Here is a 57671-nt window from a genome sequence, read left to right on the forward strand (position 1 = left end):
ACGCCAGCGCGGCCTGCGAGGCAGCGGTATCGAGATTGATGACGCGCAGATCGCGTTCGCTGAGGCCGTTTTGCTTCAGCACGTTATCGGCGACGAGTTGCAGATTCGTCCCGCGAAAGATGCCGACGCGCTTGCCCTTCAGATCCTTGACGCTCTTGATGTCCGAATCAGGAGGCACCGCGAGGTACACACCCGTCCGGACGTTCGACGCCAGCAGCAGATGCGTCTTCAATCCGTTCGCGCGGCCGAGCACGGAAGGCAAATCGCCCTGATACGCGAAGTCGAGCTGTTTGTTCGCGAGCGCCTCGTTGACGGCGGGCCCCGCGCCCTTGAAGAAGATCCACTCGACCTTGATGTGCTCGGGCTGCAACGCATCTTCGACGCGATGCTGCAAAAGCGCGGTCGCCGCGGGCGAGCCGCCGAAAACGGGCGGATCGCCGGTTCCCTGCTGCGCGACGCCGATGCGCACCACGGCCGGATCGGCGGCCTGCGCGGGACCGATGAACGCAGCGAACAGCGTCGCCGCGCCGACGAAGAGCTTGAATCGTAGTGTCATCGTGCAATGAGAAAGAGTGGATCGCCGGCGATGCGATCGCCGGTGCATGGGGTATCGCGCCACGCGTCAGGCGGTGCGCGTTTCCTGCTTGACGATGCGGCTCTTGCGCCCGTCGATGCCTACGGGCACATCGCCGTGCACGGTCGCGCGACGCACGACGCGATGCGCATCGGCGTAATCGGCCACCGCGTAATGCTGCGTCGCGCGGTTGTCCCAGATCGCGACATCGCCTTGCGTCCAGCGCCAGCGCACGGTGTTTTCGAGGCGCGTGACGTGATCGTGGAAGATTTCGGCGAGACGGTCCGAATCGCGCTGCGAAAGACCGATGAAGCGCTGCACGAAGTGACCCAGCACGAGCGTGCGTTCGCCCGTTTCCGGATGCACGCGCACGACCGGATGCTCCGTTTCATAGAGCGTCGAGGTGAATTGCTTGCGGTACTCGCGCTCGGATTCCGTATCGGGCACGTTGCGCGTGGCGGCATAGTCGTAGGCGTTCGAATGCAGCGCCCAGAGTTTGTCGGCGAGATCGCGCAGCGCTTCCGGCAGGTTCGCATATGCGGCGGCCGTGTTGGCCCATACCGTGTCGCCGCCGGCGGGCGGGATCACGACGCCGCGCAGAATCGAAATCTTCGGATAAGCATCGACGAACGTGACGTCCGTATGCCATGAATTCGCGCGCGTGCCATGCTTCGAATCGAGTTCGAGCAGACGGCTTCCACTCGAAAGCGACGGCACGGTCGGATGCGCGACGGTCTCGCCGAAACGCGCGGCGAAGGCTTCCTGCGCGGCGTCGTCGAGATGCGACTGGCCGCGGAAGAACAGCACCTTGTGTTCGAGCAGCGCATTGTTGATCGCGGCGATGGCGTTATCGTCGAGATCGGCGGAAAGCGTCACGCCGCGCACTTCGGCGCCGATGCGCCCGCCGATCGGGCGCACCTGGAACGGTTCATTCGACGTGACGGGAGACAGCGTGGATTCGGCGGCGAGCGTGGAAAGTTCGGACATCGAAAATCTCCGTTGTGGTTTGCGTTTGTCGGATGCAGGCCGCATTCGATGCGACGGAAACATTGAAGCATCGACAAGACGCGTCGCCAACGAAGCGTTTCGACTATGCATATCGCTGCAATCCCGCGATGCTTTCCCGCAGCTCGCCCATTGCGCGCCGTAGCCGAATTCGTTCGTTGCTTTCGCGGCCGCGTGCGATGCCTTCCTCTGCGATACCGAGTTACCTTTTCGTATTTGCAGCGCGTACCAGGCTTGCTCGGAAGTACCTCAGAAGAACAGCAGGCTGCGCAACTCGATGCTGCGGCGTGGCCGTGCATCGGGCGGCGATGCGGGATCGTCGAAGGCCGTGTGCGCGGTGAAACGCGCGACGCCGTCGCCGGCCGAGTCGTAGATCTTGATGAGCAGCGCCTCGTCGGGCGACATCAGCGGGAAGTAGTACCAGCGATGCAGCGGGTTATGCACGAACGCGTAGGTTTCGCCCGTCACCGTCGGATAGATGAAGTCCTGCGCGACCGCATCGCGTTCGTCGATGCTGCGCGAATCGCACAATGCGAGCGGTGACGATTCCACGACCTCGCCCACCGGCCGCCACAGATTGACGATCGCAAAGCGCCCTTGCAGCAGGCGGGCGGCTTCATCGGCGGGAAGATGATCGCGCATCCGGCGCGGCCCGGAAACGAAGGTCTGATCGTTGTGGATCAGATGCACCGGCTCCTTCACGCCGTTCGCGCGTGCGGCCGCGCCATCCCGCAGTGTGTGATCGAAGATGACGACGCGCTTCGCCCCCGTCCATTGCTTCAGCAGGCGCTCGGATTGCGGGTAGTAGACCGAACGAATCGCGGCATCGTCGGAGAAATTGCTGAGCGCGCTCGCTTCGCGATGCAACTCGAAACCATTCCGGTCCAGCGACAGGCCGCCCGGCGGCGGTCGCAGCCGCGCATTCGAAATCCTCACCGCGTGCGTGCGATATTCGCCGGTGCGGCGCGGCACGCCGGGCGGCGGATCGTAGGCGTAGGAGGCGGGCTTCACGCCCGTAGGCACGAGATAGTTCAACCCGGCCTCGACTTCGACCGGCTGCTCGATCACGACATCGCTCATGATTGCACGCCCCGCTGGCTAGGTTCGACAGATCGAATCTAGGCTCGCCGGAACGGTTCAACAACGAAGCTTTTCTGCAATGCATTGCACGCGAGGAACGCGCGGCATCGTCAGACGGTCGATCAGCCCGAGCGCAAGCGCGACCAGCGGTGGCTCGAGGTCATAGCTGCTCGCCTGGCCCACGCGCCTGCCGCGAAGATGGCCGTCGACACCAGATAACGGCGAATAGCGGCGATTGCGCTTAGCTTCTGATGATTCATCGTTTAGCGTTGGCGCACGGGTTGCAGATAATCGACGCTTTCACGAATCACATCGGAGCGCCATGCCTTTCGATCGCAATGCTCCCCTGCCTTCCGGCGTCGAAGTCGGCGCAGCGTGGGGTCCCGGTCCCACTGAACGGTACGCCGCGCTCGCCGCGCGCTTTCGGCCCGTGTTCGCTCGCATCCGCGCACAGAGCGTCGCGCGCGAGCTCGAACGCCGTCTTCCCACCGACGAAATCGCCTGGCTGCGCGACGCCGGCTTCACGTCCTTGCGCGTGCCGGCCGACTATGGCGGCCAGGGCATCCGCCTCGTCGAATTGTTCGAATTGCTGATCGAGTTGTCGGAAGCCGATTCGAACATCACGCAGGCGCTGCGCGCGCACTTCGGCTTCATCGAGCACGCGCTCGACAGTCCCGTCGAACGACGCGAGCGATGGCTCGCGCGGCTCGCGAAGGGCGTCATCGTCGGGGCGGCGTGGTCCGAGACGGGCGAAGCGCCGCGCAGCCAGTTCGCGACGCGCCTCACCCGCGACGCGAACGGCTGGCATCTGAACGGCACGAAGTTCTATACGACCGGCTCGCTCTTCGCCGACTGGATCCACGTCGGCGCAACCGATGCGGACGACGAGGCCGTGTCCGTCACGGTCGATCGTCGTGCGGACGGCGTCGAAGTGATCGACGACTGGGACGGCATGGGCCAGCGCCTCACCGCGAGCGGCACGAGCCGCTTCGACAACGTGAAGGTCGACGAACGCGAAATCGTCGCGGGCCGCGCGCCGTTCCCGTACTCCGAAGCGTTCTATCAGCTCGTGCATCTGGCGACGCTCGCGGGCATCGGCCGGGCCGTCGCGAGCGATGCGGCCGCCGCCATCGCCGCGCGCACGCGCAGTTACAGCCACGCGGTCAGCACGCGCGCCGCGGACGATCCGCAATTGCTGCAAGTAGTCGGCCGCGCCCGCGCGCACGCCTGGACGGCCGGCGCGATCGTCGCGCAGGCGGCGCGCGCGCTCGAACGCGCGGCGGCGTCGTTCGACAGGCCGGATGCGCTCGCCGTCATCGCGGAAGCGGAGATCGAGATCTGGCAGGCGCAGACGGTCGCGTCGCAACTCGTTCTCGACGCGAGCGCGAGCGTGTTCGACGCGCTCGGCGCATCCGCGACGCTGCGCACCGCCGGGCTCGACCGCTACTGGCGCAACGCGCGCACCATCGCGTCGCACAATCCGCGCATCTACAAGGACCGGATCGTCGGCGATTTCGCCGTGAACGGCACGCTGCCGCCGGGCCAATGGCGCATCGGCGTGGCCTGACTTTTTCTTCGATCGCCCCGCCCTTTCATGAGCAAGAAGCACATCATTCTGAACGCGTTCAACATGAACTGCGTCGGCCATATCAATCATGGCCTCTGGACCCATCCGCGCGATCGTTCGACGGACTATCGCAAACTCTCCTATTGGACCGACCTCGCGAAGCTGCTTGAGCGTGGCCTCTTCGACGGGCTGTTCATCGCGGATATCGTCGGCGTGTACGACGTTTATCAGCAATCGGTCGATGTCACGCTGAAGGAGTCGGTGCAGTTACCCGTCAACGATCCGATGATGCTCGTCTCCGCGATGGCCGCCGCGACGCAGAACTTGGGCTTCGGCATCACCGTCAATCTCACCTATGAAGCGCCGTATCTGCTCGCGCGGCGCTTCTCGACGCTCGATCATCTGACCGAGGGACGTATCGGCTGGAACATCGTGACCGGCTATCTCGACAGCGCCGCCCGCGCGATGGGCGCAACCGAGATGATCGCGCACGACGAGCGCTACGATCGCGCCGACGAGTATCTGGACGTGCTCTACAAGCTGTGGGAAGGAAGCTGGCAGGACGATGCCGTGCTGCGCGATCGCGAGGCGCGCGTGTTCGCCGATCCCGCGAAGGTGCGCAAGGTGCGGCATCGCGGCCGTTATTACGACGTCGACGGTTATCACCTGTGCGAGCCGTCGCCGCAACGCACGCCGGTGCTGTTCCAGGCCGGATCGTCGGGGCGCGGCCAGGCGTTCGCCGTGCGTCATGCCGAATGCGTGTTCGTGTCGAGCCAGAGCAAGGAAGGCACGCGCAAGCTCGTGAACGCGCTGCGCGCGCAAGCCGTCGAAGCCGGACGCGATGCGGGCGATCTGAAGATCATCATGGGTATCACCGTGGTAGTCGGCCGCACGCAGCGCGAAGCCGAAGAGAAGTTCGCCGAGTACGCGCGGTATGCGAGTCCTGAAGCGGGTCTCGCGCACTTCGCGGCGGGCAGCGGCATCGACTATTCGACCTACGCGCCCGATGACGAACTCGCGCCGCCCGGCGGCCACAAGGGACGCGGCATCGAATCGTCGGTGCAGCGCGTGACGGACGGCAAGCGCGGCGTCACCGTGCGGCATCTGCTCGACCAGATGCAACTGGGCGGCCGCTACACGACGATCGTCGGCGACCCGGTTCAGGTGGCCGACGCGCTGCAATCCTGGGTCGACGAGGCCGGCATCGACGGCTTCAATCTCACGCGGACCGTGACGCCGGAAAGCTACGAGGACTTCATCGATCTCGTCATTCCGGAATTGCAGTCGCGCGGCATCTACAAGACGGCGTATGCAGAAGGCACGCTGCGCGAGAAGCTCTTCGGCGGCGGCGCGCGGCTCGGCGCGCGTCACACGGCCGCCGGCTTCCGCGATCCGTCCGGGCCGGCCGACAGGCAGGCGACATGAGCGCCGCGACGGCCCTGCTCGAGATCGACCAGTTGAGCGTGTCCTTCGGCGGCCATGCGGCGGTTCGCCCGTTCGATCTGACGATCGCGCGTGGCGAGATCGTCGCGCTCGTCGGCGAATCGGGCAGCGGGAAATCGACCGTCGCGCTCGCGACGATGGGACTGCTGCCGGAACGTGCGCGCGTGCAAGGCGCGATCCGCTTCGAAGGGAAACCGCTCTTCGCGCAAAGCGAGCGTGAATGGAGCGCGCTGCGGGGCGATCGCATCAGCATGATCTTTCAGGAGCCGATGACCTCGCTGAATCCGCTTCAGCCCGTCGGCAAGCAGGTCGCCGAAGCGCTCACGCTGCATCGCCCGATGTCCGCGCAGGCCGCGCGCAAGGAAGCGCTCGAGCTGCTCGAACTCGTGCATCTGCCGGAGCCGCGCCGGCGCTTCGCGCACTATCCGCATCAACTGTCGGGCGGACAGCGGCAACGCGTGATGATCGCCATCGCGGTCGCGTGCCGCCCCGGCCTCCTGATCGCCGACGAGCCGACCACCGCGCTCGACGTCACCATTCAGGCGCAGATTCTGGCGCTGATCGACCGCCTGCGGCGCGAACTGTCGATGGCCGTGCTGCTCATCACGCACGATCTCGGCGTGGTCGGGCGCTGGGCGGATCGCGTGGTCGTGATGAAGGACGGCGCGAAGGTCGAGGAAGCATCGAGCCGGCAACTGTTCACGCAGCCCGCGCAACCGTACACGCGCGCGCTGCTCGGCGCGTCGCTGCATTTCGGCGCGGGACTGCATTATCGCGACGCGCGGCTCACCGACGCGCCGCGCGCCAAGCCGCGATCCACCGCCGAAACGCCCGCGCGCGTGTTGCTGGACGCCCGCGACGTGCGCGTCGACTACGACGGCGTGCGCGCCGTGGACGGCGTCAGCTTCGAGATTCGCGCGGGCGAGACAGTGGGCCTCGTCGGCGAATCGGGATGCGGGAAGTCATCGCTGTCGCGCGCGCTGACGCGGCTCGTGGAGCCCACGGGCGGGCGCATCGTCTTCGACGGCGACGATGTCACGCATCGTGGACGGCGTGCGTTGAGGCCCTATCGCCGCCGCGTGCAGATGATCTTTCAGGATCCGTACGGCTCGCTCAATCCGCGTCATACCGTCGAACGCACGCTCGGTCATGCGCTCGCCATTCACGGCGTCTCGAACCGGCGCGAACGGCACGACAGGATTCGCCGCATCGTCGATGCCGTCGGTCTGCCGGAATCGGCGCTGCGGCGCTATCCGCACGAGTTCTCCGGCGGGCAGCGGCAGCGCATCGGCATCGCGCGGGCGCTCGTGCTGCGGCCGGAACTCGTCGTCTGCGACGAGCCCGTGTCCGCGCTCGACGTCTCCATTCAGGCGCAGATTCTCGACCTGCTCGCCGACCTCAAGCACGAGCTGGGCCTCGCGCTGCTCTTCATTTCGCATGACCTGTCGGTAGTCCGCTATATCGCCGACCGCGTGCTCGTGATGCAGGCGGGACGCATCGTCGAGAGCGGCGATCACGCTTCGATCTGGACTTCGCCGCAACACACCTACACGCGCGCGCTGATCGACGCGGTGCCGTCATCGCATGCGCCATTCTTATTCGATACAAGGAAAATTGATCGTGACTTTCAAGCGCAAGCCGCAGCCGACCTCGACCTCGACCTCGACGCTTCTGTTCCGCGATGATCCGCTGGGCGCCGCCGTGGCCGATCTGAAGCGGCGCAGGCTGCTCAAGGGCGCGGGCGCGCTCGTCGCGGGCGCGGCGACGCCGTTCGTGTTCAGGGGCAACGCCTGGGCCACGACCGAAACGACGCCGATCACGCTGAACGGCGCGAAGCGCGGCGGCACGCTCACGGCGGTCATCCATCCGGAACCGCCGACGCTCGCCTTCTTCGTCAATTCCGCGACGATGATCGGCGCGGTCGCAAGCAAGATCTTCGACGGCCTCGTCGAATACGGCCCGGACCTCAAGCCGCGCCCGCAGCTCGCGGAGAGCTGGACCGTCTCGCCCGACGGCCTCGCATGGACCTTCAGGCTGCGCCGCCATGCGCTGTGGCACGACGGCCAGCCCTTCACGTCCGCCGACGTCAAATTCTCAGCCGAGGAAGTGTGGTTGAAGATCAGCCCGGCGTCGCGGCGCGTGCTGCAATACCTGACGAAGATCGATACGCCGGATGCGCATACGGTCGTGCTGCATCTGTCGAAATCGACGCCCGCGACCTTCGGCATTCTCGATTCGCTCGGCACGCCGATCCTGCCGAAGCATCTCTATGAGAATACGGACATCCGCAACAATCCGTACAACAACAAGCCGGTCGGCACGGGTCCGTTCAAGTTCACGGAATGGGCGCGCGGCGACCGCATCGTGCTCGACCGCTTCGACAAGTATTGGGCGCCGGGTCAGCCGTATCTCGACCGCATCACATGGAAAATCACGCCCGACGTTTCCGGCCGCGCGACCGCGCTGGAAACCGGCGCGGCGCAATATGGCGAACGCAATCCGGTGACTTTCGCCGATGCCGACCGGCTCGCGAAGCTGCCCCATCTCGTCGTTTCGCGTGAAGGCTATAACGGCTACGCGGCGTGGCTCTGGCTGGAACCGAATCTGCGCGATCCGATTCTCGGCAAGCTCGAAGTGCGTCAGGCGATCGCGCACGCGATCAACCGCGACGTGCTCGTCAAGACCGTGTGGGGCGGCTACGCGGTGCCCGCGACGGGGCCGGAGTCGTCGCTGGTGAAGTCTTTCTATACGGCGGATACGCAGCAGTATCCGTACGATCCGAAGCGCGCCGAGGCCTTGCTCGACAAGGCCGGATTCCCGAAGAAGGCGGACGGCTGGCGCTTCAAGCTCGATCACGATTTCATTCCCTACGGCGACGACTATCGGCGCACCGGCGAGTTCGTGCGTCAGGCGCTGCGGCGCGTGGGCATCGACGTGAATCTGCGCGGACAAGACTTGCCGACGTGGATCAAGAACGTCTTCACCGATTACAACTTCCAGCTCATCAGCAGTTGGGGCACGGACGGCCTCGATCCGCAGATCGGCATCGAGCAGCATTACTGGTCGAAGGCGGCCTCCAACGGCACGCCGTGGTTCAACGCGTCCGGCTATGCGAGCACCGAGATGGACCGCGTGATCGAAGCGGCGCAGACGGAAACCGATCCGGCCAAACGGCGCGACCTGTACGTCGAGTTGCAGAAGATCGCGCAGCGCGACCTGTCGCTCATCAATCTGTTCGAGTTCCGCTGGTTCGGCGTGTGGGCGAAGGACTTGCGCAACGTCACCGACACCGCCAGCCATTCGCGCGCCAATTTCGCGCGCGTCTGGTTCGACAAGGCGTGACCGTCATGCGGCTTACATCGGCGCTCGCGGGACGCAGGATCGGGCACAGGCTGATTCAGCTCGTGCTCGTGCTGCTCGGCACCACCGTGCTCGACTTCGTGCTGCTCAAGCTGATGCCCGGCGATCTCGTCGATGTCATCGCGAGCGAGAGCGGCAACGTGTCGCCGCAATACGTCGCGCAGTTACGCGAAGCATATGGCTTGAATCACGGCGTCGGGTGGCAACTGCTGCATTACATCGAACATGCGCTGCGGCTCGATCTCGGCTTTTCGTTTCGCTTCGGCGAACCGGTCGCGTCGCTGATCTTCGCGCGCCTGCCCGCCACGCTCGCGCTGATCGGCACGGCGCTCGTCGTCTCCGTGAGTCTCGGGCTCATGCTCGGCGTGCTCGCCGCGCGCCGCCCGCACGGCGTCGTCGATACGCTCGTCTCCACGCTCGCGACCATCGGCTATTCCGCGCCGATGTTCTGGACCGCGCTGCTCCTGATCGTCGTCTTCGGCGTGCATCTCGACTGGCTGCCGATCGGCGGTGTCGCCGATACCAACGTTGCGCATCGCGGCGTTTCGCGCCTGCTCGATCATCTGCGCCATCTCGTGCTGCCCGCCGCGACGCTCGTGCTGTATTACGTGGCCATCTTCGCGCGGCTCGCGCGGGCTTCGATGATCGAGACGCTGCAGGAAGATTTCATCCGCACCGCGCGCGCGAAGGGCGGCCGGCCGTGGTACGTGACGACGCGTCATGCGCTGCGCCATGCGGTGCTGCCCGTGCTCACGATGCTCGGCCTGCAGGGCAGCGCGCTGATCGGCGGCTCGGTGATCGTCGAGACGGTGTTCGGCTGGCCGGGGCTCGGGCAACTGTCGTTCGAGGCCATCAAAAGCCGCGACGTCAACCTGCTGGTCGGCGTGCTGCTGCTCTCGGCGTGTCTCGTCGTCCTGCTCAATCTGATGGTCGATCTGCTCTACGGACTCGTCGATCCACGCACGAGGTCGAACCGATGAAGCCGCTCACTTTCCTGCGCCAGCCTTCCGCGTTCGTCGGCGCGCTCCTGCTCGCGCTGGCGCTTGTCGCGGCGCTCTCCGCCAACTGGCTCTTTCCCGGCGATCCGCTCGACATGGTCGCCGCGCCCTATCAATGGCCCGGCGCCGATCGCGCGTTTCCGCTCGGCACCGACCTGATGGGCCGCGACCTGCTCGCCGGTCTCTTTCACGGCGCGCGCGTCTCGCTGTCCGTCGGCGGGACGGTCGCCGTTATCGCGCTCGTGCTGGGCGTGCTGATCGGCGGCGTCGCGGGTTACTTCGGCGGCGCGATCGACCGCGTGCTCATGGCGATCACCGAGTTCTTCCAGACCGTGCCGCCGTTTCTGCTCGCGATCATCCTCGTGGCGATTCTCACGCCGTCGCTTTCGACGATCGTGTTCGCGCTCGGCGTGACCGCGTGGCCGGGCATCGCGCGGCTCACGCGTGGCGAGTTCATCGTGCTGCGCGAGCGCGAGTTCGTCCGCGCGAGCATCGCGCTCGGCGCAAGCGATGCGCATCTGATCTTCATCGAGATCCTGCCCAACGCGCTCACGCCGATTCTCGTTTCGACCGCGCTGCTCGTCGCGAACGCGATTTTGTCGGAGGCGGCGCTGTCGTTTCTCGGGCTCGGCGATCCGAACGTGGTGAGCTGGGGCTCGATGGTCGGCACCGGGCGCGAAGCGCTGCGCACCGCGTGGTACATGATCGCGGTGCCCGGCTCGGCGATCGCCCTGACGGTGCTCGCGCTCAATCTGCTGAGCGATGCGCTGCACGCCGCGTTCAATCCGCGTCTGTCGAGAAGCCGCCGCGACGATGCGGCGTCGCGGCTCGAAGCCGTCGAAGGGCTGCGGCCTTGAGCGTTGCGCCGCAGCGTTCCCGCTTACTGCGCCGGCTTGGAGAATCCCGCGAAGCGCTGCTCGATCACGCGCGCGAAATCCGCCGACCGGTACGCGTTCGCGATGTCCGTCACATACGGCTTGTTCAGATCGGCCGTGCGTACCGCAACGAGATTCGGGTAGTACGGCGGAATCTTTTCGAGCAGGAGCGCGTCATTGAGCTTGAGGCCGGCCGCGAGCGCGAAGTTGCCGTTCACGAACGCATAGTCGACGTCATCGAGCGAGCGCGGCAGTTGCGCGGCTTCGAGCGGCACGAGCTTGATCCTGTGCGGATTCGACGCGATATCCCGCTCCGACGATTTCACCGGATCGACGCCGGACTTGAGCGTCACCCAGCCGAGTTGCTGCAACAGAATGATCGCGCGCGCCTGGTTGGTGACGTCGTTCGGCAGCGACACGGTCGCGCCGTTCTTCAGCTCGTCGAGGCGCTTGTGTTTGTGGCTGTAGAGTCCGATCGGCGCGGTGGGCACCTTCACGAGCTCCGAGAGCGCGAGCTTGTGGTCCGCCGAGAACTTCTTGAGATACACCTCGTGCTGGAATGCGTTGGCGTCGAGCGCGCCGTCGGCGAGCGCGAGGTTCGGCTGCACGTAGTCGCTGAACTCGACGATCGTCACCTTGTAACCTTCCTTCTCCAACTGTGGCTTGATACCGTAGCGAATCTGGTCCGAGTACGGACCGGCCGTCGCGCCGAAGCGAATCTCGGGCTTGTTCGGATCGGCGGCCTGCGCGAGCGATGCGATCATTGCGCTCGATGCGATGGCCAGCACGCCGGCCCGCAACGGATGGAACTTCTTCATTGGGTTCTCCTCTTGCTTCGCGCGCGCGAGGCAGCGAAGCGGTTATCGTCGATGGTGCGCGACAAGCTTACAAATCGGCCCATCCAAGCCAAACCAATGTATTTATCTATGGTTTTCCGGTTTGACGCCAAAGCCGGGCATCGAACACGGCGCACCCTTCATCGACAGGAGACACTGCAATGAGCCGCACTCAAGACGCCCCGTGGGCCGAGCCTTTGGAAGCGGTGCTGCGCGAATGGGCGAAAACCGCCGCGGCACGCGACAAGGCCGGCGGCACCGCCTTTCATGAGCGCCGCCTGTTGCGCGAGAGCGGCCTGCTGCGACTGTCGTTGCCGGTGGAGTACGGCGGCGACGGCGCTCCGTGGTCGACGACGCTCGATGTCGTCAGACGGATGGCACGAGTCGACAGCTCGCTCGCGCATCTGTTCGCGTTCCATCATCTGCAACTCGCGACGATCCGCCTCTTCGGCAGCGATGCGCAGATTCGCCATTGGTCGCGTGAGACTGTCGCGCAGGGCTGGTTCTGGGGCAACGCGCTCAATCCGCTCGACAAGAGCACGCGCGCGCTGCCAGGCGACGCCGGCGGCTATGTCTTCGATGGCCGCAAGAGCTTTTGTTCCGGCGCCCGCGATTCGGACCAGCTGCTCGCGTCCGCGTTCGATGGCGACGGGCGGCTGCTGATCGGCATCACACCGACGAATCGCGCGGGCATCACCGTGCTCGACGACTGGGACAACATGGGGCAGCGCCAGACCGACAGCGGCACGGTGATCTTCGAGCGCGTGCCCATCGCGGCGGACGAATTGCTGCTCAATCCCGGACCGCTTTCCAGCCCGTTCGCGACGCTGCGGCCGCTGCTCGCGCAGTCGATCCTGTGCCATATCTATCTCGGCATCGGCGAAGGCGCATTGCAGGCGGCGCGCGACGCGACGCTCGCGCAGACGCGGCCGTGGATTGCCTCGCAGGCCGAGCGTCCCGCCGAGGATCCGTACGTGATCGCGCACTACGGCGACTTCTTTGTCGCGCTCGAAGGGGCGTGTCTGCTAGTCGAACGTTCGATGCAGGCCTTCGATCGCGCGTGGGCGCGCGGCCTTTCCCTCACCGAAAGCGAGCGCGGCGAAGTGGCCGTCGCAGTCGCCACGGCGAAGGTTGCGGCGGCGCGCGCGGGGCTCGACGTCGCGCATCGCATGTTCGAAGTGACGGGCGCGCGCTCGACGACGGCGGCGTTGCGGCTCGACCGCTTCTGGCGCAATGTGCGCGTGCATACGCTGCACGATCCGCTCGATTACAAGGTGCGCGAACTGGGCGACTGGGCGCTCAACGGACGAATTCCGAAGCCGTCGTTCTATTCGTGAGACGACGCGCCGCGCCATGCGCTTTCGCCATGGCGCGCGGCCATTCCAGCAAACTGCGCGCGATCTTCAGGCCGCGCACTATTCGAATCCGGAAGTGGACCGACTGCTCGGAGCGGCCTCGGTGGAAACCGACGAAAACAGGCGCCGTCAGCTGTTCCGGCAGTTCCAGCAGATCGTGCATGACGATATTCCGTCGATCGAGTTCGGCGCCAATCCGAACATCACGATCGCATCGACCAAAGTGAAGAACCATGCATCCACAGGCGAAGGTCTGAGAGGCAATTTCGCGGACCTTTACATCCTGCCGTGACGCGCGCCGAAACCGAAGGCAGGCCGGCATAAGGTTATGCCAACGGATTGGTTATCGGAACGGGATCGGATCCATAGAATGACCGGGTTCGCCATCCTCACGACAAGGACACAGCTCTCGTGCAACGACTCTCCCTTTCCCTCCTGCGCGCGCTGCTATGCGCATTTTTTGCCGTGGTCGTGAGCGCGACCGCGCAGGCGGAAACGCCCTTGCTCAAGATCGGCGTGACGAGCGGACCTCATGAGGAAATCTTCGAGGCGGTGAAAAAGGTCGCGGAGCGCGACTACGGTCTGCGCATCAAGATCGTGTCGTTCAACGACTATATTCAGCCCGACGCGGCCCTCGACGCAGGCGATCTCGATGCCAACAGCTACCAGCACCGGCCTTTCCTCTCCTCGCAGATTCGCGCGCGCGGCTACAAGCTGGTCGGCATCGGCCGCACGTGGATCGGGCCGATCGGACTCTATTCGAAGCGTTACCGGAAGTACTCGGACCTGCCGGACGGCGCGACCATCGGCATTCCGAACGATCCCGCCAACGAGAGCCGGATTCTCCTGCTGTTGCAGAAGGCGGGCAGCATTCGGCTGCGACAGGGCATCGATCCTGTCACGGGCGTCAACGCGACGCCCCTCGACATTATCGACAATCCCAGGCACTTCCGATTCAAGGAAGTGGATGCGGCGCAGCTTCCGCGCACGCTCGACGATTTCGACGCCACGACGGTCAATGCGGACTATGCGATCAAGGCCGGACTCAACCCGGCGAAGGACACGATCCTGCGCGAGGACGGCTCCGGGGTCTACGCGTGTCTGATCGCCGTACGCGAGCAGGATGCGAACAAGCCGTGGGTGCAGCAGATCGTCGCCGCCTATCAGTCTCCCGAAGTCAGGCAGTTCATCCTGTCGCGCTATCGAGGCGCGATCATTCCGGCATTCTGAGGGGCCGACAGACGCGCCTTCGCCGACCGATGCAAACCGCGGATAAGACACGATATCGCGCCGGACGGACTTCGCGCTCAGCGCGACAGAGACTGCGGAGCGTGCCCTCGCGGATGTGTATCGAGCGCGGGGGAGGCGTCGTCTTCCGGCTCGGCGGACAGGTCCCGCTTGAAGGTGCCCGAGCGCCGGTCCTGGCGCATTGGCGCTCGAACCGACGATGGTGCTGGCCGAAATGGCACGGGGTCGCCATCGACATGTCCACGGCCCTGCAATGCCGTGAGTGATGGCGCGCCGGACTCAACGAGGCGCCGCCCTCGCAGCGGCATGAATGCTCGATCTCGAAGCGACGATAGACAGGACGGCCGAAACGGTCAGACTGCCGCCGACGCACATCATGGCGATGACCAGTGCCCTGGCCAAGGTCACCGAATCCGGCGAAGTCCCCGCGACACTGAAGAAAACACCGCCGATGACCGCGACACCCAGTGCTGCGCTGATTTGCAACGCCGAATTCGTGATGCCCGCGATCATCCCGGAACCGGTCGCCGGTGCGCGATTGATAACCGAGCGCACCAGCGTCGGCAGCGCCCAGCCCTGACCGAATCCCAAGAGCGCTACTGCTCCTATCAGCGGAAACTGAGCCGGCATCTGTCCGGGCGCGCCGGCCACGAGGGCGGCGAGGAGTATGCAGCCGGCGGCCTCCAGCATCATGCCGATGGCGGGGACGCGGTCGCCGAAGAGGCGAATGGCCAGCGGGGTCGTCAGCGGCCCGATGAAGGCGCCGACCCCGAACGGCAGGAAGACCAGCCCTGTCTCGAATGGGCTCATCCCAAGCGCCGCCTGGAGGTAGACGGAGAACGTCAGGAAGAATGCAGAGACGACGTAGAAGAAGAGGACGCCCGTAAGCCCGCTCATCAGGCCGGGCCTGCGGATCAACTCCACGCTGATTAGAGGCACACCGCCTCGGCGGGCGTAGGCCATCTCATATCGGCAGAAGCCCACCCCGGCGACGGGGGATGCGATCAGCATTGCGCAGGCCCACCACGGCCAATCCAGTTCCCGCCCTTCGACCAGAGGCACGATGAGCAAGCCCAGCGTGAGTGCGCAGAGCAGCACGCCGATTCGGTCTACAGGTGCCGGGCTGTCACCGCGGACGTCGGGTAGCAACGGCAGCCCGAAGATCAGAACAGCGGCGACGACGGGCAAGTTGATGAGAAAGACGACGCGCCACTCAAGGTGAAAGACGTCCGCAGAGATCAACGCGCCCCCGAGCGCCTGCGCGGCTACGGCGGCCAGACCCACCGCCGCGCCGTATAGGCCCAAGGCGCGCGCACGCTCTTTCTCTGGAAACAGGGCGTGAATGGAGGCCAGTCCTTGCGGCGCCATGGCGGCGGCGCTCAGACCCTGCAGCACTCGCCCGAGGATCAGTATGGCGGGCGACGATGCGAGCCCGCAGATCACCGATGTCAGTCCGAAGCCCGTGACGCCGATCAGATAGATACTTCGTCGTCCGAATAGATCGCCTAGCCGTCCGCCTGTGATAAGGAAAACCGCGTAGGCCGCGGCATATCCGGAAATGACGAGTTGCAGCTCCGCAGCGCTCGTGTGGAGCGTGCTTTGGATGGACGGCAGGGCGACGTTCACGATGAAGAAATCCAGCGGCGGCAGAAATGCGCCCACCAGCAACACCGCGAACGCCGACCATCGACGTGTGGAAGAGGTTGTCATATGCATAAGTCCCGGCGGCCGCGGGCCGCATCAAGCCGGACGGCCGAAGCGCTCCGTTCCCGCGATGGGGTGCCAGTTCTGGAGCGGCGTCGCGTAGTGCATGGTGAAGGTGCGCTCCACGAATGCCCAGCGGCCTTCGCGTCGCTGATAGATGTCGCGGTATTGGCCGCTCACCTGTAGCGTGCCCTGATCGACGTCGTAGAAAAGACAGTCCGCCGCTACAAGGCCGTGGCCGTTGTCTCCGTCCACCGTGATTAGCGCGTTCGCCATCCAATGATGCATGTGGGGCATGCGCTTCATGTTGATGCGCGCTTGCGCCAGGATCGCCTCCAGGCCATCGGAGTTGCCGTTCGCGCCCAGGTGCAGTCGCGAATCGGGATGCCAGAGCGTGGCCAGCAGCTCGATATTCATGGTGTCGAACGCCTCGGCGTAGTTGGCGATCAGCGCCTCGATGGCGAAGCGGCTTTCGATGGCGTCAAGACGTGCTTCGAGTTCTTTGGACATTGGCTTATTCCATACCGAATGGTACACAAATAGCTAAAAAAACGCGGGATTCGTGTGATGACCCCGCGCGGCTCCGGCTTTACATACCGAATGGTACATATTTAAAAGAATACGGAAGGCTGTGTCAACCGCTTTCTTGAACGGCCCGCTGACATGCACCAGAGGTGCCAGCTCGCGACTTGCAACGAAATTATGTATCGACTAGTATGTATATTTCGACTGAAGGAGATGTTCATGGTTCAGCGGGGTCGGCCACGCACGTTCGACCGCGATGCGGCAATCATTTCGGCGATGCATCTGTTCTGGGAACATGGCTATGAATCGACGTCTTTGTCGCAGTTGAAGGCCGCGATCGGCGGGGGCATCTCCGCGCCCAGCTTCTATGCGGCCTTCGAGTCCAAAGAGGCGCTGTACAAGGAGGCGCTGGAACGATACATGGAGATTTACGGCAAGGTGACGCGCAGTCTCCATGACACGTCGCTTCCGCCACGGGAGGGCGTGTTTCTGGCGATGCTTCGGTCGGCAAGGATGCAGACCGAGAGCGGCCACCCGAAAGGCTGTATGGTCGCGCTAGGCGTTGTGGGGGCCAGTTCCACCGGCAGCGAAGCCGTCACTCAGTTGCTTCGTGAGGTGCGCAATCGCACGCGCGCTGGCTTCCGCGCCTGCGTGGCACGGGGCATCAAGAGTGGGGAGCTGCGCAGCAGCACGGATCCGGCGTCGCTATCCATCGCGCTCGACTGCTTTTTTCAGGGGTTGTCCGTGCTCGCCCGCGATTCAGTCCGGCATGCCGTCATCGAGAAGGCCGTGAACGACGCGATGGGGATCTGGGATGCCGCAGTAGACCGGCCGATGCCGCAGTAGTAGCGCGTGGTGCCGTGGAAGGCACCGATGCATATCATCACGATCGCCCATTCCCGCCGCCGCGCATGTACCGCTGTTAGCACCGGCAACACGCGGCCGGCCTCGTATATGTCGCGATACTGCTTCCGCTGTCCGTTCACGCGCTTCCAGATGACAAGGTAATCGCCCGCGTCATTCCGCAGGGACTCGGCCATCGGCCTTGCTGTCGCATCCGAATGAGGATGACCGGAAACTGGCGGGGATAGCGCTCTCCGCGCTGTATTCGACGGGGCGCATGGCGCATGGCGAGCGGCAGAGCGCGTCGTCTCCCTGCTTTCGTTTGAAGGATGTCTGTCGGCCGAATTTGCGCCGACGCTCCGCTCTGCGTGAAAGAGCCGACAAAAAACTTGACTATACGAGCATATGCACCTAATCTTCATCTCAAGAGAGCATATGCTCTCACTTTCAAACGGAGCGAAGCGATGAACAAGCCTGAGATTCTTGTGAGCGGTGCAACCGGACGGACCGGAGGCAATGCTATTGACGAACTGCTCGAGATGGGCAAACGCGTGCGGGCATATGTGCGTACCGATGACGATCGAGCGGAAGCGCTGAGGCAGCGCGGCGTCGATGTCGCGGTCGGGGACTTTACCGACATCGACGATATTCGGGCAGCGATGGAAGGCATCCGATCGGCCTATTTCCTTCATCCGATTGCGCCGGGAATCATCGGGGCCGCGGCCTATTTCGCGCAGGCAGCAAAGGAAGCGGGCGTCACGGCGATCGTCAACATGTCGCAGATTTCCGCGCGTCGGGAATCGATGAGCCACGCAGCACAGGATCACTGGGTCTCCGAGCGAGTCTTCGATTGGTCGGGTGTCGCGACTACGCATTTGCGCCCGACGTTCTTTGCCGATTGGCTCGTCTATCCGCATTTCGCGCGGGAAATTTGGGCCACGAAGAAGATCGAATTTCCGTTCGGCAACGGCCGTCACGCGCCTATCTCCAGCGACGATCAGGGACGCGTGATCGCCCACATCCTCGCCAACCCCGAAGGCCACGAGGGCAGGACCTACACGCTCCACGGCCCCGTCGAGATGAATCACGTCGAGATCGCAGCCAAAATGAGCGAGGTTCTCGGCGCCCGGATCGAATACGCGCCGACTTCCATCGAGGAGTTTCGGATCAAGATGGAAACCCTTTACAAGTTTCCGCCGTTCCTCACGCAGCATCTGGTCGAAGTCGCGCAGGACTATCGCGACGGCATTTTCTCGGGCACCAACGACGCCGTCGAGAAGATCACCGGGAAGCCGCCGCTGTCGGTCCAGGAGTTCGTCGCGAAGTATCGGGACGCCTTCGTGTGAACAGGTCCTTGAATAGCTATCGCCGCACTTTCGCACGACGCGCGCGTAAGCTTCTCGCAATTAACCGAATGAGGAGTGCAACGGATGTTGCCAGTAAATAAGCCGCTCGGCATCGATCAATGCAACTGCTTCGCCGTGAGGAAGGCGAGCAGGCAGATCTCCCGACTCTACGATAGCCATCTCGAGCCCTCGGGTCTGCGCATCACGCAATTCCTCACCCTGGCCGCCCTGCGCGAAGTGGGAAGTACCCCGGTCAACGCGCTTGCCGAACGGCTCGATATCGAACGAACCGCGATGGGGAAGATGGTGGGCTTCCTGGAGCGCGACGGTTTCGTCACGATCAAGCCCTCGCCCACCGATGGCCGCAGCCGCCTTGTCGAACTCACCAAGGAGGGACGGCGCCTGCATGAAAGAGCAGCCCCTCTCTGGCAGGAAGCGCAACGGGAGTTCGAGCAGTTGAACGGTGCGGACAACGTTCTCGCGTTACGAGAACGGTTGAGAGGGGTACTCATCGGCGACGTGTCGATGCGTTCGTCGGAAGACTGAGCCTTCCGATGCATTGCGGCAAGAACGTCATTCGTCAAGCACGTGTTCCGCAACCAGATCACCGCACATGTCGAATCAATCGCGCAAACATCTTTCCTGCACGCCGGCACCGGCCACCCCCGGTCCGGCCTGCAACGCCAAAGACCCGCACGCGAGAATGAGGCCGACACCACACACTCCCGGCCATTGCCATACGCTCCACGCCCACACGCCCAGCAACGAACCGAGCGCGCCGCCCGCGAAGCGAATCGTCATATACAGCGTGTTAATGCGGCTCATCGCATCGCTCCTGATGCTCATGCTGCGTGCCATGTTTGCGACGTGTGCGCTTTGCAGCCCGAAATCGAGAAGGATCACACCGGCGATCAGACCGGCGATACCGTAGCCCACCCACGCGAAGATTGCGAACGCCATGAAGAAAATTGCGGAGCTCGCCAAAACCACAAGACGCGGATTGCGCTTGTCTATCAGCTTGCCCGCTCCCGTCGAGGCCAGCGCTCCGACCACGCCCACAAGTCCGAACAGACCGGCGATCTCGCTGCCGTAATGCGCATTCATGCTGCGCAAATGAAACGTCAGCGTGACCCAGAATGCGCTGAACGCAGCGAATTGAAGGGCCGCGATCGCCGACGTCCGGCGCAAGAGCGCCTCTTCGCGGATCAGCGTCCATAGCGAACCCATCAGGCGTCGGTACGTGCCCGACCAAGTCGGCGTCGAGCGAGGCAGCCTGTGCGACACTACGGCGGCCGTGACAAGCATCGCTGCGGATGCAAGCCAGTACACGGTCCGCCATCCGCAATGCTGGGCGATCGATCCGGATACCGTGCGCGACATGAGGATGCCGGATAGCAATCCGAACATCACGATGCCGACCGCTTCGCCGCGTCGCTCGGGTCCTGCAATTTGCGCCGCGAAGGGCGTGAGCAACTGCGGCGCGACGCTGGTAAGCCCGGTCAGGAAACTGGCGGCCACGAGCCAGTCGAGTGTCGGTGACACTGCCACTGCGGCGAGTGCGAGGCTCGAGATGCACAGCAGCGTGCCCAGTATCGAACGTCGATCGAGCTTGTCGCCCAGCGGAACGAAGAGCAGAAGTCCGAGCGCATAGCCGGTCTGCGTCGCAACCGATGCTGCACCGGCTGCGCGCTCGGTGGTGTGAAACGTGAGCGCGAAGTCGGCGAGCAAGGGCTGGTTGTAGTAGTTGTTCGCGACCACGATGCCCGCCGCCGCGGCCATCAGCCAATACACCGACCGTTTCATCTCTGTGCTCCTCAGGCTGCGCCCCGCCTTTGCTATTCCGTTTGCGACGAATGTAGACTATTCCGGATTTCGCCAGTATCCCTCTGGTGCGGCAATCACCCTTGCTGAATACGGAAGAGCCGAATCATGGACCGCCTCGAAGCAATGAACGTCTACGTGCGGGTCGTCGATGCCGGTAGTTTGTCGGCCGCCGCGCGCGCGATTCCGATGTCGCTAACTTCGGTCAGCAGGCACATTTCGGCGCTGGAAGAGCATTTCGGCGCGCAACTGCTTCGACGCACCACACGCCATCTCGCGATGACCGACGAAGGTCGCATCCTGTACGACCGCGCGAAGGCAATCCTTGGCGAAGTGGATGAACTCGGCAGTGCGATGTCGGCGGGGCGTGGCAAGCTCTCTGGCCGCCTACGGCTCAGCGCGCCGAACCTGCTCGGCCGGCTGGTGATCGCGCCACTTTTGCCGCGCTTTCTCGAGCTTCATCCGGACGTGGCTGTTGATCTCCTGCTCGTCGATCGTGCGGTCAATCTGGTCGACGAGGGTCTGCATCTCGCGGTGCGCATCGGGCGTCTGCCGGATTCGAGCCTCGTCGCGCGCAAGCTCGGCGACATTCAGATGGTGACCTGCGCAGCGCCCGCGTACCTCGCGCATCGCGGCACGCCTCATACTCCCGGCGATCTGCGCAAGCACGACTGCCTCGTCTTTTCAGACGCACCTGGGGCCGTTGACTGGCGCTTCGAGTCGCGTGCGATGCGCACGCGCGTCAGCGTAACGGGCCGTCTGTGGATGAATAGCCTGGACGCGCTGGTACTGGCGTCGATTCAAGGTGCCGGGATCGTGCGCGCGCCCGCATGGCAGGTCGCGGAGCACGTCCAGTCGGGTCGCTTGCGGCCCGTCCTGGAGATGTACGCACCGCCCGCAACGCCGGTCCACGTGCTGTTTGAACGCGTGAAATTGTCGTCGCCGAAAATCCGGATCTTCGCCGACTATCTCGTCGAACATTGGCCATCCGCGTGACCGTCTTGCGCCAGGCAAGCGACGCCGCGCAAGTTCAACCGATCCGAACGCTGTCGAGAATCTCGTCTGAACCGGCCTCGAGCGGAGCGAAATTGGTCGAGCGCACATAATCCGGTCGCGGCTGCTCTACTTCTTCAGGCTTGTTCTTCACCTGATTGTAGACGATATAGGCCTGCCATCGATCGTCACCGGACAGGTTATGACCCGAAGCATGCACAATGTTCGCGTCGAAAAACACGACTGTTCCCGGGCGGCCGATGATAGGCACGGCCTTGGGATGGCTCGACAAAATATCGAGCATGGTCGGCTTCGGTACCACGTAGAAGCGATAACCGGTTGCCTCGTCGAACGTCGGATCGAGCGAACCCAGTTTGTGGCTCCCCGGGATGAAGTAGAGACATCCGCCCATTTCGGTCGGCTGGTCGAGCATGACCAAGGCGGTTGTCATCCGCGGCTCTTTCACGCCGTCGATATGCCAGGTGCCGAAGTCTTGATGCCATTGCCAGACGGAACCGTCGATTGCCGTCTTCAAATTGCACTTCGTGTGATAGACGTAGAGCTGGTCATCGTCGATCAGTTGTTGTGCCGGCCCGAGCAATCTGGGAGAGCGCACTGCGGCGTGAAAAACCGCCGATGCCGTCGGACTTTCTGTCTCGTGAACCTTGTAGATGGTTTTTGCAATGCCGCCCGTTTTTTCCCGGACAAGATGGTCGGTGTCAATCTTCTGGATTCGGCGCAACTCGCTCTTCATATGCGCAATTTCTTCTTCTGAGAAAAGCTCCGGCAGAACAACGAATCCATCGCGCTCGTATGCTTCCAACTGTGACGCGGTAAGTTCCATGAGGGCTCTCCTGACTTGTCGGCGCAATGTCACGATCGTAAGACCGGTCACGTCCAATGTAAAAGATATAATAAGTTGCGTATCGATACCTCAGAGGTTCCACATGGAACTGCGTCATCTACGCTACTTTCTGGTGGTGGCACGCACACTCAACTTCACGAAAGCGGCGGATGAACTGCACATGGCGCAGCCGCCGTTGAGCCGGCAGATACGCGATCTGGAAGAAGAACTCGGCGTAGCGCTTTTTGAGCGACGGGGCAAACGAGTGTTTCTTTCGTCGGCGGGCCAGGTCTTCGAAGAACGGGCCAAGCGAATCCTGATGGAAACGAACTCCGCGATCGTGGATTCGCAACGCGCGGCACGAGGGGAAGTCGGCCGGGTGGCGGTGGGGTTCTTCGAGCACATCGCGTATACGCTGCTGCCGCCGCTCTTGCGCGAATTTCAGCAGCGTTATCCCGCGGTGACAGTCGAGCTTCGATGGTTTTCCTCCGCGGAACAGATCAATGCGCTCGACCGAGGGGACATCGATCTGGCGTTCGTCCGCTCTTTGCCGCCTGATACGCGACTGAACAGCGTCTTGTTGCTTCAGGAGCCGTTTTACGTTGCTATCGCCAAGGACAACCCACTCGCAGCAAAACGGCGGATTTCCATCAAGGACTGCAGGCAGTTGCGCGTCATCAATTACCGGAAAGATGTCGCGCCGGACTATCACGCCACCATCAACCAGTTGTGCGCGCTTGCCGGATTTTCCCCATCCACGAGCTTTGAAATGGGGCAGATCTACGCTTCGCTTGGCCTCGTAAGCGCCGGGTTTGGCGTGACGCTCGTACCGGCGTCAGTTCAACGAACGCACATGGACAACGTCGTCTATCGTCCTCTGCGCGAACAGCACGCGAAAAGCGAACTCTACCTCGCGTGGAAGGAACCCGGTCCGCCCCCCGCGCTAGGCTCTTTTGTTCAACTAGCGCGCGAGATAGCCGCGCACTACCCGCGAAAAGCGAAGGTCGAGTAAGCGCGAAGCGGTACGGCGTCAATGGCGATGAACAGGTTGGTTTTGAAAAAGGGAAAATGTCGGCGAACCTGCTCTGCTTTGCTGCCACCCTATGCGACGCTGATGCGATTGCTCGATCGCCACGCATTCGGCAAGATTCGGTGATCGCTTCGCCCGACGTCATCCAGCACACCGCCTGCATCGGCGCGCACTCATACGTTTGCAACGTTCGCCATCGTATCCAAGAAGGTCGACATGAATTTCAGGTCCTTACAGTGCTTCGTCATTCTCGCGGAGGAACTGAACTTCAGCCGCGCGGCCGAGCGGCTGCATATCGCGCAACCGGCGTTGAGCCAGCAGATCCGGCTGCTGGAAGAGCGGCTCGGCACGCAACTCGTCGATCGCGCGAGACGCCCGCTGCGGCTCACCGAGGCGGGCCACTATCTCTGCACCGAAGCGCGTCAGATTCTCGGCTCGTGGGAACAAGCCAGTCTGGGCGCGCAGGAAATCGGCATCGGGCGGCGCGGCTGGCTGTCGATCGGGTTCACGCGATCCGCGATGTACAGCATCCTGCCGCCCGCGCTGAAGGCGTTCCATCACTCGTATCCGGAAGTCGAGCTCAAGCTCTTCGAGATGCTGACCGAAGAACAGACCGATGCACTGCGCGACCTGCGCATTCATGTCGGGATCGGACGTCAGCCGCTCGACATCCCCGGTTGCACGTCGTATCCGCTGCTGCGTGAACATGTGGTGGCCGTGCTGTCGCCGGATCATCCGCTGGCGGGCAGGAAGAAGGTGCGTATCGCCGAACTCGAAGACACGCCGCTCATCGTGTATCCGAAGCATCAGAACGCGCAGTTCAAGCGCACCGTGCAGTCCTTGTATCGCGATGCGGGCGTCACGCCTTTCATCGCTCATCAGGCTTACGAAATCCAGACGGCGATCGCGCTCGTCGCGGCGGGGCTCGGCGTGACCTTCGTCGGCGAATCGGTGGCGCGGCATGGACGCACCGACGTCGTGTTCCGTCAGCTCTCAGGCCCGGGTGCGTCGCGCTGGTCCACGCTCGCCGCCACATTCCGCACGGACGACGATTCGGCGCATCTGCGTGCCTTTCTCGCGTGCCTTCCTCCGCCGCTGACCGGCGCCGCACTATAAGAGAACGCTTATAGAAGCATAAGGAACGCGTCTTGGACGCGGGCCGGCGCGCTACTTATCATCGATGTTCATGTCCTGGGCCGGCATGCCTTACGCGCAGCCGAACGGACAGACGAGCGGCGCAGGCCGTTTGTAAAGCGAGGCCGCAGAGCCTCGCGATCCGATGAAAAAGAACGTGGAGACGGCATGGCCCCATTCAACGAAGCAGCAACGATGCGAAAGGTATACGGGCGGCTCATGCCCCTGCTCTTCGCGATGATGTTCTTCAACTACCTCGATCGCATCAACATCGGCTTTGCCGCGCTCGACATGAACAAGGCGCTCGGCTTCAGCCCCGCCGTGTTCGGCTTCGCAGGCAGCATCTTCTTCGTCGGCTACATGGTGCTCGAGGTGCCGAGCAATCTGCTGCTGCATCGCGTGGGCGCGCGCCGCTGGATCGCGCGCATCCTGCTCACGTGGGGCGCGGTCGCGGCCGTCACCGCGTTCGTGTTCGACGACAAGAGCTTCTACGTGCTGCGCTTTCTGCTCGGCGTCATGGAAGCGGGTTTCCTGCCGGGCGTCGCGGTCTATCTGACGAAGTGGTTCCCGGAGCGCTATCGGGCGCGCGCGGTCGGCGGCTACATCATCGCGGGATCGTTTTCCGCCGTGCTCGGCGGCCCGATCTCGACCGCGCTGATGACCTACGCGAACGGCATCCTCGGCCTGCAGGGATGGCAATGGATGTTCATCCTCGAAGGCATTCCGGCGATGCTGCTCGGCCTGCTCACGCTGCGCATCATGACGGAGCGCCCCGCCGACGCCGACTGGCTCGCCGACGACGAAAAGCGCTGGCTCGAAACGACGCTCGCGGCAGAGCGCGAAGCGGTCGGCGGCAACGCGCACTTCCCGCTGCTGCGCGTGGCGGGCGATGTCCGCGTATGGAGCCTCGCGTGTCTCTTCGGCTGCGCGCTCGTCGGCATCTACGGGCTCTTTCTGTGGCTGCCGCAGATCGTCAAGAGTCTCGGTCATCTGAGCAACATCGAAGTCGGCTTTCTTTCCGCCGCGCCGCCGCTTCTCGGCGTGCTCGGCACGTTCATCATCAGCCGCAGTTCGGACCGCACGGGCGACCGCAAGAAGCACCTCGCGTTCGTCTACGGCATGAGCGCACTCGCGATCGCGGGCAGCGCGTATGCGCCGAATCCGGTCGTCGCCTATGCGCTGCTGTGCGTGACCGGCCTCTTCATCTACGCAGGCAATCCGCTGTTCTGGAGCCTCGCCTCGTCGTTCAGGACCGGCGCGGCGGGCGCGGCGACCATCGCGCTCATCAACACGATCGCGCAGTTCGGCGGCCTCGTCGGGCCGTGGAGCATCGGGCTCGTGCGCAACGCGACGGGCAACTTCAAGCTCGCGTTGCTGACGATCGCGGCGTTCCTCGTCGTCGCGACGATCATCGCGCTCGTCATGCGCGTGAAGCCCGCCGACGACGAAGACACTTCGCTGCCCGCATCCGATTCGCACGAAGCGGGCGCACAACGACAGGAAAACCACGCATGATCATCGATTGTCACGGTCACTACACGACCTCGCCGCCGCAGCACGAAGCATGGCGCGCGCAGCAGATCGCCGCGCTGAAGGACGGCGCATCGGCGCCGCCGCGCCCCGCCATCTCCGACGATGAAATCCGCGAAAGCATCGAGAACGGGCAGCTTCGCATCCAGCGCGAGCGCGGCACCGATCTCACGATCTTCTCGCCGCGCGCCGCCGGCATGGGCCATCATCTGGCGACGGCGGAGGCCAACGCGGTCTGGTCAGAAGCATGCAACGACCTCGTGCATCGCGTCGTCGACCTGTTTCCGCGTAATTTCGTCGGCGTCTGTCAGTTGCCGCAAGCGCCGGGCGTGGCGCCCGAGAATTGCATCGCCGAACTGCGCCGCTGCGTGGAAGAGCTGGGTTTCATCGGCTGCAATCTGAATCCCGATCCTTCGGGCGGGCACTGGTCCGGGCTGCCGCTCACCGACCGCTCGTGGTATCCGCTCTACGAAGCGATGGTCGAGCTCGACGTGCCCGCGATGATCCACGTTTCGTCGTCGTGCAATCCGAACTTCCATGCGACCGGCGCGCATTACATCAACGGCGATACATCGGCGTTCATGCAATTGCTCCAAGGCGATCTGTTCGCGGATTTCCCGACGCTCAAGTTCGTCATTCCGCACGGCGGCGGCGCGGTGCCGTATCACTGGGGGCGATATCGTGGACTCGCGCAGGACATGAAGCGGCCGCTGCTCACCGAATATCTGCTGAACAACGTGTTCTTCGATACCTGCGTCTACCATCAGCCGGGCGCCGAGCTGCTCGCAAAGGTGATTCCGGCGAAGAACATCCTGTTCGCGTCGGAGACGATCGGCGCGGTGCAGGGCATCGATCCCGAAACGGGTCATTACTTCGACGACACGCGCCGTTATATCGACGCGATCGAATGGCTCAGCGACGCGGATCGCCAGCGCATTTTCGAGGACAACGCGCGCGCGGTGTACGGACGGCTTTCCGCGCAACTGGAACGGCAACGATCGAACGAAGGAGCGACCGCATGAATCCGGCCGGATGGCGTGAGCACGAATCCGCGGCTCAGGCGAGCCCCGCGACGCTCGCCGCGTTGCGCGAGCTGGCGGTATCGCTTCTGAGCGACAACATGGCCCGCGTGAGCGGCACGACCGGACTGCGTCCCTATCATCGTCCGAAGCCGATGGCCGGCACGGCCGTCACGGTACGCACGCGCGGCGGCGACAATCTCGCGATCCATCGCGCGTTCGACTACTGCCGCCCCGGCGACGTGCTCGTCATCGACGGCGCCGGCGAGCTCACGCAGGCGCTCATGGGCGACATCATGGCGAGCTTCGCGCAGAGCATCGGCGTGCAGGGTCTCGTCATCGACGGCGCGATCCGCGATGTCGGCGCGCTCGGCCAGCGCGACTTTCCCGTGTACGCGCGCGGCGTCACGCATCGTGGGCCGTACAAGAACGGGCCGGGCGAGATCAACGTGCCGGTAACGGTCGGCGGGATGGTGGTGAATCCGGGTGATATCGTCGTCGGCGATGAAGACGGCGTGCTCGCCATCGCGCCCGCCGACGTCGAAGCGGTGATCGAAGGCGCGCGCAAGCAGGCGGCGAAGGAAGCGGCGGCGCTCGAGTCGATCGCGGAAGGCCGTTTCGATCGTGCGTGGGTCGCGGTTCAACGCGACCGCATGATGAACGGCTGACGCCTTGCCGAACCGCCGCGAACGCACGCATGATGGCGCGTTCGCTTCATCGACTATCGACCGCCATGCCCGACTTTCTCGACGCCGCCGCGCTCATCGACCTCGCGCGACGCGCGCAAGCCCGCGCGCCGCAACCCTGCGCGTGCACGAAAACGCCGCTCGACGGCTGGCAATCGCAGCCGCTGTCGCTCGACGAATCGCAGTTCCGCGAGATCGGCACGCTGTTACCGGAGCACGATCCGGAGCCGACCTTCGCCGAATATCTGCCAGGCAAGACGAACTACTGGTCCGCCGATGCGCCCATCGCGCCGCGCTTCTTTCCGTATAACCGCTGCGGCGTCTGGGAATGCTCGTCCTGCGGGCGGCTGTATCTGCGCTACACGGAAGGCGGCGGCTACTTCGTCGATCGCAGGATTCGCGCGGTGCGCGCGGATCTGATCGAAGACGTCTCGCCGTGACAATGCGCGCTCGCGCAGGAACGTCCGTTTCGCGCGAGCACGCATTTCAGCCTCAACTCACCGCATCCTTCACCTTCTTGCCATCGGGCCGTCCGAGGCCGGTGCAGGCGTCCCATCCGGCTGTCGCGTGGAAATCGTCGTTATTGCCCTTTGTGATGTCGACGAGCGCCAGCGGGTCCTTGTAGAGATGCGGATTGATATACCCCACCGGCGCGCCCTTGATCGCGTTGATGCGCGCGATCAGTCCGGCCCATAGCGGCGCGACCGCGCTCGTTCCGCCGATCACCATGTCGTGACCGTCGACGCGCACTTCGTAGCCGGTCACGGGATCGGCATTGCCGGCGACATCGGGCACGCCGCGCATCGCGAGCGGACTGTGTGCGCCGCCCGCGCGCGTGACCTGCAGCCCTTCCTGCCACGCGGGCAGCGCGAAGAACGAGCTCACGCCGCCGCCGGTCGCGCCGCCGTTGGCGCCGTCGTTCCATACGGTCTCGCTAGCGATTCCGTTGCCGCTCGCCTGCAGCGACGTGCCGCCGCAGCCCAGCGCATACGGACTGGACGCAGGAAAATCGACGTGATCCGCGCCATCGCCCACGCCGTCGCCGGAACCGTTGTCGCCGGATGCCGCGCAAATCGTCACGCCGAGCGCCGCCGCCGACTGAAACGCCTGATCGAACGCGTTCATCGCCTGCTGCGTCCATGCCGATTCCGGACCGCCCCAGCTGATCGAAATCACCGACGGCTTGTTCTTCGTGTCATGAATCGCGGTGCCGATGGCGTCGATAAAACCCGCGTCGGTGTTGGGCGCGAAATAGACGACGATCTTCGCGCCCGGCGCGACCGCGCCCGCGACTTCGATATCGAGCATCACTTCGCCATCGGGACCGTTCGGATCGCCGGTCGGATGGTTCCGTCCGTGATCGACCGAAACCGCGGTCACGGACGGCGCCTTCATATTCAGCGACGCGAAATACGTCTTGAGATCCGCGGGACGGTAGCCGCCGCCCAGCTCGATGATCCCGATGCATTGATTCTGGCCGTCGCCTTGCGGGAAGTCATAGAGCGACGCGAGTTGCACGGGCGTGAACGTCGACGCGCCCGCTGCGCGCGCTGTCCAGCGCACGTTGCCCTGCGCGCGGGTCCGGAAGCTGGGCCGCGCCTGCGGACGGTTGTCGAGACCCATGACGGCATCGACGACGCCGTTCAGTTCATCGGGCAGATGGATCGGTCCCGTGCGGCCGCGATAGGTGCCACCGTCATGTTCGTACTGTTGCAGGCTCACGCCGAAGGCCGCGTCGAACTGCGCGACCGTGCCGGAGAGCACGACCGCGCGCCGCGCCTCGTGACTCTCGACGACCGACAGTCCGTGCTTTTGCGCGAACGCATGGACCGCCGCCAGGTCCGCGCTGTCCGCGCCGAAATGCTTCGTGAACTCGTCGTGATCGATATGCTTCGCCGACGCGCCTTGCGCCGCCAGCGCGCTGATGTGCTTCTCGAACGCATCGTGCGAGCGCCGTCGCACGAGCATGGTGACCTCCAGACGTTCGTTCGGGTCTGCCTTGCCGATGGGCTGCGCGTCCTTTAAACACTCGCGTTCGCTTCCATTGAGCGGATGGTTTGCCATGTCTGAACACTCCTGAGAAACGCCGCCGTCGTGGGTTGCGTTTTCGATGCCTCGCGGGCGGCGGGCGGGCATCGGATGCCGTGCGATACGCGCTTATTGACCGCCGAAATAGATCTGCTTCATCTCCTGCGCTGATGCCGGGCGCATGACGGCGCGAGCGCCCGTCGCCGACGCGCCCGACATCGCGCCGCCATAGCCAGTCACGTCGTTCCGGCTCGATACGCGCGCCTCCGCTGCCTGGATCGCCGCCGGATAGCCGGGATCCTCGCCTCTGCCCGGGTAGTAGCCGGCCTGCTCCAGTTGCTCGAGCTCGGCGCGCACCTGGGCGCGCGTGAGCGCCGCGTCCGTCTGCGCGAGCGCGGCAATCGGCAGCGCAAGCGCGGACGCCGCCGCGAGCGCCATCAAAATCGGTTTCATGATGATCTCCTTGATGATGCGAAAGTCCGTGACGCGGACGTGCTCGTCCGCAGATGAAAGACGATCACCGATGGAAAAAATCGCATTCTTCGTTGCGCGATATGAACGCGATGCGCGCGAAGGGCAACGCCTTCGCGAATCGTCCGTAGAATCGCGTCAGAATAATGCTGCGCGAAAAGCTGCAAGGAGCTAACGATGTCACAACGAAACACTGACGAGGCGCTTCGTCGCATGGCGTCGATCGTCGCGCTGGTGTTCGCGCTGGTGCTCGTCGTGTTGAAGGTGTGGGCCTGGTTCGCGACCGGATCGATTTCGCTGCTCACCGCCGCAGCCGATGGCCTCGTCGATGTCGTCGCGTCTTCGGTGACGTTCATGGGTGTGCGCTATGCCCTGCGCCCGGTCGACGAGGGGCACCGCTACGGTCACGGCAAGGCCGAAGCGGTGGCGGCGTTCGTGCAGGCGCTGCTGCTCACGGGCGTGGCTGTCGGACTCGGCATCGAATCGGGGCAGCGCGTCGTGAATCCCGAACCGTTGAATCAGACGGACTTCGGGATCGCGGTCATCGTCGTGAGTACGCTTGCGGCCATCGGACTCGTGCTGATGCAGACGTGGGTCGTGAAGCGCACGGGATCGACCGCCATCGCCGCCGACCGCGCGCACTATGCGACCGATATCGCCGTGAATATCGCCGTGCTCGTCGCCCTGCTGCTCGATCACTTGCTCGACTGGCCACGCGCCGACGCAATCGGCGCGCTGTGCATCTCGCTCTACATGCTGTGGAACGCGCGCGGCATGGCGGTGGCTGCGCTCGTGCAACTGCTCGATCGCGAACTGGACGATCCCGAACGCGCGCGCATTGCGGCGGCCGTGACGGCGGTCGAAGGCGTGCAAGGCGTGCACGACATCCGCACGCGAAACGGCGGCGATCGCGTATTCGTCGAGTTCCATCTCGAAGTGGCCGGCGAGCTGACCGTCGCGCAGGGCCACGCCATCGCCGATGACGCGGAAAGAGCCGTGCAGCGGCTCTTTCAGGCATCGGACGTCACGGCGCACGTCGAACCGGCGGGCATCGTCGACGATCGTCTGGACGACCGCGTGCTCGGCACGGCATCCACCGCCGGCCACAAGTGATTGCATCGGTTCGTCGTGGCGCGGCGCACGCGGCATCGGCTGGACAAAATTACCGCGTCGGCGCGTCGGCCGACGCCCGCCGGCTTCCGGGCGCCTAAAGCTCCCGAATCCGGCTGACGTAAACAAGGCGTGATCTTCGCTAAAAGCAACGCCGAGCCCGCTGCCCGTTCATCGAGAGCCCGCGTCATCAACGTAATGTCCCAGTCTCCCCAATCCGGATCGTCCAGCACCGTCGCCAGCGGCGATCGCTCGCGACAGGGGCACAAGACCGCGCGAAATCAGGAATTTCTCGCTTTCTTTCTGTCCACGCGAAGCGACCGCGCGACGCTCTCCTGGCCCGTTCTCACGCAGATCGGCCTCGCGGGCCTGGGCGTCGGCGCGCTCTGCTACTTCGCACTGTCGTTCGTGTCCGAAGGTGCGGCTTCCTGCGCGGGCGTCGTCTCGGGCGCGATCGCGTTCGCGTTCTTTTTGCGTCGTGCACGCCGGAGCGCCGCGCGCGCGAACGCCACGACCGCGCTCGCAAAAGCGCTTCTCGACGCCAATCGCGAATGCCTGAAACTGCTCGACGCCGATGGCCGCATGGTCCGCATTTCCGAATATGGCGCCGAACTCATGGAAGCGAGCGCGCCCGAACAACTCGCCGGTTCGAACTGGCTCGGCTTCTGGTCCGGTGAAGACGCGACCGCCGCGCACGATGCGTTTCATGCCGCCATGAGCGGCGCACGCGCGACATTCCGAGGCAGTTGCCCGACCACGTCGGGCGCGCCCAAGACCTGGCATTCGCGCCTCATTCCGATAGAGAACGCCGACGGCGGCGTGGAAGGCGTGATTTGCGCCTCGCAGGACATGACGCAGCAGGCGGAACTCGCCGCCGCGCTCTGCGCCAGAGAGACGCTGATGTCGGAGATGGAGGCGCACGTCGGCCTTTGCTTCTATTCCTATAACGCCGATTTCACGGGCTTTCATCACATCAGCGCGGGATGCGCGGCCGTCTTCGGCCTGGATGCGCAAACGTTTCGCGAGTCGCCCCAGGCCTGGATGGCGCTCGTGCTGCAGGAAGACCTGCCGCAACTCACGGCCGCGATGCGCCGGATCGCCGAATCGAAAGTCAGCCAGAAGGCGCTATACCGCATCCGCCGTCTGGACGGCAATGTGCGCTGGATTCAAAGCACCGGATCGCCCGTTCTGGACAGCGCGGGCAATGTGGCGCGCATCGTCGGCATCAGCGAGGATGTCACGGCGGAGCAGGACCGCCTCGCCGAACTCGACCGCCTCGCCTTCACGGATTCGCTGACCGGTCTCGCGAATCGCGCCGCGCTCATGTGCAGGATCGACGAGCGATGCCGCAAGCAGGCGCCCTTCGCGCTGATGTTCATCGACCTGGACCGTTTCAAGGTGCTCAACGACACGCTCGGTCACACGGCGGCGGACCGGCTGCTCAAATCGCTGAGCAGGGTCATCCGGGCCGCGCTGCCGGCCGATGCATTTCTCGCACGTCTCGGCGGCGACGAATTCGCCGTGCTGATCGACGGCGCGAAGCACAAGGACCCGCTCGCCGAGATCGCGCGCGCCACGCTCGATGCGCTCGTGCAGGCGGATCAGGCACACCGCGCCGGCACGATCACGGCGTCGATCGGCATATCGGTCTTTCCCGAAAACGGGGCGAATCGCGAGACGCTTCTGACGAGCGCCGATATCGCGATGTATGCGGCCAAGAAAGCCGGACGCAACGGCTACCGTTTCGCCGACAAGGATTCGAGCGAACGCATCGTCGATTTCGAACTCGAGCGCGACCTGCCCGCGGCGCTCGCCAAGAAGGAGTTTCAGCTTCACTACCAGGCGATCCACGAGCCGCACACGCGCGAGGTCCGCAGCGTCGAAGCGCTCATTCGCTGGCGGCATCCGGAGCGCGGGCTCGTCTCGCCGGGCGTCTTCATTCCCATTCTCGAAGAGAGCGGCTTCATCGCCGAAGTCGGCGCATGGGTGATGGACGACGCCCTGCGTCAGCTCGCGCTATGGCGGCAGGCCGGCGCGCGCGCGCTCGGCGTTTCGGTGAACGTGTCGGCGCGACAGTTGCGCGACGCGACCATCGTCGATGTCGTCGACGAAGCCTTGCGCCGCCATGCCCTGCCCGCCTCGACGCTGCAACTCGAACTCACCGAGAGCGCGCTGATGGACGACCCGAGCCTTGCACAGCGCACGCTCGGTGCGTTGAAGAAGCTGGGCGTGCGCATCGCCATCGACGACTTCGGCACCGGCTATTCGAGTCTGCGCTATCTGGCTGATTTCGCACCGGACTGCGTGAAGATCGACCGCTCCTTCATCACGCGGATGGAATCGGATCAGGCAACGCGCAGCATCGTGTGCGGCATCATCCAGATGTGTCACACGCTGGGCCTGAGCGTGACGGCTGAAGGCGTCGAGGAAACAGCGCAACTGGAATTGCTCAGGCATGCGCAATGTGACTTCGTGCAGGGCTTCCTGCTGAGCCGGCCGGTCGCCCCCGACGACGTGCTCGGGCTCCCGATCGCCACGCCGTCCGCATTGATAGATTAGGAAAGGAACCGCGAAATTCGCGCGCTTGCTTTTCCTTTCGGTGAACCCTAACCTTACGCCGAAGTTGTGACTAAATGTAACGTTTGTATCAAGATGATCGCGAACGTCGATCGAGTCGCAAACGAGGCACAAGAAAATTGCACGGCAAGAATGCCGGCATGAACCACGGGGTTTTTCCGAAGAGCGGGAAACCATGAATAGCAGTGAATCGCTTGACTCGATCCGCGAGATCAATCTGTCGTACGTGATCCTTGCACAACGCATGTTGCTCGAGGACAAGTCCGTCGCCATGTTCCGGCTCGGGCTTTCGCCGGAAATCGCCATGATTCTGGCCAGTCTCACGCCCGCGCAAACAATCAAGCTTTGCAGTTCGAACCAGTTGTTGTGCGCGTTTCGCTTCAACGATCATTCGTTGCTGTCCGCATTGACGCAACCGGCCACGCACGTCGACGTCGGCGCCACTCACGCCGCCATTCTGCTGGCCGGACAGCCGGCGGAACAGTTCGCATGAGCATGGAAACCACGCTTCGCAAAAGCGTCAGCGACGACGCGCAGGAAGTCTATCGCGCGATTGCTCTCATCGAACTGGGCGCTCGCATGCAGTTGCTCGAAACCGAGTTGACGTTATCGCGCGACCGCATGATCCGTCTGTATCGGGAATTGAAGGGCATGCCGCCGCCCAAGGGCATGCTGCCGTTCTCGGCGGACTGGTACATGACGTGGATGCCCAACATCCATTCATCGCTCTTCTACAACATCTATCTGTTTCTCAAGGAGCAGACACGCTGTTCGCGTCTCGATGCGTTGACCAAGGCTTATCGACTGTATGTCGAGCACTGCGGGCAGAACCGGCTCGAAGTCGTCCTGAGCCTGACGCGTGCATGGACACTGGTGCGCTTCTTCGAAGCGGACATGCTGCAGCAGACGCCATGCTGCCGCTGCAAGGGCAAGTTCGTCGCGCACAGGCACGATCTTCAGGCGCATTTCGTGTGCGGCGCGTGTCAGCCGCCGTCACGCGCGGGGCGGACGAAGAAGGCTGCGAGCAGCAAGGCCGAGTGCGGTTCGCTGGCGGCGTGAGTGGATGAACTCAGGTCGGCCATCCATGTGTGAAGCGCTGTAGCCACGCCATGGTCTGGCCGCCTTCCCATCGAGTGCTCCAGAACGGTTCGTGGCTTTTGATCTGCATCGGCAACAACGCATGTGCGACATCGAAATACGGTTTCAGATCCGCTTGAACGTTGCGGTCGCCGAGCGTCGGGCTGTCCGACACCTGCAAAAGCGTCGCGAAAGGCCCATCGACGAAATCGAAAGCAGCAAGCTTCGCCTGCGCTAATTCCTTCTGAAATTGCGTTCGAAAAGGTTCGCCGATGACCGTCAGCCAGCTCAGGCACTTGTAGCCTCGCTTGAGTTCCCTGGCGCTCAGTTCGATCTCCTCCACATCGCAGCCCCAGTATCGGCGCGCCAAAGCATAGATGCGCTCGAACGAAACTTCTTCGTATTTCGAAGACGGACGTCCCTGCAGCAGATAACCGCCATAGCCCGAGCAAACCGGAAACATCGACATCATGTCGAGTGCGAGTGAACGGAGGAATGCGGCATCGACTTGCCAATCGAATTCGAAGCGAAAGAAGCTCGCCATTTCGGGTTCCGTAAAAGGCCGAAAGCCGTGAAACATGAAGACCCGCGAATCGACGGGCTTTGCGTCCGAAAACCCATAGCCCCAATGCACCGTCTTGCGCAGTTCGGGAAGCAAGACGGTTTCGAAGCGAATGCGCGCCGCCGCATCCCACGCTTCGAGCCTCGCCCACGAAACGGTCGACCTGTAGTTCCTGAAGACTTCGCCGACCGCGCGAAGGTACGCGTCATACACGCGTCTCGCCGTGACCGGACCGGGCGGATCGGGCACATAGAACACGAGATGCTGTTTCAATTCGACCAGCGGCATGGGCGACGAAGGATCATCCGTGAATTCGAGGATGGGGTTTGCCATCGCGTCGGACTTCCTGGTCAGGGTTTGAGGTTTTTCCGGTCTTTCTGCTGAGCGGCAACACGACGCTCCAGCACTGAAAGATAGCCCTTCAGGAAAGCCTCGAAGTTATCGTGACGCCATTGCTCCCCGATGCTGGAAATCCACACAACCTCGTAGCCATGCTTAGAGGGCGAAGTGTCCACGTCGAACGAAACGCACTCCGGCGTGTTCCCCGCACCGATGACGAACTGGCTGCACGCCGGGTACTCGTCGACCATTTCCGGAAGGAGACCGTGGTCGTCGCGCGCGACCTCGAGCGCCGAAAGCAGTGACAGTTCATCATTCATCAAGCTGGATACGCCATTGCTCGTGGACAGAAACAATCGATAACTCGCCGGCATGACGAGGTTGCGCGCTTGCAAAAAGGCATCGAGCGCCGCGAGGTCGCCTCCGCTCGCCGGCGGGCGCAGTTGAGGCCGCACGGGATCGTCGCTGAAGTAGCCGTTGAGCTTGAACTTGGTATCACTCAGCTTCTGCAGCAGGTCTTGCATCTGTTGGGTGTTCACGCGACCTCCTTAATCACAGTTACAAGAGGGATGCGCTTTCATGCGCTTGGGGGCGGGTTTGAGCCGGTTCATGCTGCCGCCGACCGTGTAATTCACGCGGGCGTCGGCCCATCGCATATTGGCGCTGGTGAGTGGCCCGCTAAGAGAAGCCGGGTGCATGTGATCCGGATTCATTGCGCCCCGGCCGCTGCGAGCGGGGTCCGCCAATCCTCCCGCCTGCTTCCATTTTTCGTGCTGACAGTCCGGCGGCTTCACGTTCTTCGGACTGTAAAACATGCGCTTGATGGCCGGATGATCGGGATTGCCGGCGGCCGCGGTCACTGCGTCGGCGAAGTCCTTCGCGAATTGCTTGAGGCTCGCCTGATACGCATCGTAGTGGTCGGAACCGGGATTGCTGGGACTATCGCTCAGCCTCGCCTTCTTGCTCTTCGACTGGTTGTAGGCCTTGACCATCTCGCAGACCTGACCGCACATGCAATCGTCCCATTTGCGCTTTTTCTTTTTCTTCTTTTTCCCGCAATCCGGTCCGACCTGAGTCGCCGGCGGACGTTTCGATCTTTTCTGCTTCACGCCTGTCATCGTCGCGCCGGTATTGGGCGGAGAACCGTTCGGGCCGCAGTTGTTGAGCATCGGCTCGGCGAGAAGATGAACGCTCTTGCCCTCGATTTTCACCGTCATCGAACCCGGCGTGATGAATCTGGCCGGCCCGTGCGTGTTGCTCGAAAGCAGACCGCCGCCCGTGCCCTTGCTCGCCATGTCGCCGAAGCTGTTGAACATCGCGCCCCGGATAGCCACCTCGTCGCCCTCGATCTTGACGCTCGTCGAATAGCCGTCCGGCGAATCGCCCGATTTGGCGGTATTGGGCAACGCAGCCGGAACGAACGGAGCGGGCGGCCCCGGCATCTTGCACATGTTCGGGAGCGTGGCCCGAGCGGTGCCGGAACTGCCCTTGGTGACAGGCGTCTTCGGAGGATGGATTCCAACGCTGGTCATGGCGCGTCGAGCAAGTCAATGGCGCGAAGCGGCCGGCATCGTGGCCGATTCGAAAAGCGCGCAGGCCCGCAAGCCCGCCTCCGAACTCGACCAGATCAATGTTCTCGGGCCTGCCGCATAGCCACGCGACGCCGCCTGATGAGCCAGCATCGCGAACAATGGCCCGGACGCCGCGCCCACATCGCCCCAGACGTCCGCTGGCGACAGATAGCCGGTGGCATCCTTGAAATGCCGGCCCAGTCTCAGGCAGACGAACCCCCACTCTTCGCCTCGATAACGCTCGCCGTTGATATCGCAGATGACATGATCGATCGTCTTCCGCGCGCCCGGCGCGCTCGTCAGCGCGTCTCGCACGACCGCGGTCAGACCCTTGCCGACGCACACCTCGCGCGTTTTGATGAGGCAGCGCTCCGATCCTGTCGCAGCGGCGACGAGGTGCATCGTTTCGGCAACGCCGAGCCGCCGGCACGCGGCGTCGCTCATCAACAGGCAGAATGCCGCGCCCTCGCCGGGGACGAAGCCGCTCCTCGATCCTTCGCCTGCGATCTGCCTGCGCCCGTCGAGCCAATTCAGCGTCTCAGGATGCAGATAGCTGTCGATGCCGCCGACGACGCACGCGTCCAGTTCGCCGCTTCCGAGCGACTCGCTCGCCTTCCTGAAGGCCGCTACTCCGGCTGCGTGCCCCTGCGCATGCACCGAGACTTGTATCGGATCGATCGTCGATCCGCCCAGCCGCCGCAATCCCTGCATGACGGCGCTCGCGTCTTCATGCGTGAAGCCAGGGCGGATTTCCGGCAGCGCGACCATCATCGGCGATCGAAGCGGCGCTTCGCCCAGGTGAGCGAGGGCGCGCGTCAGGTCGCGCCACGCGAAACCTGCCAGCGCAAGCAGACGAGACGGACCGTGCAGCCCCGGGTCGAGTTCGGCGTCGAAGGCCAGGTTCACGTAGTTGCCGAGCCTGTCGACGATGAACGGATGCTCGCGCGCCGCCCCTATACCCGCCCGCACGGCCGCCGCGCTTGCCTCTGCCCCGAGACCGAGCGGCGTGCGCGCACCGGCGGCCGCCATGGCGACGCGTGCGCTCATGACAGGTAATCCTTCTCGCGGACCAGCGTGCTCTCGAGATAATCGGGTTCGTCTTCGACCTTCAGAACCGTGACCCACACGAGCATCAAACGCAGCGCATCGGGTTCCAGTATCACCGACGAAAGGCGTGCGCGATGCTCCTCGTCGCGGGTGTCGATGCGCGTCGTGAAAGCCAGGCGCACCTTCGGCAGCGCGAAGGACATCGACCCTGCGGGCGTGAGGTTGATCAGTTCGACCGGCTCTCCGCCCTGCAGAGGGCTTGCGGGTTGCTGATCGGGTGGAGCGCACTGCAAGGAGTGCGGACTCCAATCCTCGGGCAACAGCGGCGAGCGATCGCGCATCCACGCATCGTCGTAAGTGCCGGCGCGTTCCCGCCTCGGCGACCAGAAGCTGTCGATGGCGCCGAACCCGGCGGGGCCATCCTTGTCCAGACGTCCGCTCGGGTATTCGAAATTGGGCATCGCCATGCCTTCCCGGCTCTGCCCTGCGCCGACTACGCCTCGCCCGACCGGATTTCGGGCGTCATAGCCGTGTCTGGCGGGGTCGTCGCCGGGCGCATCGTAGCCGCCATAAGCGAGCTCGTAGATGACCGGCAGACGGACGACCGGCTCCGCCAGCATGCGTCCGGGCATCCCTTTTCCCCATTTACGATGTCCGCGAACACGCAGCGTCTTGCGAACCGGCCCAACCCGCATGCCGACCAGAAAGTCGTCGCTGGGCCTGCCGCCGGGCGCGTAAGCGGTACCGTTGAGCACGATGTCGGTCGTCGGCTTGGGCCCGAGCAAGTCCGAGTCGTAGCGAAGGCTGGACCGTCCGGGCGTGCCGGTGTATTCGGCGGTCTCGACCGGCGGCGTCTGCTCGTCCGCGAGCCGCGGTCCCGCCGGCGTGATGTCATAGGTCGCCTTTACCGCGACGATCCATTCGTGCGTGCCCTCCTTGTCGCGCGTCCATGACGTATCGACTTCGTAGGCAGTCCGATTCTCGATGCTCCACATTGACGACCCCCTATCGCGAACAGTGTTAAGACGAAGCACGAAGAATCGTTTTGAAAGAGCGTCAATCCATCGCCTGCAATGCGCGTCGCTGACGCCATGCAGGCGCTGCGCAATTGAAGAGCACGCTGCGCGGATCGGCGAGGCGCAGTTGAATGGCCGCCGCGGCGCGCTGCCGCTGAGCGCCATTGCGCAACACGTCGATGCACTGCGCTTTCGACGACAACGCGCCCATGAGATAGCGCCCGCTGCCCGGCATCCGCGCCTTGTTGGCGTGCCACCATGTGCGCGTCTTGTCGGGGTCCGGCCAAGGCGCGCCGTCGTCCTCTTCCTCGGCGGCATCGGCATCTTTTTCGCCGCCGGAATTCCCCGATGCCAACGGCGCGCGTTCCAGCCCGAGACGAACGAAATCGGCTCCCGTGATGAGACTGAAGCTCTCGCCCGCGAGCCGCGCCACGCGGTCATCGTCCATACGGCCGATCAGCCACTGCGCATAACGTGGATCGCCGGTGAAACCGACGGCGCGAATCAGCCTGCGCGCACTCTCCGGTTTAGAAGCGAATCGCTCCAGCCATCGATGCGCATCGGCGGGCGCGAGCACGCTCGCCGCGAGCGCGAGCGCGTTGTCGCCGAACATGGATGGCGTAGCCGCAATATCGCGAATGACCTCGAGCGCCTCGTCGCGATCGCCGAACAGCAGCGCGGATCGCGCGGCATGAAACCGGCATGACGCGTCCGCGTGATCGAGATGGGCCTGACATGTTCCGAGCAGATCGACGCGGCCGATCTCACCCGCGCAGCGCAGCGCCCGGGCGCGCAGCACAGCGTCGTCGGAAACGAGCGCCGCGTCGAGATGCCGCTTCGGATCGACGCGATGCTGCGCACATCCCTCGATGCCAGCCAGTCGCGCGGCGGGGTCGTCGCACGCGAGCAGGATCGAGACGACACCGGCGAGACGGCCCGGACTCACCCAGCCGAACGCCGAATGAAAGCCCGCTCTGGCATTGGGCGTGGCCTGACTCAAAGCGAGCAGCCGCATGATCGCCGGGTCCGAACGCGCCTCGATGCAACCGACGGCGGCGGTGAACAGTTCGCCCTTGCCCGCGTGCTCCAGCGCCCGAATGCTCGAACGCAGGCCGGCGCGTCCCGCCACGGCGATGCCGTCGAGATGCGCCGCGATGCGTTCGTCGAGCCGTGTCAGATCGGAGAGCCTCACATGCGGCGCGCGCACGAGACGGGAGCGGATTCGCCGCAAGGCGGCGGCGTCTTCGACATGTTGCTCCAGCACGCGGAAAAGCACGCCGCTCGCCGAGTCCGCGACCGGTTCGGCTTCGTCGGCTTTCGTCGTGTCCACGGCGACATGCATCAGTTGATCTGCACCGATCCGCCGATGATGCGATTCAGTCCTGACGCACTGCTCGACACGCTGCTTCCGCGTATGCGCACATGTCCGTCGCGCGTGAGCGTGATGCTGGCTTTTCCGCAACGCAGCACCATCTGCTCCTTCGCCGTCACGAGAAGCCGCTTGCCATCGGCGTCGACATCGATCTGTGCGGGCGCATCGTCGAACGGCCAGGCTTCGCATCCGATCAGACAGCCGATGATGATCGGGCGCGTCGGGTCTCCGGCTTCGAACATCAGCGCGACTTGACGGCCGATATGCATGCCGCGCAGATCGACGACCGTGCGCGCGACGAGCGCCGCGCTCCCCGGCTGGCCAGGGTAGACGACGAACGCGGACGCAGCGTCGCCATCGAGTCCGATCAACTCGCCGATCCTCACCCCGTCGATGGCCGCAAGAGGGCCTTGTTCGAGAAAATCGCGTCCGCTCATCGCGTGCTCCTTCGGGTCTCATTCAAAGACGAACGAGCCGACGGCGATTTGCAAAGCTATCCATGACTTCGCGGCGCTTGAAATAAGCGCATCGCGAACCTATGCTCATTGAACAGTCGAATCCGGTCCGCAAGCCCCATGCGGACGTCGTCAGTGGAAGGAGACGCCTCATGCGTCTGTCGCTTATCTTCGTGGTCCTGTCGGCCGTGAGCGCAATGTCCCTGCATGCGGACGCAGACGACCGGCAGGACTGGCGACGACATCGCGACCAGCCCGCCCTGAAAGTATTCGATGCACAAGGCAAACTTATCGGACGCCTTGCTTCTTACGGCGGCTACGACGGCGTGTTCCTCACGATCGACCGCGCGCTCGTCTTCGCGCAGATCACGCGCCTGAACAACAACGGCGAAGCGTACGACTCGGCGAAATTCCAGTGGTCGACTTACGGACCATTCGACTACTCGACCGCCGATTGCAGCGGCTCGCCGATCATTCCTCCCGGCAGCGGCCCACGACCGTCGATCGCGATGAGAACGGGCGCGGACGTCACGCTCCTGATCGCGGGCGATACGGACTCGTCGCCCGCTCAGGTCGTCGCGGTCTTCGACGGCAAGCAGTGCACGCCGCCGCCGACTATCGGGCACATGCCGCCATCGACCGCGCCCGTGCCCGCATTCACGGCCGAGACGAACTATCCGCTGACGGCTCATTATCCCGAGCCGCTCACCATCAGATATTGATCGGGCACGATCGACGGAGACGCTTCATGTGTCGAATGCTTGTTGTGCTGCTCGTCCTGTGCGCGAGCGTGAGCGCCGCCGATAAACGCGATAAACGCGACGATCGCGCGCATTCCGGCGAGAACACATTGCGCCAGCCGATGGTGTACGACGCACAGGGAAAGCGCGTCGGCCCGCTGGAGGTTTATTCGGGCGTCAACGGCGTGTATCTCGCGATAGACGGCGAGCCCGTCTTCGTGGCGGTGAATCACAAGCGCGTCGGTCCGTTGCAGTATTCGGCCTCGCAATACGAATGGGTCGGCTATACGTTCGTGCCGTACCCATCGCGCGATTGCACCGGAAGCGTCGCCGTCGCGGATGCCGGCAGCCCCGCTCCGGCGATGCCGCTCAGAGAAGGCGCCGACGTGACCGTCTATATCGCGGGCAAGCAAATGTCCGGCAACGTGCAAGTGTGGTCGTTCAGGCAGACAGATCCGTCTACCGGGGCGACGACCTGCCTGACGAGTCTGTCTGACCAAGGCGCCAACTACTGGGCCATCGAGCGCACGTATCCGCTGACGCAGCATTATCCCGAGCCGTTGCGCGTGGCTTATTGACGGAAGACGCGCACGGACCGCACGGAGACCGACATGAGGCACTGGCTGATCGGAGCGCTGATCGCGCTATACGCAACAACATCGCCCGCAGATGACTTCGCGCATCAGGCAAGGCATCGCCCTGTCAGGGTGTTCGATGCGAACGGTCACGTCATCGGCGATCTCACGATCTTCGCCGCGCAAAACGGCGTCGCGCTGACGGCCGGAGACGCAACCGCCGTGATTCCCATTGCGCGCGTACAGGACGCGACCTTTCACTTTTCCGCGACCGACTTCAACTGGCTCGCGACGAAGGTCGTCGATTTCGCATCGCCCGATTGCAGCGGCGATCCGATCCTCGACTCGCTCAACGGACCGCGCGCCGCGCTCGCGGTCAGACGCGGCAACGACGTCACCGTGTACTTCGCGGCCGAAGGCGTCACGCAGTCGTTCCAGGCGAATTCGGCGCTCGATCCGAACGCGGCGAACGGATGCCGTCCGTTCACGGCATCCATCACGCTTTCGGGCTTCAAGGTCGGCGCGACACTCGCGATCAGCCGCACGCATCCCGAGCCGCTCAGGATCGGCTATTGAAAGGCCTCACACGCGGCCTTTCCACGGCACCATCGCTTTTTCCAGATACCGCATCAGCAGATCGAAGCAAAGCGCGAAGAAGCCGATCACGATGATGCCCATGATGACGACATCGCTCGCAAGAAACTCGGCCGCGTTGAGCACCATGAAGCCGAGACCGCGCGTCGAAGCGACCATCTCCGCCGCGACGAGCGTCGTCCAGCCGACGCCGATGCCGATACGCATGCCCGTGAAAATCTCCGGCAGCGCGGACTTGAGGATCACATGCGTGACGACCTGCGTGCGCGACGCGCCCATCGAATACGCGGCGTGGATCTGCTCGATCGACACCGAGCGCACGCCCGCGCGCGCGGCGATCGCGAGCGGCGCGAAGATCGCGAGATAGATCAGGAAGATCTTGGAGAACTCGCCGATGCCGAACCAGATGATGATGAGCGGCAAATACGCGAGCGGCGGCAGCGGCCGGTAAAACTCGATCGGCGGATCGAACACGCCGCGCGCGTGCCGCGAGACGCCCATCATCACGCCGACCGGAATCGCCGTCGCGCACGCGAGCGCGAATGCGCCGAACACGCGCAGCAAGCTCGCGACGACGTGTTCCGCGAGCGTCGAGTTCGCGAAGCCATCGCTCGCCACCGCGATGAACTTCGCATAGACCGCTTGCGGCGACGGAAGAAAGAGCGGCTTGACCCAGTGCATGCCGGTGATCAGAAACCAGCCGGCCACGAGCACGGCGACGGTCGCGATGCTCATCGCGAAGCTGCTGCCGTAGCCTGGCACGCCGAACGTGTCGCCCGGCTTCACCGGCTTCTTCTTCGATTGCCGCGCGGGCCGGCCCGGCGGACGCCGCGATGCGCCGATGCCGCTGTCGATCGCGGGACCGGGCACCGTCATCGATGCGCGCTTAACCATGATGAATCTCCTCCGCATGATGAGCGGCGCGCTCGTCGCCGTAGATGATGCCGAGCACCCGCTCGCGCATCTCGATGAAATCGGGGCTGGACTTGATCGCGCGCGCATCGCGTGTGGCGAGGAAGCGGCGGTTGAAATCGAGATCGTAGCTATGCGTGATGCGGCCCGGACGCGGCGACATCACGATCAGCCTGCTCGCCAGAAAAAGCGCCTCCTCAACGCTATGCGTGATGAAGAACAACATCTTCTGCGTGCGCTGCCAGACATCGAGCAGCAGCTCCTGGATGGTCTCGCGCGTGAGGGCATCGAGCGCGGCCATCGGCTCGTCCATCAGCAGCATCGCCGGATCGCAGGTCAGCGCGCGCGCAATGCCGACGCGCTGCTGCATGCCGCCCGACAGCTGATAAATCATGTGCCGATGAAAATCCTGAAGGCCGACGAGCGCGAGATTGCGCTTCGCGATGTCCTCGCGCTGCGCCTTCGGCACGCCTTGCAGCTTCAGGCCGAAGGTCGCGTTGTCGAGCACGTTGAGCCACGGCAAGAGCGCGTGCTTCTGGAACACGACGCCGCGATCGGCGCCCGGCCCTTCTACCGGCCTGCCGTTGAGCAGCATCTCACCCGATGACGGCGCGATGAAACCCGCCATCAGCGATAAAAGCGTCGTCTTGCCGCAACCCGACGCACCCAGCGCGACGACGAATTCGCCATCGCCGATAGTGAGATCGATGCCGTCGAGCGCTTGCACGCGCTCGCCCGGGCGTCGGCCCGGAAACACCACGCTCACGTTCTTCACCTGCATGCAACCCATATGTCCTCCGGACTCGGATGTGCCAAGGGCAAGCGGCGCGCGGCCGGGCTTATTTCAGTTTTTCCGCGGCTTCGACGTATTCCGCCGTCACGAACTTCGAATAGTCCGGCAGCACGGCGTCGACGCGCTTCTGCTGCTTCAGGAAGTCCGCCGTGTCCTTGAGCGCGAAGGCCGCGCGGCTCGATGCGCCGCCGCCGAGCCACTGCTTCGTCGCCTGCTCCTGCGCCGACGGATAGCCATACAGCGAAAGCGAGCCCGGCACGTCGGCCGGCGCGCCGCCGATCGTCTTCGCGATGGCCGCGGCCTGCTGCGACTGCGCGGTCCATTTGGCCGGATCGTTGCGGTATTGCGCATCGAGATCGGAGATGGCCTTGACGAACTTCGCCATGAAGTCCTTGTGCGCTTCGCCCCACGCACGATCGACCGCGATGCCGTCGAACGTCGGCTTGCCGAGCTTGGACAGATCGCCCGACGTAATCAGCACCTTGCCGCTTTTCTTGAGTTGCGAGAGCGCCGGATCCCACACGTAGGCAGCGTCGATATCGCCGCGCTCCCACGCCGCCGCGATCTGATTCGGCTGCATGTTGAGAATCTTCACCGACGACGGATCGATGCCCCAGTGCTGCAGCGCGAACATCGTGTGATAGTGCGTCGTCGAGACGAACGGGACGCCGATGGTCTTGCCCTTCAGATCCGCCGGCTTGGCGATGCCCGAGCCGTTGCGCACGACCATCGCCTCGGCTTCGTTGATGTTGTCGAGAATCCAGAAGAGCTGCGCGTCCACGCCCTGGCTGACGGCGGCGGCGAGCGGGCTGGAGCCGATCACACCGATCTTGATGTCGCCCGAGGCCATCGCGGTCGCCACCTTCGCGCCGGATTCGAATTGCCGCCAGTTGATCTTGTAGCCGGTCGCCTTGGCGATGGAGCCATCGGCGATGCCGACGACCCAGGGATCGACGATCTGCTGATACGCGATCGTCACTTCCTTGTCTTCGGCGTTCGCGGCCTGCGCGCCGCCCCACGCGCACACGGCGACGACGAGTGTCGCCAGCGCGCGCGCCGGCGAGAACTTTCTAAGCAACTTGCCCGGCAGGCGTTTCAAGCCACAGACGCGGATCGTGTTCATGACGGTTCCTGGAGAAGTGGAAAATCGGGCTCGCCGGCGCGGCATTCCCCGTTTCGGTGCGGTCCGTCGCGCAAGCGGCGAACCGATGACCGAGTATCCACAGCGAAAAATCCAGGAAGTTAGTGCCAGACGGGAACAATCGTTGAGTCCACATTCCATCGGGCGGCGGGAAGGCTTCTTATGAAGGCGTCGGCGCTGCGGATGCGCCTTTTATTTGATCTTCGCGGCGGCGGCGAGCTTGCGCACGCCTTCCTTCGCATCCTCGTTCGAGTTCATGAAATTCGTCACGACGTCGGTGATCGCGCCCGCCGTCACCGGCGATTGAAGTTCGCCGAAAGCCAGCGAAGGCAGGAAGCCGCCCGACTTGATCGTCGCCTGCTCGTCCGCGCGAGACTTCTTCGCGCAGCTGTCGAACTTGTCCATCGGCACATCGAGGCGAACGGGAATCGAACCCTTGTTGAGGCTGAACTGTTCCTGGATTTCGGGCGACATGATCGTCTTCGCCATCGCGATCTGTCCCGGCGTCGCATCCTTCTTCCCGTTCTGCTGGAAGAACACGAAGGCATCCGCCGTGTACGTGTAGGCGTTCGACGTGCCCGGAGCGGGCGCGCAGACGAAGTCGACGTCCGCCTTCTTGCTCGCGTTCGCGAATTCGCCCTTGGCCCAGTCGCCCATGAACTGCATGCCGCCCGAGCCCGAGATCACCATCGCGGTGGCGAGATTCCAGTCGCGGCCGTGATAGGCCTTGTCGAAGTAAGTGCGTATCTTCTGCACCGTCTCGAAGACCTGAATCATTTGCGGCGACGTGAGCGTCTTCTGATCGAGATCGATGAGCGCCTTGCGATAAAAGTCCGTGCCTTGCGACAGCACGACCGTCTCCCAGATGGTCATGTCCTGCCACGGCTGACCGCCATGCGCGACAGGCGTGATGCCCGCCGCGCGAAATTTGTCGGCAAGGGCGAAGAACTCCGGCCACGTCGTGGGCGGCTTGCCGCCGACCTTGTCGAGATCCGCCTTGTTGATCCACAGCCAGTTGATCCGATGCACCGAGAACGGCGCGGCGACGTAATGTCCGCCCGACTTCATCGCGTTGTCGATCTGCGCGGGCGTGTGCGCTTTCCAGTCGGCCGCGGCCTGATCGATCGTGACGACCACGCCCTGATCGGCCCAGTCCTGAATCAGCGGTCCTTTGATCTGCGCGGCGGAGGGCGCGTTGCCCGAGATCACCTGTGTCTTCAGCGCGGTCATGGCCGCCGTGCCCGATCCGCCCGCGACGGCGAAGTCCTTCCATTCGTATCCTTGCTTGCTCATGTCGTCCTTGAGCACGCGGATCGCTTTCGATTCGCCGCCGGAAGTCCACCAGTGCAGGACCGAGATCTGTTCGGCGGCCGTTACCGCGTGCGTGCCGGCGATGAACATCGCGACGGCTGCCGCAACCGACATCGTTGATCGTTTCATTGCTTGTCTCCGGGTTTTATTTATTTATGAAGCGACGCGTTCACGCGCGCTGTTCGAATCCGAGTTGCGACTTGCCGAGCGGCGTCAGGTCGTCGGGCGTCGCGCGGCCTTCGAAATCGACTTCGAAATGATCGCCTGGAAAATCGGGCGGGCTTTCGCCCTTCAGGAAGCTCGGCAATTGACGCTTCAGATACGCGTCGTTTTTGGCGCATCCGGGCGCGGAAGCGATGTACATGACGTTGCTGTAGCCGGCGCCCTTGTGTTCGTCTTCGACCGCGTGAATGACGTCGCTATGCCAGAACACGGTGTCGCCCGCATCCATCTTCGGGATCGACGACAGCGCCTCGAACAGCGGCGCGTGATACTCCGGCCTGATCGACAGCGCGCGTCCGGGCATCGCGCCGCACAGGTCGTCGTCGGCGACGTCGTCCTGAAGCGCGCGCAGCAGGATGTACACCATCGCGTTGGCGATGGGCACGAGCTGCAGCGTGCCGTCGCCCGGACCTTGCGGCGTCAATGCGGTCCAGCCCTGGAACGTGCGGAACATCGAGCACACGGCCGGCGATGCGATCTCTTCGACATCGGGACGGAAAGCGGCGTCGAACGCATCGTAATCGCGCCAGTTGCCCGCGAAGACGTGGCGATACACCTTGCGGAAATTGCCTTCGATCCAGCGCTCGACCGAGCCGCCATCGCAATGCGCCGACAAGCCGAGCGACGCGGAACCGGGCGGCCGCCGGCGCAGACGGTCGGCATAAACCGGCACATGTTCCGGGTCGAAGTGAACGCGTCCTTCGCTCTCGTTGCGCCAGAGCTTGTTGAGAAACACGCGCGCCGCGGTCAGCGATTCCGACTGGCGAGCCAGCACTTGAGGCTTCGACCAGTACACGCCGTAGATTTGCGGCTTGCTCGACGCGAGCTGACCGAAGTACTTGTCTTCGGCGCGGTTTTCGAGGCGCTTGTCGAGGCGATTTCGTTCCACGTAATGCGCGATGTCTTCATCCCATTGCTGTACCTGTGCGCGTGGAAAGACATTGCGGATCACGCACGCGCCGCTCGACTTGACGAGCGCGATCTGCTCGCCGCTCACGCGCCCTTCGGTGATGTCGGCGAACTGAATTTCCGGAATGACGTCTTCGCCGCGATCGCGCCGCGCGGCGATCCGCTTCGCTTCCTCGCCGATCGTCTGCTCGACTTGCGCGAACACTTCGCGGTAGTTCGGCAGCGCGGCGCGCAGTTCCTTTTTTGCTTGCCGGATCGCGCCCGGCAAGTCATCGATTTTCAGCGCCATGATCGTCTCCACATGAATTGCCGTGGACACAGCATAAGATGCGTCCGTCTGCGGCGGTGATACGATTCAGGCAATTCATTTGCGTTTTCGGCCATGTCATCGTCGTCGGATTCCGGAGCGAGGGCGCGCAGACCCTGCATGCTCGCGATCGCCGCGAACGACGCATTCGGCTTTCCCTGCGCCTGCTCGAGAAGCTCGACCACTTCCCCGGCGTTGCAGATGCGCGCATCGACGCCGAAGCGCTCGGCAAGCTCATCGCGCCATTTTTCCCGAAGCATCGCCGGACAGACGACGAGAAGACGCCGTGCATCCTCCCGGCTTCTCAACTGCGTCCAGATCAGCCCGGCGTCGATGGTCTTGCCCAGACCTACTTCGTCTGCGATAAGCAGGCCGCGGGAAGGCGAGTCGAGAAAGGATAGTACCGGCTTGAACTGATAGGCGTAGAAGTCGGTGTTCGTCGTGTAGAGGCTGTAGATCAGGTCGGCGAGCTTTCCGCCGAGCCGCGAATGGGTGAGCGCTGATCGCAGTTCCCGCGCATGTCCGAAGCGCAGTCTACGCACATCGTCGAAGACGTTTCCGCCTTCGGCCGGGACGACTTCGAGCGCGAGCCCCGGGACGAAATCGGTGCGATCGGCGAAGATGACCTGCCAGCGGGGCGACGCCGGATTGCCCGCTGTTTCCCCCGACAACGCCGGTTCTGGCCGGATTCGACTTTAGCCGAACCCTGATTCCCGCATGAAATCCGCCGCTCATGTCATCGAGTTCCGCAAAAGCGGTGTGTTTCTTGTTGCATCATTGATCCGGTTTCAAAGCGTCTCGTGAGTCCTGCGCTCTCCGAACTGCGCAGCCTGGTTCGCATATGTTTGCCGGCACGCTTCGGGCAGGAACGTATGCAGGAGCCCGCGCGCGCGCGACAGACCGGCGTAATGCAGCATCGACTGCTCCGCCACTCCCATCTGTTCCATGTCGACTGCAAGGATCACCACCCGCTCGAGGCCCTTGAACGCGTGCATCGTCGAGAAGATCATGTCACCCTCTTTCGCGTGAGCCGCGTCGACGAGCGGAATGCCCGAAACTTCGGCCACTTCGGCGAGCAGCGAATTTTCGCGCTTGCGCGTCGAGAGGATCGCAATGTCCTGTGGACACACGTCCTGCCTGATGAGCCGCGCCACCGTTTCGTTGAGCTTTGTGAGGAACGACCGAGGATCCCGGTAGTAGACGTTGTCGCAAGGAGGGCCTTTCGGTGCCTGTTCGAGCGCCAGATCGATTCCCGAGATGATGGACGCCTGAACCGCGACCTGCTGCGTATTGCGGCAGTTTTCGAAGAGATCATCAAATGTCGGCTGAGCTTCGGCCAGCCGCTTCCCGACCTGGTCCTGAACGTCGGTGCCGTAGATGTTCTGCAGCTTGTCGAAGAAGATGTGCCAGCGCCCACGATTGATGCCCGCATTACCGAGCATCAGATCGAACGCATCGATGTTGTCGGGCGTCAGAAGGTCCTGCGCTTCATCGATGACAAGAGCGTCCCACGGTTCCAGGCCGATTTCAAGTGCAGCGTCCACGAACGCGCGCGGAAACACTCGGCCATACAGCAGAGCGGGATTCGTGACGCCTTCGAGCCGGTCCAGCATGCCCGCATCGCCGATGATCTTGCGATAGAGCGCGTGCACATGCCAGACGTCGACGTGCGCCGGTGCCGGGTCGTCCGCAAGTGCAATGCGCAGATGCTGCGCAAGCAGATTGTTGAAGCAAAGATAGAGCACGCGCGCCCCCTGCCGCGCGAGACTGCGTGCCCGTTCAATTGCGATCACTGTCTTGCCTGTGCCGGCACGCCCGCTCACCAGCGTGCGCGGATTGGCCGCCATTCTCCGTGACGCGCGCACCTGATCCTTCGACAGAGACACGAGTTCAGACTCGACGCCGGTAAGATAGCTGCCCAAGCTGAAGGCGGAATCAACGTCCGGGCGCAGGATGCGGCGTGCAAGCTTTAGTTCGGCGACAGTCGGAGCCCGATAGTGCCGATCGTGCTTCAGTCGATAGCTTTCGGTCCAGTGGCGCTGCAACGTGCCGAGGTACATTCCCAGATTGTCTCGGAAATCCCTCTTGTCGAGCAGCACGGCTGGTTCGATTTCCGCGCCGGACGCAATGAAAGTTTCCATTGGCATGACCACGCCGAAGCCGAAGAGAATCTGCGAGAAGACCGGATCGGCATCGCGTAGCCGCTTCTGCACGGCGAACATCGTCGTCTTTGCCTGTGTCCACGGATCCTCGCGCTTCGTGTAAGAGCGCCCTGTTGGCTCGCCGAACGTCCAGACGCCGTCCTTGCAGGACACGCGTCCGCCTTTCACTTCCAGCGCGAAGATACCTTTGGTCGAGAGCACGACGATGTCCGCTTCGCCCCATATCTTCGTGTCGTGACCGTGCAGGCCGAGCGAGTGCAGAACGATCCAGTCTTCGTGGAGATCGCGGCCGAGTTTTTCATAGACGATCCGCTCGCCGTAACCGCAATCTTTCGGTTGCTCGGGAATCAGAATGGCCATCGTGCGCTCAATCCACGTATTTTTCGAAGAAACCTCTCCATGCCGCGCCCTGGAAATCCGGAGCCGGCCCAACCAGCATCGTCCGGTCGAGTTCCCGGTTGTACTTCTCGCAAGCAGTCTCGGGAACGAGGAGACAGCAATGGCAGGCGGCGCCGCTGATGCTGTCGCCGGACTGCGCCGGATCGGTTTCGATGCACACCGGATCACTGCCGCACCACTCCATCGCCTTGAGCGCGCGCAGGACGATGCGTTCGAGCTTGCCCGGCTCTGCGAGCTGCACGAGTCCCCCGAGACTGCCTTCCGAATCCGGAGAACCGGTGTAAATGAGCACGCCGTTCATGGCGGAACGCTGATCGTCGGCATCGCTGACGTATAGACGTTCGCGGAGCGCCGACGACGAATAACCGCAATCGATCGAGATCGCGCGAATCAATGCGTGCGCGAAGGAATGGACGAGCAGGAGGCGCGCGGTGACCGGATGCTCCGGCGCACGATCCCGCTCGGCTGCAATGGCCTTCGCGCGATCGTCCAATATGCCGACACGGTTCGCGATTCCGGGATTGTCGCTCAGCCACGCGTCGATGGCGTCTGTTCTGAACCGAAGAAACAGCCCTTCGCCACGAATTTCGGCAGCCGGCAGCCAGTCCTTCTGCGTCTTTGACAGCCGCGCGACGTGGCCTTCGCGAATGGCAGTGGCGATGCCCTCGACGCTGACGGGGTACGGCTCGATACGCGTGAAGCCTGCTAGCGCACGCACTTCCCGTAGTCGCGAGACCGCACCCACCAAGTCGAACCATTCGGACAACGACTCCGGCGGTTCGAATACTTCGTTGCAGAATTGCGGCGCAACGCCGCCGACGATCGCGTCGTCACGATTCGTCGACAGCGCGGCATACTCCTCGGCACGCGATACGGCGTCGGTCAGCGTCGCGGCCCTGTCCCCGATCTTCAGCTTCTCCGCATAAGCGGCGCGCAGCGATTCCACCGGCACGCCGAATGTCGAGGACAGGCTTTTCAGCACGGGACCGAGGGCTTCCGCGCTCACTGCACTCAGCACGATCCACTGTTGCTCGATGATCTGAAACGTCGCTTCGGAAACGGGCGGAATGGACAATGCCGACGCAACCACGGCGAAATGGACGTTCGACGCGCCTCGCTGAAGAACGCGCGGATTCTCAGTGCATCCCGCCTGGCGGTCGTGCAACCAAGGGCGGAAACCGCCACAACCCTGCCCTTTCACGCTTTCGGGCATGAAAACGTCGCCCATCGATTCTGATGCGCCGCAGGTCCGGCAGCGCACGTACAGATCACCGAGCGATGCTGACTTGCCCAGCGATTTAACCTCCAGCTGAGGCCGGTCACACACGCCCGCCTCGTGGCGCCGGTGCGCCCACCACTTCCAGGGAAATTCGTCCATGTGACCACGTCGGCAGGCGATGACGAATCGCACGGGCGCGGTATCGACAGGTTCTCCCTTGTGCGCCACGCACTGGAGCCGCGCGCCATCCGCTTCGAGCACGAACGGATCACCCTCCGTCCCGATGCGATGGCATCGCGGGCATTCGTGCCATGCTGGAAATCGCGTGGCGGGCACCGAGCGCAACGGATCGACGCGTCCGCGAACATTGCGCATTTCCTCGGCGATCGGTGGCAGGCGGAAATGGCCTACACCCAGTTGCGCCTGAAGGCGCGCCTCGCCGATAGTGAGTGTCGGCAGACTTGTCGCCGCTTCCCAGTCTTCCAGGCCCATCGGCATGAAAGAACCTTTTTCGAGATCGACGATCGCACCTATTCCATACGTGGTAATGAGCTGCGAGCGCCGGACCTTGCCCACCGGCTTGACACCCGGCTTTGCGGTAGCCGCCGGTGCACCGCCGGAACGGCGGCCTGAGTATCGTGAAGTGGCCACTATCTGTTCTCCGGCTTCGATTTGATCGTTTTGAGCACGAACGCCGACGACGGCTCGACTTCGCGCATGGAGTTCGGCGTTGGCCGGCCCTGACTGCTGCCCGGCGCCGTATCTTCTGCCGCGCACATGAGATGGCTTGCCGTCTGGCCGAACGGCGCCTTCTTGATCCAGTAGCGCATCTTTCCCGAGGGCGACGACCGCGCCTCGGCGCTGCGGCGGTCCCATTCCGCTGCGAAGTCGCGGAGCTGCGCGCCTGTGTCGTCTGCCTGTTCGTCGTCGGTGGCTGCTGCGGCGCGGCGGACAATGTCCTCAATCAGCGTCCGCACCATGGGATCGGAAGCATCGAACTTTCCCGCGTCTTCATCGCCGGACATGCCGCTGATCAGATGCCGGACCAGTGACACCATGACCGCGTGCAAAGCCTTGTCGCGCGCCCGCGGCGCCCACGGCGTCACGCTCGTTGCCTCGACGCTCCTGTAGAGCGCGCCGTGATAGGCGCCAAAGTGCTCGAAATGAGACAGATCGCGAGGCCGACCCGAGTTGTAGAGGGTGAAAACAAGTCCGGGAATGCCTCGGCCCACCCGGCTGCTTGCCTGAATATATTCGGCCGTCGACTTTGGCTGACCGTTCACGACCATCAATCCGAGACGCGACACGTCGACGCCGACGGAGATCATGTTCGACGCGAGCACTGTGTCCTTCGGTTGCTCGTTTTCAGTCGGGTCGGCTTCGAAGTTCTCGAGCGTGTTCGACAGGGCGTTCAGCATTCTGGGCAATTCCCGCGACGAACAGCGGCTGCTCAGCTCGACGGGAGGCGCTTCGAGGACGCGCTTGTCCATCTCCAGCCGGCGCGACAGGAACTGCATCTGGCGCGGAACGTCATCCTGCATCAGAACGTGCGCGCCGCCCAGTTCGCGCAGGCTGTTGAAATACGCGACGCATGTCCAGTAAGGATCGACGTGACGCGGATCGCCGCTCCGTTTGTCCTTCAGATACGAAGCCGACTGCAACAGGGATGAGACCAGCGCCTGAAGCGCGAACTTCGGACTGCGTCCGGCCGTCGGAACACCGACATAAAGACGATCCGGGCCATCCGTGTCCCGAACCGCGTAAAACGAGTCAGACGCATCGAAGCCGAGCGGGGGAAACTGCAGCACGCTCCGGTCGAAGAGCGCGCGCACTTGCTGCTCCGCGTGCCCGATCGTCGCGGTCGACCCGATCACCTTCGAACGAATGTTTCCGCGCGTGCAAAACGTGTCGATGACAGTCTCGTAGAGACCGGCCATCGAACCGAGCGGACCGGAAATCAGGTGCAGCTCGTCTTGGATAATCAGTCCGGGCGGCGCACCGCCATCCAGCGCGAAAAGCCTCCGGAGGTCCGTGCGCCGGGGAATCTGGGCGAACTTGTCCACGGTGCCGATCAGCAGCGACGGCGGCGCGGAATAGATTTCTTCATCGACCGTGAGCACCGGCAGCGGTTGGCCAGCCGTTTCGCAATCGGCATTCGGGCACCGGATGTCGACTTTCGGTCGGATCTCGTCTGCATGGAACGCGGTCGCAGGAAGATCTGTTCCGCAAACCGGGCAACGGAGCAACTGCCGGGGTGTCGACGGAGGCGCCTGATTCGCCTGCTCTTCCGCGATCGCCGTGCGGGCTGCATCCATCGTGTTCGGAGTCGCTTCGCCGCCGACGAAAAGCCCCAGCGTTATGCGCGCATCGCCGAGGCGAGCGTCGGTCTGGCGGATGAAGTCGCAAGCCGCGATCAGTGCTGCCGCGCGCTGGAACTGCTGCACTGTCAGAAGGCGCAACGTGTAGCGCATCAGCACATCGACGCCGCCATCCGCGCGACGCGCCTTGTCCACGAGCCGGCGATGCAGGATCTGAAACGCCGTCAGACCGAGGTAGGCTTCCGTCTTGCCGCCGCCCGTCGGGAACCACAAGAGGTCCATGCAACTGCGATCTTCGCGCGCGGGATCGACCAGTCCCGGAATCACGAGCAGCATGAAGGCAAGCTGGAACGGCCGCCAGACGAGCGGACGACGCGAGTCGCCCTTTCCAGGAAAAGCCGATTGCCGGTCCATTGCCATGTTCGCCAGCGCGAACGCCGTCCAGGCTGCGGTGTCGCTGCGCAGCACCTCGACGCCGTCGCGCATTCTCCGGTATGCGGACATGCATCGCTCGAAATTAGCTCGAGCCGCGGAGTCAAGTTCGCCCCCGAAACCTGCGAGGCGCGGTTCCAGCGTCTGTTCGATCCATCGCCCGTAGCAGCCGACGAAGGCATCGAGTGCGTTCGTCACGGATTCACGGGCGGTTTCAATGCCCAGCCACGCGGCGCGCAATGCGTCGGGCCACATAGCGCGAAATTTGGAGAGCAGCGCATGGCCGTCAGCACTCGTGCCTGCCACCATGGCTTGCGGCATCCACGATGTCCGGACTTCGGGGACGGCGCCGTTCGGGCGCGCGTCCCACATCGCCGCGATTCCATGACCGGTCGCGAATTCACTCACATCCCGATAAAGCAGGGCGTTGGTTAGCGCCTCTCGGTCGCTCGGGTCGGGCGACGCCAGCGGCCTCGGTTCGATCGCGGGTTCGTCGCGAAGCGACGCACGAATGATGAGTTCGGTCTGAAAGAGACATTTAGCGTCACGCGACCCGCTGCCAGGAGCGTCTTTCTCCTCGTTGATGAGCGTGATCGTGAAGACATACTGTCCGCCTTCAGCGCGGCGGCGCACGTGGAGGGACAATGCCTTGTCCTCAATTGTGGTGCCATCGCGCCCCACGAATTGCTGATGCACCTTCGTACAGGGGTCTCCGTCCGCGTCAAACGTGAGGTTATAGCCGAGCTCACGACGCACCCATCGCCTGCGTGGCCTCCCTGACCCGTCCGCACGCGTGACGGCATTCTCCTCAGCGGGATAGGCCGCAGCGGCGGAGTCGCTCTTGTCATCGGCCACGGCGATGTCATCCTGCGGCTGGTATCGCGCGGTCGTGCCAAGATCAATTCGCAGTGACGCGCCGGCGCGAACGGCGAACGTGATGCCAATGCTGCACGGCCGGATTGCCCGATAGCCGGGAACGGCCGCATCCATGCCTGAATCGTCGCCGCCCGCATCGGCGTCGCGTTCATCATCATCGACAGCATCGGTGCTCGTTCCGCGCGGCCAGAGAATGCCGGTGAGATAAGTATCGACCGGTGCTGATTCGAGCGTTTCGTCATTCCCGAGCGGCCCGACGAGCAGCGCCCGGGCCATTCCGACCAGATGGTTCCGGACGACAGCCTTGTCCTGCGTGCTATTTCCCATTGCGCTTCCATGTCTTGAAATCCCCCGAACCGATCAGCGTGAAGCCGAGCCAGAGTCGGCTCGTGCGCCAAGGATCAGGAACCGATTCGGAAAGGTGTCCGTCAGCGCTGACCGAAACCACGTCAGCAATGCGAAGGTTGTAGATCTGCTTCGGAAGGTCATAGCCGGGCTTCCAGAGGAGATCGAGCAGGTCCTGAGTCAGTTGGTCCGACGTTCTCCCCAGAAGCGGGCCGTCGCCGTCCGCGGCCGTGAGGTAGATGTCATAGCGTACGCGGCGGATTTCGCCTTCCGATTCGTCACTCTTAGGCGTCATGACCACGACCTTGCGAAGAACGACCTTGTGACCGCGCCAGTCTGCGACATGCTTCACCAAGTTATCTTGAAGCGCCTTCACGGCATCGGCGCTACCCAGAATCAAAGGATCAATGAAGCTTGTTGTATCAAGGTCGCCCGGCAGGCCGGTCTGCACGTTGACCATCTTTTTCCAGTCGACCTGCCTGACGCGACCGTGCGGGAAGTTGCGGTTCGACAACGGCGCGTAGATGATGGTCGCCGGAAGCCGGCTGAGCTGACGGGCGGCACGCGTCACCGCGACGAAATCCACACTGGCTTCTTGTCGGCGTTGCGCGGATTCACCTCCAGCAAGGCGACACTGTCGAACTCCATCCCCTTCGCCTGATGCACGGTCGTGACAAGCACCGCGGCCGGCCTGCCCTTTTCGTCCTCCGGAAACGCGTCGGGCCAGTCAAGTCGCACGTTGAGAGAATCGAGATCGATAAACGTGGCTGTCTCCGACGCACCGGACGCGCGAGTGAGTCTCTGCCACGCAGCATCGGCTGATGGCAGGCCGAGATTTTCGATGGTCGCTTCGTCGTGCAGCGAGCAAAGCCGCTGATAAACTTTGTCGAACACCGTCCGGGTCATGCTTCGCGGTCTAAAGGTGGACAGGAGTGCCGCGATCCACGCGGGCGCGGACGGCACGCCTCCGGCAAG

At 63.7% G+C, this 57671-nt stretch carries 54 protein-coding genes (2 of these 54 cut by a window edge); 26 read left to right on the forward strand and 28 right to left on the reverse strand.

Annotated elements, in window-relative coordinates; all coding sequences use genetic code 11:
• The 3 genes from NCS67_RS29895 to NCS67_RS29905 all read right to left on the reverse strand — a co-directional run.
• On the reverse strand, nt 1-556 hold the 5' portion of the coding sequence (locus NCS67_RS29895) for an ABC transporter substrate-binding protein (RefSeq protein ID WP_250437732.1). The gene continues 530 nt to the left of window position 1, outside the view; only the first 556 of its 1086 coding nucleotides appear in the window; its start codon is at nt 554-556; the stop codon falls past the left edge of the window.
• Between the two features lie 66 nt (nt 557-622).
• Nucleotides 623-1561 (reverse strand): TauD/TfdA dioxygenase family protein, encoded by a 939-nt coding sequence (locus NCS67_RS29900; RefSeq protein WP_008345425.1) that lies wholly within the window; start codon nt 1559-1561, stop codon nt 623-625.
• Nucleotides 1562-1828: 267 nt separating this feature from the next.
• Entirely contained in the window at nt 1829-2659 is an 831-nt protein-coding gene (locus NCS67_RS29905; RefSeq protein WP_250437733.1) for a CmcJ/NvfI family oxidoreductase, read from the reverse strand.
• A 322-nt stretch (nt 2660-2981) separates the two neighbouring features.
• Here NCS67_RS29905 and NCS67_RS29910 point away from each other — a divergent pair, with 322 nt between their 5' ends.
• From NCS67_RS29910 to NCS67_RS29935, 6 genes are read left to right on the forward strand one after another with little or no spacing between them, the layout of a single operon-like run.
• The gene (locus NCS67_RS29910) at nt 2982-4226 is read left to right on the forward strand and encodes an acyl-CoA dehydrogenase family protein (RefSeq protein ID WP_250437734.1); all 1245 of its coding nucleotides are present in this window, start codon (nt 2982-2984) and stop codon (nt 4224-4226) included.
• Between the two features lie 27 nt (nt 4227-4253).
• Nucleotides 4254-5651, forward strand: coding sequence for an LLM class flavin-dependent oxidoreductase (locus NCS67_RS29915; RefSeq protein ID WP_008345420.1), 1398 nt, complete (start codon nt 4254-4256; stop codon nt 5649-5651).
• A complete protein-coding gene (locus tag NCS67_RS29920; RefSeq protein WP_250437735.1) occupies nt 5648-7354 on the forward strand; it encodes an ABC transporter ATP-binding protein in 1707 nt (568 codons plus the stop codon). The genes NCS67_RS29915 and NCS67_RS29920 overlap by 4 nt, the downstream gene beginning before the upstream one ends.
• The gene (locus NCS67_RS29925) at nt 7290-9011 is read left to right on the forward strand and encodes an ABC transporter substrate-binding protein (protein WP_250437736.1); all 1722 of its coding nucleotides are present in this window, start codon (nt 7290-7292) and stop codon (nt 9009-9011) included. The genes NCS67_RS29920 and NCS67_RS29925 overlap by 65 nt, the downstream gene beginning before the upstream one ends.
• 5 nt (nt 9012-9016) lie before the next feature.
• On the forward strand, nt 9017-10009 hold the full coding sequence (locus NCS67_RS29930) for an ABC transporter permease (RefSeq protein ID WP_250437737.1): 993 nt from the start codon (nt 9017-9019) through the stop codon (nt 10007-10009).
• Entirely contained in the window at nt 10006-10884 is an 879-nt protein-coding gene (locus tag NCS67_RS29935; RefSeq protein WP_008345413.1) for an ABC transporter permease, read from the forward strand. Before NCS67_RS29930 ends, NCS67_RS29935 begins: the two co-directional genes overlap by 4 nt.
• Before the next feature lie 23 nt (nt 10885-10907).
• On the opposite strand, the gene NCS67_RS29940 is transcribed toward NCS67_RS29935, so the two are convergent.
• Nucleotides 10908-11720: a MetQ/NlpA family ABC transporter substrate-binding protein gene (locus NCS67_RS29940; RefSeq protein WP_502801885.1), complete on the reverse strand. Its 813-nt coding sequence runs from the start codon at nt 11718-11720 to the stop codon at nt 10908-10910.
• 179 nt (nt 11721-11899) lie between these two features.
• On the opposite strand from NCS67_RS29940, the gene NCS67_RS29945 reads away from it, so the two are divergent.
• The 3 genes from NCS67_RS29945 (at nt 11900) to NCS67_RS29955 (ending at nt 14323) form a co-directional block, all read left to right on the forward strand.
• Nucleotides 11900-13075 (forward strand): acyl-CoA dehydrogenase family protein, encoded by a 1176-nt coding sequence (locus NCS67_RS29945; protein WP_175982445.1) that lies wholly within the window; start codon nt 11900-11902, stop codon nt 13073-13075.
• Nucleotides 13076-13091: 16 nt separating this feature from the next.
• Nucleotides 13092-13385, forward strand: a complete 294-nt coding sequence (locus NCS67_RS29950) for a hypothetical protein (protein WP_350029146.1) — start codon at nt 13092-13094, stop codon at nt 13383-13385.
• Nucleotides 13386-13504: 119 nt separating this feature from the next.
• Nucleotides 13505-14323 (forward strand): MetQ/NlpA family ABC transporter substrate-binding protein, encoded by an 819-nt coding sequence (locus NCS67_RS29955; protein WP_175982444.1) that lies wholly within the window; start codon nt 13505-13507, stop codon nt 14321-14323.
• 297 nt (nt 14324-14620) lie between these two features.
• Here NCS67_RS29955 and NCS67_RS29960 read toward each other — a convergent pair whose 3' ends face one another.
• Together NCS67_RS29960 and NCS67_RS29965 are read right to left on the reverse strand one after the other, a co-directional pair.
• Nucleotides 14621-16057 carry an MFS transporter gene (locus NCS67_RS29960; RefSeq protein ID WP_502801886.1) on the reverse strand — a complete coding sequence of 479 codons (1437 nt, stop codon included), beginning with the start codon at nt 16055-16057 and terminating at the stop codon, nt 14621-14623.
• Nucleotides 16058-16081: 24 nt separating this feature from the next.
• Entirely contained in the window at nt 16082-16555 is a 474-nt protein-coding gene (locus NCS67_RS29965; protein ID WP_250437739.1) for a nuclear transport factor 2 family protein, read from the reverse strand.
• A gap of 234 nt (nt 16556-16789) precedes the next feature.
• Between NCS67_RS29965 and NCS67_RS29970 the strand changes: the two genes are divergently transcribed.
• The 3 genes from NCS67_RS29970 (at nt 16790) to NCS67_RS29980 (ending at nt 19305) form a co-directional block, all read left to right on the forward strand.
• The gene (locus NCS67_RS29970; protein WP_250437740.1) at nt 16790-17416 is read left to right on the forward strand and encodes a TetR/AcrR family transcriptional regulator; all 627 of its coding nucleotides are present in this window, start codon (nt 16790-16792) and stop codon (nt 17414-17416) included.
• Nucleotides 17417-17877: 461 nt separating this feature from the next.
• Nucleotides 17878-18759: an NmrA family NAD(P)-binding protein gene (locus tag NCS67_RS29975; RefSeq protein WP_250437792.1), complete on the forward strand. Its 882-nt coding sequence runs from the start codon at nt 17878-17880 to the stop codon at nt 18757-18759.
• A gap of 84 nt (nt 18760-18843) precedes the next feature.
• On the forward strand, nt 18844-19305 hold the full coding sequence (locus NCS67_RS29980) for a MarR family winged helix-turn-helix transcriptional regulator (RefSeq protein ID WP_008345403.1): 462 nt from the start codon (nt 18844-18846) through the stop codon (nt 19303-19305).
• A gap of 75 nt (nt 19306-19380) precedes the next feature.
• Here NCS67_RS29980 and NCS67_RS29985 read toward each other — a convergent pair whose 3' ends face one another.
• The gene (locus NCS67_RS29985; RefSeq protein ID WP_250437741.1) at nt 19381-20562 is read right to left on the reverse strand and encodes an MFS transporter; all 1182 of its coding nucleotides are present in this window, start codon (nt 20560-20562) and stop codon (nt 19381-19383) included.
• A gap of 144 nt (nt 20563-20706) precedes the next feature.
• Between NCS67_RS29985 and NCS67_RS29990 the strand changes: the two genes are divergently transcribed.
• Nucleotides 20707-21576, forward strand: coding sequence for a LysR family transcriptional regulator (locus NCS67_RS29990; protein ID WP_284504204.1), 870 nt, complete (start codon nt 20707-20709; stop codon nt 21574-21576).
• A gap of 34 nt (nt 21577-21610) precedes the next feature.
• On the opposite strand, the gene NCS67_RS29995 is transcribed toward NCS67_RS29990, so the two are convergent.
• Nucleotides 21611-22417: a phytanoyl-CoA dioxygenase family protein gene (locus tag NCS67_RS29995; protein WP_008345400.1), complete on the reverse strand. Its 807-nt coding sequence runs from the start codon at nt 22415-22417 to the stop codon at nt 21611-21613.
• Nucleotides 22418-22520: 103 nt separating this feature from the next.
• Between NCS67_RS29995 and NCS67_RS30000 the strand changes: the two genes are divergently transcribed.
• The 6 genes from NCS67_RS30000 to NCS67_RS30025 all read left to right on the forward strand — a co-directional run bounded on the left by NCS67_RS30000 (nt 22521) and on the right by NCS67_RS30025 (nt 28256).
• Complete coding sequence (locus NCS67_RS30000; protein ID WP_008345399.1) at nt 22521-23429, forward strand: LysR family transcriptional regulator; 909 nt, start codon at nt 22521-22523, stop codon at nt 23427-23429.
• A gap of 234 nt (nt 23430-23663) precedes the next feature.
• Nucleotides 23664-24563, forward strand: a complete 900-nt coding sequence (locus NCS67_RS30005) for a LysR family transcriptional regulator (RefSeq protein WP_175982437.1) — start codon at nt 23664-23666, stop codon at nt 24561-24563.
• A gap of 186 nt (nt 24564-24749) precedes the next feature.
• Nucleotides 24750-26096 (forward strand): MFS transporter, encoded by a 1347-nt coding sequence (locus NCS67_RS30010; RefSeq protein ID WP_033535663.1) that lies wholly within the window; start codon nt 24750-24752, stop codon nt 26094-26096.
• Entirely contained in the window at nt 26093-27133 is a 1041-nt protein-coding gene (locus tag NCS67_RS30015) for an amidohydrolase family protein (RefSeq protein WP_008345396.1), read from the forward strand. Before NCS67_RS30010 ends, NCS67_RS30015 begins: the two co-directional genes overlap by 4 nt.
• Nucleotides 27130-27798, forward strand: coding sequence for an RraA family protein (locus tag NCS67_RS30020; RefSeq protein ID WP_250437743.1), 669 nt, complete (start codon nt 27130-27132; stop codon nt 27796-27798). Before NCS67_RS30015 ends, NCS67_RS30020 begins: the two co-directional genes overlap by 4 nt.
• 65 nt (nt 27799-27863) lie before the next feature.
• A complete protein-coding gene (locus tag NCS67_RS30025) occupies nt 27864-28256 on the forward strand; it encodes a hypothetical protein (RefSeq protein ID WP_033535664.1) in 393 nt (130 codons plus the stop codon).
• 52 nt (nt 28257-28308) lie between these two features.
• On the opposite strand, the gene NCS67_RS30030 is transcribed toward NCS67_RS30025, so the two are convergent.
• Complete coding sequence (locus NCS67_RS30030) at nt 28309-29880, reverse strand: S53 family peptidase (protein ID WP_250437744.1); 1572 nt, start codon at nt 29878-29880, stop codon at nt 28309-28311.
• Between the two features lie 93 nt (nt 29881-29973).
• Nucleotides 29974-30297 carry a DUF4148 domain-containing protein gene (locus tag NCS67_RS30035; protein ID WP_250437745.1) on the reverse strand — a complete coding sequence of 108 codons (324 nt, stop codon included), beginning with the start codon at nt 30295-30297 and terminating at the stop codon, nt 29974-29976.
• Nucleotides 30298-30492: 195 nt separating this feature from the next.
• Between NCS67_RS30035 and NCS67_RS30040 the strand changes: the two genes are divergently transcribed.
• From NCS67_RS30040 to flhC, 4 genes are all read left to right on the forward strand, one after another.
• Nucleotides 30493-31428, forward strand: a complete 936-nt coding sequence (locus tag NCS67_RS30040) for a cation diffusion facilitator family transporter (RefSeq protein ID WP_033535665.1) — start codon at nt 30493-30495, stop codon at nt 31426-31428.
• A 195-nt stretch (nt 31429-31623) separates the two neighbouring features.
• Complete coding sequence (locus tag NCS67_RS30045) at nt 31624-33984, forward strand: putative bifunctional diguanylate cyclase/phosphodiesterase (protein ID WP_250437746.1); 2361 nt, start codon at nt 31624-31626, stop codon at nt 33982-33984.
• Between the two features lie 193 nt (nt 33985-34177).
• Nucleotides 34178-34495 carry a flagellar transcriptional regulator FlhD gene (gene flhD / locus NCS67_RS30050; RefSeq protein WP_250437747.1) on the forward strand — a complete coding sequence of 106 codons (318 nt, stop codon included), beginning with the start codon at nt 34178-34180 and terminating at the stop codon, nt 34493-34495.
• Nucleotides 34492-35061 (forward strand): flagellar transcriptional regulator FlhC, encoded by a 570-nt coding sequence (gene flhC / locus NCS67_RS30055; protein WP_008345386.1) that lies wholly within the window; start codon nt 34492-34494, stop codon nt 35059-35061. The genes flhD and flhC overlap by 4 nt, the downstream gene beginning before the upstream one ends.
• A 10-nt stretch (nt 35062-35071) precedes the next feature.
• Here the strand turns inward: flhC and NCS67_RS30060 are convergent, their stop codons facing one another.
• From NCS67_RS30060 to NCS67_RS30090, 7 genes are all read right to left on the reverse strand, one after another.
• Nucleotides 35072-35974, reverse strand: coding sequence for a type VI immunity family protein (locus tag NCS67_RS30060; RefSeq protein WP_250437748.1), 903 nt, complete (start codon nt 35972-35974; stop codon nt 35072-35074).
• Nucleotides 35975-35991: 17 nt separating this feature from the next.
• A complete protein-coding gene (locus NCS67_RS30065; protein ID WP_144403556.1) occupies nt 35992-36519 on the reverse strand; it encodes an SMI1/KNR4 family protein in 528 nt (175 codons plus the stop codon).
• Between the two features lie 9 nt (nt 36520-36528).
• Complete coding sequence (locus tag NCS67_RS30070; RefSeq protein ID WP_051078947.1) at nt 36529-37512, reverse strand: PAAR-like domain-containing protein; 984 nt, start codon at nt 37510-37512, stop codon at nt 36529-36531.
• 15 nt (nt 37513-37527) lie between these two features.
• On the reverse strand, nt 37528-38598 hold the full coding sequence (locus NCS67_RS30075; protein WP_250437749.1) for a beta-ketoacyl synthase N-terminal-like domain-containing protein: 1071 nt from the start codon (nt 38596-38598) through the stop codon (nt 37528-37530).
• A complete protein-coding gene (locus tag NCS67_RS30080; protein WP_250437750.1) occupies nt 38595-39593 on the reverse strand; it encodes a DUF2169 family type VI secretion system accessory protein in 999 nt (332 codons plus the stop codon). Before NCS67_RS30080 ends, NCS67_RS30075 begins: the two co-directional genes overlap by 4 nt.
• Nucleotides 39594-39654: 61 nt before the next feature.
• Nucleotides 39655-40944 (reverse strand): TIGR02270 family protein, encoded by a 1290-nt coding sequence (locus NCS67_RS30085; protein WP_250437751.1) that lies wholly within the window; start codon nt 40942-40944, stop codon nt 39655-39657.
• An 11-nt stretch (nt 40945-40955) separates the two neighbouring features.
• Complete coding sequence (locus tag NCS67_RS30090) at nt 40956-41423, reverse strand: DUF6484 domain-containing protein (RefSeq protein ID WP_250437752.1); 468 nt, start codon at nt 41421-41423, stop codon at nt 40956-40958.
• Nucleotides 41424-41593: 170 nt separating this feature from the next.
• Here NCS67_RS30090 and NCS67_RS30095 point away from each other — a divergent pair, with 170 nt between their 5' ends.
• The 3 genes from NCS67_RS30095 to NCS67_RS30105 are packed head-to-tail and all read left to right on the forward strand — an operon-like array spanning nt 41594 to nt 43332.
• The gene (locus tag NCS67_RS30095) at nt 41594-42163 is read left to right on the forward strand and encodes a hypothetical protein (RefSeq protein WP_250437753.1); all 570 of its coding nucleotides are present in this window, start codon (nt 41594-41596) and stop codon (nt 42161-42163) included.
• A gap of 26 nt (nt 42164-42189) precedes the next feature.
• Nucleotides 42190-42759, forward strand: coding sequence for a hypothetical protein (locus tag NCS67_RS30100; RefSeq protein WP_250437754.1), 570 nt, complete (start codon nt 42190-42192; stop codon nt 42757-42759).
• Nucleotides 42760-42792: 33 nt separating this feature from the next.
• On the forward strand, nt 42793-43332 hold the full coding sequence (locus NCS67_RS30105; RefSeq protein ID WP_008345376.1) for a hypothetical protein: 540 nt from the start codon (nt 42793-42795) through the stop codon (nt 43330-43332).
• A gap of 6 nt (nt 43333-43338) precedes the next feature.
• Here the strand turns inward: NCS67_RS30105 and NCS67_RS30110 are convergent, their stop codons facing one another.
• From NCS67_RS30110 to NCS67_RS30160, 11 genes are all read right to left on the reverse strand, one after another.
• The gene (locus tag NCS67_RS30110) at nt 43339-44226 is read right to left on the reverse strand and encodes an ABC transporter permease subunit (RefSeq protein ID WP_200889158.1); all 888 of its coding nucleotides are present in this window, start codon (nt 44224-44226) and stop codon (nt 43339-43341) included.
• Between the two features lie 10 nt (nt 44227-44236).
• Nucleotides 44237-45052, reverse strand: a complete 816-nt coding sequence (locus tag NCS67_RS30115; protein ID WP_008345374.1) for a taurine ABC transporter ATP-binding protein — start codon at nt 45050-45052, stop codon at nt 44237-44239.
• Nucleotides 45053-45101: 49 nt separating this feature from the next.
• Complete coding sequence (gene tauA, locus NCS67_RS30120; RefSeq protein WP_250437755.1) at nt 45102-46178, reverse strand: taurine ABC transporter substrate-binding protein; 1077 nt, start codon at nt 46176-46178, stop codon at nt 45102-45104.
• 210 nt (nt 46179-46388) lie between these two features.
• Nucleotides 46389-47636, reverse strand: coding sequence for an ABC transporter substrate-binding protein (locus tag NCS67_RS30125; protein WP_502801887.1), 1248 nt, complete (start codon nt 47634-47636; stop codon nt 46389-46391).
• A gap of 40 nt (nt 47637-47676) precedes the next feature.
• Nucleotides 47677-48927, reverse strand: a complete 1251-nt coding sequence (locus NCS67_RS30130) for a DUF1479 domain-containing protein (protein WP_008345371.1) — start codon at nt 48925-48927, stop codon at nt 47677-47679.
• The gene (locus NCS67_RS30135; protein WP_250437756.1) at nt 48918-49616 is read right to left on the reverse strand and encodes an SNF2-related protein; all 699 of its coding nucleotides are present in this window, start codon (nt 49614-49616) and stop codon (nt 48918-48920) included. Before NCS67_RS30135 ends, NCS67_RS30130 begins: the two co-directional genes overlap by 10 nt.
• A 117-nt stretch (nt 49617-49733) precedes the next feature.
• Entirely contained in the window at nt 49734-51467 is a 1734-nt protein-coding gene (locus NCS67_RS30140) for a nuclease-related domain-containing DEAD/DEAH box helicase (protein ID WP_284504202.1), read from the reverse strand.
• Between the two features lie 7 nt (nt 51468-51474).
• On the reverse strand, nt 51475-53376 hold the full coding sequence (drmB, locus tag NCS67_RS30145) for a DrmB family protein (RefSeq protein ID WP_250437758.1): 1902 nt from the start codon (nt 53374-53376) through the stop codon (nt 51475-51477).
• Nucleotides 53376-56678 carry a helicase-related protein gene (locus NCS67_RS30150; RefSeq protein ID WP_250437759.1) on the reverse strand — a complete coding sequence of 1101 codons (3303 nt, stop codon included), beginning with the start codon at nt 56676-56678 and terminating at the stop codon, nt 53376-53378. Before NCS67_RS30150 ends, drmB begins: the two co-directional genes overlap by 1 nt.
• Complete coding sequence (locus NCS67_RS30155; protein WP_250437760.1) at nt 56668-57282, reverse strand: hypothetical protein; 615 nt, start codon at nt 57280-57282, stop codon at nt 56668-56670. Before NCS67_RS30155 ends, NCS67_RS30150 begins: the two co-directional genes overlap by 11 nt.
• Nucleotides 57264-57671 carry the final stretch of a UvrD-helicase domain-containing protein gene (locus NCS67_RS30160; RefSeq protein ID WP_250437761.1) on the reverse strand. Its footprint extends 969 nt past the window's final position, so 408 of the gene's 1377 nt are visible here — the last part of the coding sequence; its start codon lies beyond the right edge, outside the window; its stop codon occupies nt 57264-57266. The genes NCS67_RS30155 and NCS67_RS30160 overlap by 19 nt, the downstream gene beginning before the upstream one ends.

It is taken from the genome of Caballeronia sp. ATUFL_F2_KS9A, from assembly GCF_023630765.1.
Lineage (GTDB): Bacteria > Pseudomonadota > Gammaproteobacteria > Burkholderiales > Burkholderiaceae > Caballeronia > Caballeronia zhejiangensis.

Coding starts and splice junctions, on each gene's coding strand:
- NCS67_RS29900 (WP_008345425.1), bottom strand. CDS start 1,561: ATGTCCGAACTTTCCACGCTCGCCGCCGAATCCACGCTGTCTCCCGTC.
- NCS67_RS29905 (WP_250437733.1), bottom strand. CDS start 2,659: ATGAGCGATGTCGTGATCGAGCAGCCGGTCGAAGTCGAGGCCGGGTTG.
- NCS67_RS29910 (WP_250437734.1), top strand. CDS start 2,982: ATGCCTTTCGATCGCAATGCTCCCCTGCCTTCCGGCGTCGAAGTCGGC.
- NCS67_RS29915 (WP_008345420.1), top strand. CDS start 4,254: ATGAGCAAGAAGCACATCATTCTGAACGCGTTCAACATGAACTGCGTC.
- NCS67_RS29920 (WP_250437735.1), top strand. CDS start 5,648: ATGAGCGCCGCGACGGCCCTGCTCGAGATCGACCAGTTGAGCGTGTCC.
- NCS67_RS29930 (WP_250437737.1), top strand. CDS start 9,017: ATGCGGCTTACATCGGCGCTCGCGGGACGCAGGATCGGGCACAGGCTG.
- NCS67_RS29935 (WP_008345413.1), top strand. CDS start 10,006: ATGAAGCCGCTCACTTTCCTGCGCCAGCCTTCCGCGTTCGTCGGCGCG.
- NCS67_RS29940 (WP_502801885.1), bottom strand. CDS start 11,720: ATGAAGAAGTTCCATCCGTTGCGGGCCGGCGTGCTGGCCATCGCATCG.
- NCS67_RS29945 (WP_175982445.1), top strand. CDS start 11,900: ATGAGCCGCACTCAAGACGCCCCGTGGGCCGAGCCTTTGGAAGCGGTG.
- NCS67_RS29950 (WP_350029146.1), top strand. CDS start 13,092: ATGCGCTTTCGCCATGGCGCGCGGCCATTCCAGCAAACTGCGCGCGAT.
- NCS67_RS29960 (WP_502801886.1), bottom strand. CDS start 16,057: ATGCATATGACAACCTCTTCCACACGTCGATGGTCGGCGTTCGCGGTG.
- NCS67_RS29965 (WP_250437739.1), bottom strand. CDS start 16,555: ATGTCCAAAGAACTCGAAGCACGTCTTGACGCCATCGAAAGCCGCTTC.
- NCS67_RS29970 (WP_250437740.1), top strand. CDS start 16,790: ATGGTTCAGCGGGGTCGGCCACGCACGTTCGACCGCGATGCGGCAATC.
- NCS67_RS29975 (WP_250437792.1), top strand. CDS start 17,878: ATGAACAAGCCTGAGATTCTTGTGAGCGGTGCAACCGGACGGACCGGA.
- NCS67_RS29980 (WP_008345403.1), top strand. CDS start 18,844: ATGTTGCCAGTAAATAAGCCGCTCGGCATCGATCAATGCAACTGCTTC.
- NCS67_RS29985 (WP_250437741.1), bottom strand. CDS start 20,562: ATGAAACGGTCGGTGTATTGGCTGATGGCCGCGGCGGCGGGCATCGTG.
- NCS67_RS29990 (WP_284504204.1), top strand. CDS start 20,707: ATGAACGTCTACGTGCGGGTCGTCGATGCCGGTAGTTTGTCGGCCGCC.
- NCS67_RS29995 (WP_008345400.1), bottom strand. CDS start 22,417: ATGGAACTTACCGCGTCACAGTTGGAAGCATACGAGCGCGATGGATTC.
- NCS67_RS30000 (WP_008345399.1), top strand. CDS start 22,521: ATGGAACTGCGTCATCTACGCTACTTTCTGGTGGTGGCACGCACACTC.
- NCS67_RS30005 (WP_175982437.1), top strand. CDS start 23,664: ATGAATTTCAGGTCCTTACAGTGCTTCGTCATTCTCGCGGAGGAACTG.
- NCS67_RS30010 (WP_033535663.1), top strand. CDS start 24,750: ATGGCCCCATTCAACGAAGCAGCAACGATGCGAAAGGTATACGGGCGG.
- NCS67_RS30015 (WP_008345396.1), top strand. CDS start 26,093: ATGATCATCGATTGTCACGGTCACTACACGACCTCGCCGCCGCAGCAC.
- NCS67_RS30020 (WP_250437743.1), top strand. CDS start 27,130: ATGAATCCGGCCGGATGGCGTGAGCACGAATCCGCGGCTCAGGCGAGC.
- NCS67_RS30025 (WP_033535664.1), top strand. CDS start 27,864: ATGCCCGACTTTCTCGACGCCGCCGCGCTCATCGACCTCGCGCGACGC.
- NCS67_RS30030 (WP_250437744.1), bottom strand. CDS start 29,880: ATGGCAAACCATCCGCTCAATGGAAGCGAACGCGAGTGTTTAAAGGAC.
- NCS67_RS30035 (WP_250437745.1), bottom strand. CDS start 30,297: ATGAAACCGATTTTGATGGCGCTCGCGGCGGCGTCCGCGCTTGCGCTG.
- NCS67_RS30040 (WP_033535665.1), top strand. CDS start 30,493: ATGTCACAACGAAACACTGACGAGGCGCTTCGTCGCATGGCGTCGATC.
- NCS67_RS30045 (WP_250437746.1), top strand. CDS start 31,624: ATGTCCCAGTCTCCCCAATCCGGATCGTCCAGCACCGTCGCCAGCGGC.
- flhD (WP_250437747.1), top strand. CDS start 34,178: ATGAATAGCAGTGAATCGCTTGACTCGATCCGCGAGATCAATCTGTCG.
- flhC (WP_008345386.1), top strand. CDS start 34,492: ATGAGCATGGAAACCACGCTTCGCAAAAGCGTCAGCGACGACGCGCAG.
- NCS67_RS30060 (WP_250437748.1), bottom strand. CDS start 35,974: ATGGCAAACCCCATCCTCGAATTCACGGATGATCCTTCGTCGCCCATG.
- NCS67_RS30070 (WP_051078947.1), bottom strand. CDS start 37,512: ATGACCAGCGTTGGAATCCATCCTCCGAAGACGCCTGTCACCAAGGGC.
- NCS67_RS30075 (WP_250437749.1), bottom strand. CDS start 38,598: ATGAGCGCACGCGTCGCCATGGCGGCCGCCGGTGCGCGCACGCCGCTC.
- NCS67_RS30080 (WP_250437750.1), bottom strand. CDS start 39,593: ATGTGGAGCATCGAGAATCGGACTGCCTACGAAGTCGATACGTCATGG.
- NCS67_RS30090 (WP_250437752.1), bottom strand. CDS start 41,423: ATGAGCGGACGCGATTTTCTCGAACAAGGCCCTCTTGCGGCCATCGAC.
- NCS67_RS30095 (WP_250437753.1), top strand. CDS start 41,594: ATGCGTCTGTCGCTTATCTTCGTGGTCCTGTCGGCCGTGAGCGCAATG.
- NCS67_RS30100 (WP_250437754.1), top strand. CDS start 42,190: ATGTGTCGAATGCTTGTTGTGCTGCTCGTCCTGTGCGCGAGCGTGAGC.
- NCS67_RS30105 (WP_008345376.1), top strand. CDS start 42,793: ATGAGGCACTGGCTGATCGGAGCGCTGATCGCGCTATACGCAACAACA.
- NCS67_RS30110 (WP_200889158.1), bottom strand. CDS start 44,226: ATGACGGTGCCCGGTCCCGCGATCGACAGCGGCATCGGCGCATCGCGG.
- NCS67_RS30115 (WP_008345374.1), bottom strand. CDS start 45,052: ATGGGTTGCATGCAGGTGAAGAACGTGAGCGTGGTGTTTCCGGGCCGA.
- tauA (WP_250437755.1), bottom strand. CDS start 46,178: ATGAACACGATCCGCGTCTGTGGCTTGAAACGCCTGCCGGGCAAGTTG.
- NCS67_RS30125 (WP_502801887.1), bottom strand. CDS start 47,636: ATGAAACGATCAACGATGTCGGTTGCGGCAGCCGTCGCGATGTTCATC.
- NCS67_RS30130 (WP_008345371.1), bottom strand. CDS start 48,927: ATGGCGCTGAAAATCGATGACTTGCCGGGCGCGATCCGGCAAGCAAAA.
- NCS67_RS30140 (WP_284504202.1), bottom strand. CDS start 51,467: ATGGCCATTCTGATTCCCGAGCAACCGAAAGATTGCGGTTACGGCGAG.
- NCS67_RS30150 (WP_250437759.1), bottom strand. CDS start 56,678: ATGGGAAATAGCACGCAGGACAAGGCTGTCGTCCGGAACCATCTGGTC.